This is a genomic window from Arenimonas sp. (assembly GCF_041919775.1).
GTDB lineage: Bacteria > Pseudomonadota > Gammaproteobacteria > Xanthomonadales > Xanthomonadaceae > Arenimonas.
Map to the genome: position 1 here is coordinate 1 of NZ_JAYRTE010000017.1, position 53,389 is coordinate 53,389.

Sequence of the window (53,389 nt, forward strand, 5' to 3'; positions counted from 1 at the left end):
GCCTTCAGGCGCGAATCTCTTGCCTTTGCCGGTGGCAAAGGACCGATTCGCGCCTGAAGGCGCTCCTACGGGTCGGGCAGTCATTCCTTGTCGAGGAACTTCTCGGCGTCCAGCGCCGCCATGCAGCCGAAGCCGGCCGAGGTGATGGCCTGGCGGTACACCTGGTCGGCGACGTCGCCGGCGGCGAACACGCCCGGCACCGTGGTGGCGGTGGCGTTGCCCTCGAGGCCGGAGCGGATGGTCAGGTAGCCGTTGCGCATCTGCAGCTGGCCCTCGAACAGCGAGGTGTTCGGGGTGTGGCCGATGGCGACGAAAAAGCCCTGCACGGCGATTTCCCGGGTGGACTCGTCCTTGGTCGAACGGATGCGCATGCCGGTGACGCCGCTGTCGTCGCCCAGGACCTCGTCGACCGTATGGTCCCAGATGATCTCGACCTTGCCGGCCTGGGCCTTGGCGAACAGCTTGTCCTGCATGATCTTTTCCGAGCGCAGCTTGTCGCGGCGGTGCACCAGGTAGACCTTGCGGGCGATGTTGGACAGGTAAAGGGCCTCTTCGACCGCGGTGTTGCCGCCGCCGATCACCGCGACATCCTGGTCCCGGAAGAAAAAGCCGTCGCAGGTGGCGCAGGCCGAGACACCCTTGCCCATGAAGGCCTGTTCGCTGGGCAGGCCCAGGTACTTGGCGCTGGCGCCGGTGGCGATGATCAGTGCGTCGCAGGTGTACTCGCCGCTGTCGCCGACCAGGCGGAAGGGACGGCGCGAGAGGTCGGCGGTGTGGATCTGGTCGAACACGATCTCGGTTTCGAAGCGCTCGGCGTGGGCCTGCATGCGCGCCATCAGGTCCGGACCCATCAGCCCGTGCGCGTCACCCGGCCAGTTGTCGACCTCGGTGGTCGTCATCAGCTGGCCACCCTGCTGCAGGCCGGTGACCAGGACCGGCTTGAGGTTGGCGCGGGCGCCGTAGACGGCGGCGGAGTAGCCGGCCGGGCCGGAACCGAGGATGAGCAGGCGGCAGTGCTTGGGGGCGGTCATGTATGATTCTTCAGGTTCGAGGGGTGTGTCGCGCAGGCCATGTAGCTTGTAGGCCACGCCCCTGCAAATCAAGGCGAACGCCCGGTCCTCAGTGTTCCGGGGTATAAACAGCCAGTTTCATCGACCTTCTGGGGCAATTTTTCTCGGTGGCGCGAACTTCCGATCGAAGCACCAACGTTGGCATGGACCGCCGCCAGAAGCTCTGGCGTGAACTCGCGCTCGTCGCCCTTTCACCGCTGCTGCTGTACCTGCTGGCGAGCCTGCTCAGTTACCACACCGACGACCCGGGCCTGTCGCGCACGGGTTCGGTGGCCGGCCCGCTGCACAACGTCGGCGGCCTGGTGGGCGCCCACGTCGCGGACCTGGCCTTTTCGATCTTCGGCTACGTCGCCTACACGGTGCCGCTGGTGCTGGGCGGCATCGCCTGGATCGCGCTGTTCGGGCTCGATTCCGACGGCGACGGCCGCGTTGATTTCGGGCCGGCGCTGCGCCTGGTCGGCATCGTCGGTTTCCTGGTCTCGGCCTGTGGCCTGGCCCACATCCTCGGCGGTGCCGCGCCCGACCTGCCCGAAGGCTCGGGCGGCATCCTGGGCCAGCTGGTCGGCAGCTCGATGCGCAAGGTGTTCGGGGGCATGGGCGGCAACCTGTTCCTGGTCTCGGTGGTGCTGATGTCGGTCACCCTGGCCACCGGCCTGAGCTGGTTCGCGCTGATGGACTGGATCGGCGGCAAGGTCCTGGCCCTGTTCGCCCGGCTGGGCACGCGCACGCGCCAGGCCGCGGAATGGCAGCGGGCCCGGGTGCTGCGCGAGGAGCGCGAAGAAGTGCGCAAGGTCGATTCGGCCAAGCGAGCCAAACGCGAGCCGGTGCGCATCGAACCGCCGGCCAAGCCGGTCATCGAGAAGTCCGAACGTGCCCAGCGCGAGCAGCAGATCCCGCTGTTCAACGTTGGCGGCGGCGAAGGCCTGCCGCCGCTGTCGCTGCTCGACGATCCCAAGGAACAGCCCAAGGGCTATTCCGAGGAAACCCTGGAAACCCTGTCGCGGCAGATCGAGTTCAAGCTCAAGGACTTCCGCGTCGAGGTGCAGGTCGTGGGTGCCTATCCGGGCCCGGTGATCACCCGCTTCGAGATGGAGCCGGCGCCGGGCGTGAAGGGCAGCCAGATCAGCTCGCTGGACAAGGACATCGCGCGCGGCCTGAGCGTGAAATCGGTGCGCGTGGTGGACGTGATCCCGGGCAAGTCGGTGGTCGGCCTGGAGATCCCGAATTCGCACCGCGAGACCATCTACCTCAGCGAGATCCTGCGTTCGAAGGAATACGACAAAGTCGCCTCGCCGCTGGCCATGGCCCTTGGCAAGGACATCGGCGGCCGGCCGGTGGTGGTCGACCTGGCGCGCATGCCGCACCTGCTGGTCGCCGGCACCACCGGTTCCGGCAAATCGGTGGGCGTGAACGCGATGGTGCTGAGCCTGCTGTACAAGTCCAGCGCCAAGGACGTACGCATGCTGATGATCGACCCGAAGATGCTGGAACTGTCGGTCTACCAGAACATCCCGCATCTGCTGGCGCCGGTGGTCACCGACATGAAGGAGGCCGCGAATGGCCTTCGCTGGTGCGTGGCCGAGATGGAGCGCCGCTACAAGCTGATGAGTGCCGTCGGCGTGCGCAACCTGGCCGGCTTCAACCGCAAGGTCAAGGACGCCCAGGACGCCGGCCAGCCGCTGATGGACCCGCTGTTCCAGCCCAATCCCGACCTTGGCGAAGTGCCGCGCCCGCTCGAGGCGCTGCCCTACATCGTCGTGTTCATCGACGAATTCGCCGACATGATGATGATCGTCGGCAAGAAGGTGGAGGAGCTGATCGCCCGCCTGGCGCAGAAGGCCCGCGCCGCCGGCATCCACCTGATCCTGGCCACCCAGCGGCCGTCGGTGGACGTGATCACCGGCCTGATCAAGGCCAACATCCCGACCCGCATCGCCTTCCAGGTGAGCTCGAAGATCGACTCGCGCACGATCCTTGACCAGTCCGGCGCCGAAACGCTGCTGGGCAACGGCGACATGCTCTACCTGCCGCCGGGCACCGCGATGCCCGAGCGCGTGCACGGCGCCTTCGTCAGCGACGACGAGGTGCACCGGGTCGTCGCGCACCTGCGCCAGAACAGCAGCGGCCCGGACTACATCGAGGGCGTGCTCGAGGAAGTGCAAACGATGGGCGACGGTATCGTCGTCGGTCCCGGGGGCCTGCCCGAGGCCAGCAGTTCGGGCGACGAGTCCGACCCCCTGTACGACGAGGCGGTGAAGGTGGTCACCGAGACCCGGCGTGCGTCCATCTCCGGCGTGCAGCGCCGCCTGAAGATCGGCTACAACCGCGCTGCCCGCCTGATCGAGGCCATGGAGGCCGCCGGCATCGTCACCCCGCCCGAACACAACGGCGACCGCCAGGTGATCGCGCCGCCGCCGCCGCGCTGAGCCGGCCGGCGGCCCGGTGGGTTTAAGCCGGCGTTCAAGCGCCCCACGCGCCGTTCAGCCAAGCCGCGACACACTGGCCCGCAACGCAACCAAGGTAATCCCCATGCGCCTGCTCATGATCCTGACGCTTGCCCTTTCCGCGCCGCTGGCCCATGCCGGTGCGCGTGCGCAGCTCGACGCCTTCGGTGCCGGCATGACGGGCATGGCGGCGGACTTCGAGCAGCGCGTGCATGCGCCCGACGGCGAACTCCTGGAGACGTCCAGCGGCAATCTCAAGCTGCGGGCGCCCCGGCAGTTCCGCTGGGAAGTGGTGAAGCCGTTCCCGCAGCTGATCGTCGCCGACGGCACCCACGTCTGGATCCACGACCCGGACCTCGACCAGGTGACCGTGCGCATCCAGAGCCACGAGGAGCAGGGCAGCCCGCTTTCGGTGCTGGTGGACCCGACCGAGCTCGACCGCCAGTTCAAGGTGAGCGAGGGTGGCCGCTCCGACGGCCTGTCGTGGCTGCTGCTCGACCCGCGCAATGCCCAGGAGTCGGCGTTCGAAAGCGCGCGCCTGGGCTTCGATGCCGGCGCGCTGGTGGTGATGGAGATGAGCGACGGCCTCGGCCAGCGCACCGAGGTGCGTTTCAGCGACTGGCAGCGCAACCCGGCCTTCGACGCCGCCACCTTCGCCTTCACCCCGCCGCGGGGCGCCGATGTGGTGGGCGAGATGGCCCAGGCCGCCGAAGTGATGCCGCTGGCCGATTGAGGGAAGGGGACAGGTGCAATTTTGGTGAAGCCAAAATTTGCACCTGTCCCCAAGCCCGGGCAGCACCGTCCCCCGAGCCGGTAGACTTCGCCCGTGACCCGCAAATCCCAGCCCGCGCCGACCCTGTTTGCACCGCCCGAGGGCCTCAAGCCCCTGGCCGAACGCATGCGCCCGGCGAGCCTGGACGACATGGTCGGCCAGCGCCGGTTGCTGGCGCCGGGCTCGGCGCTGCGCCGCGCCGTCGAGTCCGGACGCGTGCATTCAATGATCCTCTGGGGGCCGCCGGGCTGCGGCAAGACCACCCTGGCCCTGCTGCTGGCGCGTTACGCCGAGGCCGAGTTCGTCGCCATCTCCGCGGTGCTGTCCGGGCTGCCGCAGGTGCGCGAGGTGCTGGCGGCGGCCGAGGCGCGCTTCAATGAAGGCCGCCGCACGGTGCTGTTCGTCGACGAGGTGCACCGGTTCAACAAGACCCAGCAGGATGCCTTCCTGCCGCACATCGAACGCGGCAGCATCCTGTTCGTCGGCGCCACCACCGAAAACCCCAGCTTCGAACTCAATTCGGCGCTGCTCTCGCGCTGCCGCGTGCACGTGCTCGAGGCCGTGTCGGTGGACGACATCATCGCCGCGCTGCGCCGCGCGCTGCACGACGGCGAGCGCGGCCTGGGCGGGCAGGGCGTCGAAGTGGACGAGACGCGCCTGCGCGACATCGCCGGCGCCGCCGACGGCGACGTACGCCGGGCGCTGACGCTATTGGAAATCGCCGCCGAACTGGCCGCCGATGAAGGCGGGAAGATCACCGAAGCCACGCTGGCCCAGGTGCTGGCCGACCGCACCCGGCGTTTCGACAAGGGCGGCGAGCTTTTCTACGACCAGATCTCGGCCCTGCACAAGTCCGTGCGCAGTTCGAACCCCGACGCGGCGCTGTACTGGTTCGCGCGCATGCTCGACGGCGGCTGCGATCCCGGTTACCTGGCGCGGCGAATCACCCGCATGGCGGTCGAGGATATCGGCCTGGCCGACCCGCGCGGCCTGCAGATCTGCGTCGAGGCCTGGGACACCTACGACCGCCTCGGCAGCCCCGAGGGCGACCTGGCGCTGGCGCAGGCGGTGATCTACCTGGCCAGCACCGCCAAATCCAATGCCGGTTACGTGGCCTTCAAGGCGGCGCAGGCCGACGTTCGCGACACCGGCACGCTGGACGTGCCGCTGCACCTGCGCAACGCGCCGACCAAGCTGATGAAGTCGCTCGGCTACGGCAGCGGTTACCAATACGACCACGATGCGCCCGAGGGCATCGCCCTGGACCAGACCGCGTTCCCGGAAGCCATGGGCGAGCGCGTGTACTACCAGCCAGTGGAGCGTGGCCTGGAGATCAAGCTCAAGGAAAAGCTCGACCGCCTGCGCGCCGCACGCGAGGCGGCGCGCAAGGGCTGAGCCGCCTCAGCGCGGGTCGCTGTCCACGCGCAGCACCGGATAGCGATCCAGCGACTGGTCGTAGGAAGGGTGCCGCCGGTAGAAGAAGCCCAGCCTGTCCGACGGACTGGCGGCGAACGCCGCGTCTTCGGCGAGGCGCTTTTCGAATGCCTCGCGCAGCGCCGGATCGGCCGCCAGCATCTCGCGGGCCACCGCTTCGGCCACGTAGGCCTCCATGTATTCCTTGGCCTCGAAATGGTTGTTGAACCAGCCCCAGGCCAGCAGGGAATCGGGCGCCTGCGGTTCAAGCAGCGCCATCACCACCCGCGAGCGCGGCTGCCGGATCGGCACGAACAGCGCACCCCCGCCCAGGGCCACGCGGTCCGCGGCCCACTCGCCAACGACGGTGAGCCTCTGGTGACCCTCCACCGGCGTAGCGCCGAACGTCTTGCTGCCGGCCCGGAAGGACTGCACCGCGGTTTCGTCCACGGCGCCGAGTTCATGGAAGACCAGGCCGTGCAGGCGCAGTTTGCCGGCCACGAAGGCGGCATGTTCGGCCGGCACCAGATAGCCGGCGCCCGGCCGCGACACGGTGAGCGACGGCTGGACGTCATCGCGCAGCGGCACCTGCCAGACCTGCGGCGTCTTTTCGTCGTAGCGGGTCATCAGGGCGCCGGAGATTTCCGACGGTTCGCGGGTGTAGGCGTAGCCGCGGAAATCGATCGTGCGCACCTTGTCGCTGGCCGCGAAGCTCAGCGGCGCCGGCGAGGGGTCGGGCTGGCTGGCCGCCAGGTCGGCCGCGCGCGCGGCGCGCTGCCAGGCCTGGCCGTGTTCGGCGATCTGTTCGAGCACCGACACCACGGTGTTGCGGGTGCTGCGCACGCGCTCGGGGTAGGTGCGCCAGGAATGGGTCTCGACCAGCATGGCCAGCCGGTTGCGCATCCAGAAATAGCCGGTGGAAAACCGCGGCGGCGCCACCGAGTCGCTGAAACCCGAGGACGGGTCGTCGTAGACCTCGAAGGAGGGATAGAAGGGCAGCGGCAGCGAGCCCTGTTCGCTGAGGTCCGCGATGACGGCGTCGCGCCACTGCCGGCCGATGGCCCGCAGGGCCGGGTCGCCGGCATGCAGCGGTTCGACCTGGATCGCGATGTCGTGTTCGAACTGGGCGCCGTTGGTGGCATGCAGGTCCACCACGGCCAGCGGGTCCCATTCGTTGACCAGCGCCAGCATCGCCTGCATTTCCGGCGCGTCGGCCTTGAGGTAATCGCGGTTGAGGTTGTAGTTCTGCGCGGTGGTGCGCCAGCCCATTTCCACCGGGCCGCGCTGGTTGGGGCGGTTCCAGGCACCGAAGCGCTCGTGGCCGTCGACGTTGAACACCGGCACGAACAGCAGCACCTGCCTGTCCAGCGCGCCGGCGGCGGCCTTGCCTTCAAGCACCTCGCGCAGGGCCAGGAAACCGGCGTCCTTGCCGTCGATTTCGCCGGCGTGGATGCCGCCCTGCACCAGTACGACCGGCAGGCCCTCGCGGCGCGCCGATTCCGGATCGAGTGCGCCCGAGGTGGAGGCCGCCAGTGCTTTCATCGGCCGGCCCTGGGGCGTGGTGCCGAAATCAAGGCAGCGCACCGCCTTCGGGTAACGCGCGGCGAATGCTTCGCACAGCGCCTCGACCTCGGCGTAGCGCCCGGTGTGGGTGAAGCCGGAGCGTTCGGCCTCGGTGGTGAGCGGCCCGGCGGCGAAAGCGGGCAGGGCGGTGGACAGGAGCAGGAGCAGGGGCAGGCGCATGGAGATCCGTTCGATTCGGCACAGGCGCAAAGCGTACAAGCTTCCGTGCCGCGGTTTCGATTAGTCTTCTGGCCATGAACTGGACCCTGCTCTGGCTGGTGATGGCGGGCGGCGCGCTCGGCGCCGGTGGCCGCCACCTCATCGGTGGCTGGCTACTGCGGCAGTTCGGCGAGGGGATGCCCTGGGGCACGCTGGCGGTGAACCTGCTGGGCAGCCTGGCCGCGGGGTTCCTGCTGATCTGGCTGGAAGGGCGCGGGTCGGGCGCGATGTATGCACGCGCCTTCCTGGTCGTCGGCGTGCTGGGCGGACTGACCACGTACTCGGCGCTGATGCTCGAATGCCTGGTGTACGCGCGCGCGGCCAGGCCCGGCGCGATGCTGGCCTATCTTGCGATCACGCTGGTCGGCGGCCTTGCCCTGGTCTGGGCCGGCGCCCGTCTCGCGACGTGGCTGCGCCCGGCCTGAGGCCGGCTCAGAAGCGTTCGAGCACCGGCAGGTAGCGCCACTGTCCCGCGGGCATTTTCGAAAGCCCGACCCGGCCGATGCGCAGGCGACGGATGGCGGTGGCCTTCAGGCCGACCTCGGCGCACAGATGTTCGAGCAGACCCGGGCGCACGCCCTTGATCGCGAACCGCAGGCGCTGCTCGCTCTGCCAGCTGACGCGGAACGGCGCGACCGGCCAGCCCTGGAACGTCGTGCCGCCGGTCAGGCGGTTCCAGCCATAGGGCGCGAGCTCGCCTTCGACATCGACGTTGAATTCCTGCTCCAGGCGTTCGCCGTCCTGCCTGAGCTTTTGCAGTACGCGGCCGTCCTGGCTGAAGACCATCAGGCCGCTGGCTTCCACCGGCAGCGGCATCGCCGGCTGCAGGCGGGGGAAGTGCCGCTGCAGCAGGCGCCAGCCCGAGGGGTCGTCGGCCCAGCGGTTCGCGGGCACCAGCAGCGCTTCGGCGGGGTTCGCGCCCGCGCCGGGATCGTAGCCGGCCGGCTTGTGCAGCAGCATCGTCGCCGGCTCTGCCGGGTCGGGCCGGGCATCGGGCAGCAGGGCCACCACTTCCGTGGTGACCGCATGCTGCGGCGCCTCGACCACGACGCCGTCGACGGTCACCCAGCCACCCTGCACGTAGCGTTCGGCCTCGCTGCGCGTGCAGCCGGTGATCTCGACCACGCGTCGGGCCAGGCGGACCGGTTCGGTCATGACTTGCGGGCGGCCTTCTTCAGGTCCTTTTCGGCGCGCTTTTCCTTCGGGGTCTTTTCCGGCTTCTTCTTCTCGTTCTTTTTCTGGTTCAGGCCCTTGGCCATGGTGGTGCTCCGTGATGCCGCCGCGCGGATGCGCGGCCCGGCGGGCGACAGCATGCGCCCAAGCCGCGGGAATCGCCATGATTTTCGTTGCACCGGCGTCCGGCGCGGCGCGATAATGCGCCGCCCTGTTTCATTTATGGAATGACCCCATGCTCGATCCGACCCTGCTGCGCGGCCATCTCGCCGACACCGCCGCGCGCCTGAAGCAGACCCGCGGTTTCGACCTCGACGTGGCTGCGTTCGAAAGCCTCGAGGCCGAGCGCAAGGCCATCCAGGGCCGCACCCAAGAGCTGCAGAACCTGCGCAATACCCGGTCCAAGGCCATCGGCCAGGCCAAGGCCAAGGGCGAGGACGTCGCGCCGCTGATGGCCGAGGTCGCCGGCATCGCCGACGAACTCAGGGCCTCCGAAGCCCGCCTGGACGCGCTGCGCGCCGAGCTCGAAGCCATCGCCCTGGCCATTCCGAACCTGCCCGATGCCAGCGTGCCGGCCGGCGCCGACGAAAAGGACAACCAGGAAGTGCTGCGCTGGGGCACGCCGCGCCAGTTCGACTTCGCGGTGAAGGACCACGTCGAGCTCGGTGCCCGCGACGGCTGGCTCGACGGCGACACCGCCGCCAAGCTCAGCGGCGCGCGTTTCACCGTGCTGCGCGGCCCGCTGGCGCGCCTGCACCGCGCCCTGGCCCAGTTCATGCTGGACCTGCACGCCGGCGAACACGGGTACCTGGAAACCAACGTACCGCTGATCGTCAACGCCGACAGCCTGCGCGGCACCGGCCAGCTGCCCAAGTTCGAGGACGACCTGTTCGCCACCGACTTCGGCGACGACCGGCGTTACCTGATTCCCACCAGCGAAGTGCCGCTGACCAACATCGTGCGCGACAGCATCGTCGAGGACGGCGAGCTGCCGATGCGCATGACCGCGCATTCGATGTGCTTCCGCGCCGAAGCCGGCAGCCACGGCCGCGACACCCGCGGCATGATCCGCCAGCACCAGTTCGAGAAGGTCGAGCTGGTGTCGATCGCGCGTCCGGAAGAGTCGGACGCCGAACACGAGCGCATGACCGGCTGCGCCGAAGCCGTGCTGCAGAAGCTGGGCCTGCCTTACCGCAAGGTGCTGCTGTGCACCGGCGACATGGGCTTTTCAGCGGTGAAGACCTACGACCTGGAAGTCTGGCTGCCCAGCCAGGACACCTATCGCGAGATCAGCAGCTGCTCGAACTGCGGCGACTTCCAGGCCCGGCGCATGCAGGCGCGCTGGCGCAACCCCGCCACGGGCAAGCCCGAGCCGGTGCATACCCTCAATGGTTCCGGCGTGGCCGTGGGCCGCGCGCTGATCGCCGTGATGGAAAACTACCAGCAGGCCGACGGCAGCATCGAGGTTCCGGCCGCGCTGCGGCCCTACATGGGCAACCTGGAGCGCATCGGATGAACCACCCCGACCTCAACGACCTGCAGTTCTACGCGATGGTGGTAGAACACGGCGGTTTCGCCGCCGCCGAGCGTGCGCTGGGCGTGCCCAAGTCGCGCCTGAGCCGCCGCATCGCGCAGCTGGAGAACGAACTGGGCGTGCGCCTGCTGCAGCGCTCGACCCGCAAGTTCGCGGTCACCGAGGTCGGCCAGAGTGTCTATCGGCACGCCCAGACCATGCTGGCCGAGGCCCAGGCGGCGCGCGAGGCGGTGGACCGCGTATCGGCCGCGCCGCGCGGCACGATCAAGGTCAGCTGCCCGGTGGCGCTGGCCCAGGAGCTGCTGGCGCCGCTGCTGCCGCAGTTCATGAAGACGCATCCGCAGGTGCGCATCCAGCTGCACGTGAGCAACCGTCGCGTGGACGTGATCCAGGAAGGTTTCGACGTCGCGCTGCGCGTGCGCTCGCAGCTCACCGACGACAGCGAGATGGTGGCGCGCAGCTTCGGCCAGCTGCGTGAGCTGCTGGTTGCCAGCCCGCGCTACCTCGACCGCATCGGCCGTCCGCAGGTACCTGCCGACCTGGCCGGCCACACGACGCTTTCGATGAGCGACGACGACGCGCGCCAGCGCTGGACCCTGCACGGACCCGAAGGCCAGGTACAGCGCGTGGACCTGACGCCGGCGCTGATGGCCCAGGATTTCCCGCTGCTGCTGGCAGCGGCGCGCGACGGCCTGGGCGTGGTGCTGCTGCCCGAGCTCAGCTGCGCCGAGGCGATCCGGAACCGCGAGCTGGAGGTCGTGCTGCCGCAGTGGAGCCTGCCGCAGGGCATCTGCCACGCCATCTATCCCTCGCGCCGCGGCCTGCTGCCGGCGGTGCGGGTTTTCATCGATTTCCTTGCCGAGCACTTGCCGGCGAAGATCCAGGACAGCAAGCTCAAGTGCGGCACGCCCGGCGGCGTGCCCTGCGAGGGCGTCGCGGCTCCTTAGTCGCAAGCCCGAAACAGTTCCGGAAGAGTGGCCGAGCGGTTTAAGGCACCGGTCTTGAAAACCGGCGAAGGGTCAAACCTTCCGTGGGTTCGAATCCCACCTCTTCCGCCAGATTCGACGCCCGCGGCCCGTTGGCTCAGCCCCGGGTCGCGACGTGCAGGGCCAGCGCCAGTACGTTGTAGCCGCCATGAGCCACCAGGCAGGCGGGCAGGGAGCGGGTGAAGGCGTAGACCGCGGCGAAGATGGCGCCCAGCAGCAGCGTGCCCGCCAGCTCCGGTCCGGCGAAGGGCAGGTGGATCGCGGTGAAGGCCAGCGTCGACAGCGCGCAGGCGGGCAGCAGGCCCACGGCGCGTTCGGCGACCGGGATCAGCCAGGCCCGGAATGCCAGCTCTTCCAGGAAGGGCGCGTATACACCGACCAGCAGGATCACCGGCAGCGCCAGCGGGTCGGCGCCCAGGCCTGCGACCGGGTCGCCGCCCGTCATTTCTTCCGGCCAGGCCAGGTGGAACAGCCAGCCCAGCCCCTCGACGGCAACCAGTCCCGCCAGTGCGCCGGCAAGACCCAGTCCCAGCGTTCGCAGTACGGGCGCTGGCACCCGCCAGGGCGCAGGCAGCGCGAAGGCGGTCCCGAAGCCCCAGTAGGCGATCAGCAGGGTGCCCGTGGGCAGGACCAGCGCCAGCAGCAGGGTGACCAGCGAATCGTCCCAGGCGGTCGGGTCCAGCGGGCTGGGCAGGTCATTGAAGATGAAGACGTGGGACTCGCAGGCGTACACCCCGGACGCGCGCACCAGTTCGTCCAGCGTGGCCCTGGCGGGAGCCAGCTCGAACTCGCGCAACCGGGAAAAGCCGATGGCGACGTCCTGTGCCCCGCATTCCGCAGGCCGGTGGTCGGCGAAACCGCCCGGCGCGAAATCGCCGTTGGTAAACACCGGATGCCCGACCACCGCCTCGCGCAGCGACGCGAGCTGCGCCGGCGTCCCCTGCACCCAGGCCAGCGTGCGGTCGTGGTGGCTGAGCGTGGTCAGCGCCAGCACCCAGGCGGCCATCAGGCCCACCAGCAGGGCGGGGAGCAGTAGGGAGAGCGCGAGCAGGCCGATGCGCGGGAGGAGTCGGAGGCGGGGCATGCCTTGGCCGGGCGGTGGGTGGAGGAGCAGTGTCGTTCGCCGGCCCGCAGGTGTCTGTCGGTTGCCGGCGCGGATGGCGGTAGGGATTTTCGACGCTCGCCCGGCCGTGTGGTGCATTGCCCCGGCAACTTGTACGACGGCGATAACGGTGTTCGCGCCTTTGTCGTCGCGTAGGAAATAACCTAGCGATCAGGCGGCAAGTTGCCATAGCCGCGCCAACGCTACTTCACCTAGCGTGGGCACCGAACCCTGGGGAGGGACCAACAATGATCCGAGTTTTCATCGTGGACGACCATGCACTGGTGCGCACGGGCTATCGGCTGATCCTGGAACAGGCCGGTACCGTGGAGTTCGTTGGCGAGGCTGCGACCGGCGAAGAAGCCTTGCCACAGGTCCGGCGACTGCGGCCCGACGTGGTGCTGTGCGACCTCCACCTGCCGGGCATCAGCGGCCTGGACGTGACCGAGCGCATCGTGCGTGCCGACCTCGGCACCCGAGTCATCATTGTTTCGATCCAGGAAGACGGGCCGATGCCGCGCCGCCTGATCGAAGCCGGCGCTTCGGGCTACCTGGGCAAGGGCTGCGATCCGCAGGAGCTCGTGCGTGCGGTCGGCGACGTCTTCCGCGGCCGGCGCTACCTGGCCACCGAAGTCGCCCAGCGCATGGCGCTCGACGGCTTTGGCGGGCAGGCATCGCCGTTTGACCTGCTGTCGCCGCGCGAACTGCAGGTGGCGAGGCTGCTTTGCCAGGGGCTGCGCATGGAGGAAATCGGGCGCCGGCTCAGCCTCAGCGGCAAGACCGTGGCGACGCACAAATACCGTCTGTTCGAGAAGTTGGGCATCCGCGATGCCATCTCGCTGGCCAGGCTGGCCGGGCAGCATGGCATTTCCGATCCGGCCTCGGCGCTGACGGCCTGAGCCTGCCCTGCGAAAACAACAAGGGCGCCCTGAGGCGCCCCTGTCGTCAAGCCGGGGATCTGCCCCGCGCTCAGCCGGCCTTGTCGGTCGGCAGCGGCCTGGTCTCGTCGGGGTCGGCCAGCGACCAGTCCGGAGCCGTCGGCGTCTTGTCCGCATCAGCGGCAGCGGCGGATTCGCTTTCGGCGGCAGGCACCGCCTCTTCGGCCGGCGCCTCTACCTGCACCACCGGCGGCGCCGGATGGTTCGGAGGCGAATCGAACTGCGCCGGCTGGGTGCGCAGGTAGGGATTCACCGGCTCGGCGTCGGGAATCAGGCTCTGCTGCACCGGCGGCGGCGCCACCTTCGGGGACTCGGCGACGACGGGCGCGCTGGCTTCGGTCCGGGCCTCGACCGCGGTCGGCGCCGGCTTGCTTTCGACGGCCACCGTCGGCGCCGCGGGCTGCGCTGCCGGCTGGGCCTGGGCGGCCGGCGGCGAAACGCCAGCGGCTGCCGGTTCGACCTCGGCCGGTTCGGATGCAACCGGCTCGCTGGCCGGCGGCGGAACGGCCTTGGCGGGCGCGGGCACGTCCACCGCCACCACCGCGGCGGCCGAAGCCGCCACCGCGGGCACGACGGCCGGCGCCGGCGGGGTGATGTCGTCGAAATCGGATTCCGCCGCGGTCACGGCCGGAGCCGTGGCCTCGGACTGCTTGCCGGACGGAGCTTCGGCATCGGGACCACCGGCGTCGTCATCGTCGTTACCCGGGTCCTCGTTGCCGCTGGCGTCGGTGCCGGTATCCGCGCGACGGCGGCGACGACCGCCCCTGCGGCCGCGACGGCGACGGCTGCCGCCTTCGGACGTGGCTGCGTCATCGCCATTGCCTTCCTTGCCGTCCTCCTGGTTGGCCAGCGCCAGGTCCTTTTCGTCCTGCTTTTCGCCGTCGTCCAGGGCCGTGGCTGCGCCGCCGGCGGCGATCGCCGCCTGCTGCCGCGCCTCGCGCGCCTCGCGGCGCTCCTCTTCACGCTTGAGGTTCTCGAGACGCTGCTGTTCGCGGCGCTCGGCGTCCTTTTTCTGGTTTTCCTCGCGGCGCTGCTGGGCCTCGGCCCGCCTGGCCTCGTCCTGGCGCTTCTGCTCTTCGCTGCGTTCGGCCTTGGGCGTCTTCTGCTTGGCGGCCTGCTGCGCCGGCTTGGCGCCGCGATCGCGCTCGATGCGCTCACGCCGCCCGCCGCGGTCGCGACGACCGCCCCGTTCAGTCCGCTCGCCGCGGTCAGGTCGTTCGCCACGCGCAGGCCGATCGCCCTGGCGCGGCTTCTTGTTCTCCTCGACGGCCGGCGACTCGTCGCCGGCGAACAGCGCCGCCAGGCGCGCAAAGAAGCCGCGCTTGGCCACCGGGGCGGCCTGGATGGCTGCGGGCAGCGGCGCCGGCTCGGGCGCTTCCTCGCGCACCGGCGCCGGGTTCGGCGGGCGCACGGCGGTCACGGCCGGCATGTCGGGGACGTTGATATGCGACTTGGTCAGCGCGTGCACGGCCAGCTTGCGCGGCGTGGTGCGGTGGTAGCTGGGACGGGCACTGTCTTCACCCAGCTCGTTGTCGCGCAGGCGGCTGATGTTGAAGTGCGGGGTCTCGAGCTGGTCGTCGGCCACCACCACCACCGGGGCGTCGTGCCGGGTCTCGATCTCGACCAGGGCGCGGCGCTTCTCATTGAGCAGGTAGTTGGCGATTTCCGGCGGCGCCTGCACCAGCACCTGGCCGGTGTTTTCCTTCATCGCGTGCTCTTCGGCCAGGCGCAGGATCGACAGCGACAGCGATTCGACGCTGCGCATGCGGCCATGGCCTTCGCAGCGCGGGCAGACCACCTGGCTGGACTCGCCCAGGCTCGGGCGCAGGCGCTGGCGGCTCATCTCGAGCAGGCCGAAGCGCGAGATGCGGCCGATCTGCACGCGCGCGCGGTCCTGCTTCAGGGCAACCTGCAGGCGCTCTTCGACCTGGCGCTGGTGCTTGCCCGAAGCCATGTCGATGAAGTCGATCACCACCAGGCCGCCCAGGTCGCGCAGGCGCATCTGGCGGGCCACTTCGTCGGCGGCCTCGAGGTTGGTGTTGAACGCGGTGTCCTCGATGTCGCTGCCCTTGGTGGCACGCGCCGAGTTGACGTCGATCGCGGTCAGGGCTTCGGTCTGGTCGACGACGATGCTGCCGCCCGAGGGCAGGCGCACCTGGCGCTCGTAGGCACCTTCGATCTGGGATTCGATCTGGTAGCGGTTGAACAGCGGGGTGGGGTCTTCGTAGAACTTGAGCTTGCGCAGGTTCTGCGGCATCACCGACTGCATGAAGTCGCGGGCCTCGTCGTACATCTCCTGGGTGTCGACCAGGATCTCGCCGACATCGGCGCGCAGGTAGTCGCGCAGGGCACGGATGATCAGGCGCGATTCCTGGTAGATCAGGAAGGGCGCCGGCTTGGACAGCGCGGCGTCGGTGATCGACTTCCAGACCTGCAGCAGGTAATCGAGGTCCCACTGCAGCTCGTCGGCGGCGCGACCGACGCCGGCGGTGCGGATGATCACGCCCATTTCCTCGGGAATGGTCAGCGCGTCCATCGCTTCCTTCAGCGCGGCGCGGTCGTCGCCCTCGACCCGGCGCGAGACGCCGCCGGCGGTGGGCGAGTTGGGCATCAGCACCATGTAGCGGCCGGCCAGGGAGATGAACGTGGTCAGGGCGGCGCCCTTGTTGCCGCGTTCTTCCTTTTCGACCTGTACGACGACTTCCTGGCCTTCGCGCAGGAATTCCTTCAGGCCGGCCTTGTTCGGGTCGACGCCGGGGACGAAGTAGTCGCGGGAGATTTCCTTGAGCGGCAGGAAGCCGTGGCGCTCGCCGCCGTATTCGACGAAGGCGGCTTCAAGCGAGGGTTCGAGCCGGACGATGCGGCCCTTGTAGATGTTGGACTTCTTTTGTTCCTTCGAGGGCTGCTCGATGTCGATGTCGTACAGGTTCTGGCCATCGACGATCGCCACGCGCAGTTCTTCGGCCTGCGTGGCATTGATCAGCATACGCTTCATGGTGGATTCCTCACGCGCTCGTACCGCGAGGAACGCCGGGGTCCGCGCCCGATGTTTCGGGCCTGGGGCGCATTGCGCACCCGGGCCTGGCAGGAACTTCCAGCGCTACAGACCTTGGGCGTACCCACGGGAGCGCTTGTTTTGTTTGTTCGGTCTCAGGGCCCGGACCCCGCCTCGCGGCGTCCGGTGTTCGCAGGCTCGCAAGCCCGCGGCAATATCCGTCCGCCTTCGGCACCGGCTAACATGGTCACCCCCGTGGGGTGTGGTAGCGGTTCCTCGGGATTCTCAGGGGTCGGCTTTCGGCCGGGGAGCCCCTGCGAAATCAGGACGTTATCTCGCGCAGTGATTGTATAGGGGCAACCCCCATGGCGGCAAACCAAGATGTCTCGACCGGTGTGAGACTGGTCCGGGTCCCGGAGGACCGGGATGGCCAGCGGCTGGACAACTTCCTGCTTTTGCAGCTCAAGGGCGCTCCCCGCAGCCTGGTCTACAAGCTGGTGCGCAGCGGCCAGGTCCGGATCAACGGCAAGCGGGCCAAGGCCGACAGCCGCCTGGCCGGCGGCGACGAGGTCCGGATCCCGCCGGTCCGGCTCGAGGCCCCGGGCGAGGCCCGGACCCCGCCCAAGGGCATGCTCGAGCGCCTGGCGGCCAGCATCGTGTTCGAGGACAAGGCCCTGCTGGCGATCAACAAGCCCAGCGGTATCGCCACCCACGGCGGCAGCGGCATCAGCTTCGGGGTCATCGAGGCGCTGCGGGCGATGCGCCCGGGTGAACCGCTGGAGCTGGTGCACCGGCTCGACCGCGACACCTCCGGGGTGCTGGTGCTGGCCAAGAAGCGTTCGGCGCTGCTGGAGCTTCAGGCCCTGATGCGCGCCGGAGAGGACGACGAAGGCCCGGCCAAGCGTTACCTGGCGCTGCTGGTCGGGCGCGTTCCGAACGGGACCTTGACCGTCGACGCGCCGCTGCAGAAGTCGGTGCTGCAGGGCGGCGAGCGCATGGTGCGGGTCGATCCGTCCGGCAAGCCCTCGGTCAGCCACGTAAAGGTGCTCGAGCGCCGCGGTGGCCACAGCTTCTGCGAAGTGCGCATCGAAACCGGCCGCACCCACCAGATCCGCGTGCACGCCGCCCACCTGGGTCATCCGGTGGCGGGCGACGAAAAGTACGGCGACCGCGAGGCCAACAAGCGCCTGGCCGAACAGGCCGGCCTGCGCCGCCTGTTCCTGCATGCGGCCTCGATCGAATTCGCGCTGCAGAAGGGTGCGAAACCCTACCTGATCAACGCGCCGCTTTCGGACGATCTGGTCGCCGTGCTCAACCGCCTGGGCTGAGCTGGAGTGTAGGAGCGCCTTCAGGCGCGAATCATTTCTTTGCCGAAGGCAAAGCCAAAAGATTCGCGTCTGAAGGCGCTCCTACAGGGGATCACTGCGCGGCGAGCAATTCGGCCTTCGCGGCGCAGGTGAAGTCGTTCTCGCTCAGTCCGCCGACGTCGTGGGTGGAATAGCGCACCACGGCGCGGTCGTAGTGCACGCCCAGGTCGGGGTGGTGGTCTTCGGCGTGGGCGACGTAGGCCAGCGCGTTCACGAAGGCCATCGTGCGGTAATAGTCCTTGAAGCGGAACGTCCGGGTGATGGCCGTGTCTTGCTCGGCCAGTTCCCAGCCGGGCAGGGCGGCCAGGCGGTCGGCGACGTCCGCGGCACCGAGCTGGTGTTCGGGGCCCTTGAGCGGCTGGCAGCGGCGATCCGCGAGTTCATTGATCGTGGTCATGACAGCTTTCCGATGGCGGGAGCAGCCAAGTATAGGGCTGGGCGTTAGAATGCAGGCCATGATCAACCTGTCCGAAAGTGCCCAGGCCTATTTCCGCCGCCTGCTCGAAACCCAGGGCGGCGACGCCGTCGGGATCCGTCTCTCCGCCGTTGAACCAGGAACGCCACGCGCCGACGCCCGGCTGGAGTTCTGCGATAACGACGATCTGCTGGGCGACGAATGGGCGATCGACTGCGAGGGTTTCACCCTGTTCGTCGATGGCCCCAGCGTTCCATACCTCGACGCGGCGGAGATCGACTACGCCAGCACAGGCACCGGCGGCCAGCTCAACATCCGGGCGCCGCGCATCAAGGGTGAAACGCCGGGCACGAACGCGAGCCTGGTCGAACGCGTGCGCTGGCTGATCGAATCGGAGATCAATCCGCAGCTGGCCTCGCACAAGGGCCGGGTGGCGCTCGAGTCGATCGATGCGGACGGCGTCGTCTACCTGCGCTTCGGCGGTGGCTGCCATGGCTGCGGCATGGCCGACGTGACGCTCAAGCAGGGCATCGAGAAGCAGATGATGGCGAAGTTCCCGGAGGTCACGGCGGTGCGCGATGCGACCGACCACAGCACCGGCAGCGCTCCCTACATAGCCCGCGGCTGAACGCGGCCTGCAGCTGTCCGGAGCCTTAACCGTTTTTTTTCAGGGTAGGCCGTTAGTCTCTGCGAGCCTTCCCCCCGTGCGTGGCCCGTGACCGACACCATCGAGACTCCCGATCCCGCACAGGCCCTGGTCGATGCCGACCACCGCTGGCAGCCGATCCCCGACGCCGATCCGATGCCATGGCGCCTCCGCGTCGGCCTGTGGCTGATCATTACCGGCGGCCATCTGCTGGCATTCTGGATCATGGACTCCGGCCGCTGGGTCGAGCCCCTGCCGCCGCCGCCGCGCGAAACCACGCTGGTATTCCTCGAGCCCGAGCCTGTTCCCGAGCCGGAGCCGGAGCCGGAGCCGGAGCCCGAGCCCGAGCCCGAGCCTGTTCCCGAGCCTGAGCCGGAGCCGGAGCCTGAGCCGGAGCCGGAGCCGGAGCCTGAGCCTGAGTCTGAGCCTGAGCCTGAGCCGGAGCCGGAGCCGGAGCCGGAGCCGGAACCAGAGCCCGAAGTCGAACTCCCCGCCATCGAACGCCCCGTGCTCGAAGCCGTCGAGGTGCCCGAGCCCGTGGTGGACTCCCCGGTACTGCGGCCGTCGCCGGTGACGGTCGACATCGCCATCGAGGATGCACCCGCACCCACGCAGATAACGCGGGTGCAGGCCGAGGCGCCCACCCTCGAAACAACGCCACGCACCGACCTGCCCAGGCCGGATCCCGGCATCGCCCTGGCGCCCGTGCTCGACAGCCCCGAGGTCGAACGCACCCGGCCGACGCTGGCGTTCGAGCCGCTGGACCCGGACAAGAAGAAAAAAACGCGCATCGTGGTTGATCCGATCACGCTCGAGCCGCTGGAAATCGACGAGCCGCTGGCCGGCGATCCGCCGCCGCCGGACGCGCCCGCGCCGGGCCAGCAGGCGGCCGATGTCTGGGCGCCGGAATCCCGCCCGGGCAGCCAGGCCCTGCAGGCCGTCGAGCCGACGCCGCGCGCCGGATCGCTGTCGATCTACAACCCGGACGGTTCGCTGGCCCTGCCCGATGAAGTACGCGAGCAGATCGCCGACGCCGGCGGCGACGATCGCCGCTTCGGATTCCGGCAGCCGGGCCTCGAAGAGTCGGCCGAATTCATGAAGCGCCGCAAGGTGTTCGAATACGAACCCACGCGCTTCGACGCCAGCTGGCGCCCGGACACCGACCTGCTGACCGAGTTGCTGGAAAAGGCCGTGGAGGCCTCGACGATGTACGTCGATATCCCCATTCCCGGCAGCCCCGGCTCCAAGCTGCGCTGCGGCGTCGTGCTGCTTGCCGGCGGCGGCGGCTGCGGCATCGTCGACGCCAACGCCGGCGAAGCCGCGGTCAACGCCGGCGACGACCCCAATACGCTCAGCGCCGAAGAGCGGCGCCAGTGCGACCTGTGGTGGGAACAGATCGTCGACCCCGAAAGCCACGCCGCCTGGCGCCGCACGCGCGCACTTTACGAGATCGAGTGCCGCAAACCGCCTGCCACCGACCCGATGCCCCCGCGCCAGCCCTGAAACGAAAAAGGCCCCGCGATGCGGGGCCTTCCGATGCTGCAGCCAGGCGCCGGGGAATCAGCGCTGGTCGACCTTGCTCAGGTCCTGCAGGTCGCCGTCCTGGGCGGCGTAGAAGGCCGACAGGTCGTCGATGTCCTCGTCGCTGAGCGCGGCGGCCATGCCGGCCATGATGGCGTTCTGGCGTTCGCCCGACTTGTAGTCGCGCAGCGCCTTCGCCAGGTATTCCGGGTACTGGCCGGCAAGCTTGGGATAGGTCGGGTCCAGCGATTCGTTGCCGGTGGGGCCGTGGCAGGACGCGCAGGTCTTGGACTTTTCCTGGCCGGCGGCGACATTGCCGACCGGGCCGGCGGCACATACCGGGGCGGCCAGGGCCAGCAGCGACAGGGCGGCGAGGGTACGGATGGACTTCATATGCGCGGCCCTCACTTCTCGTTCTTCACACTGGACAGGTAGGCAGCGATGTCGGCGATCTCCTGGTCGGAGAAGGACTCGGCCTGGGCCTGCATGGTCGGATGCTTGCGCTCGCCCTTCTTGTAGGCGTTGAGCGCCGAGACCAGGTAGGCCTCGTTCTGGCCGCCGACCTTGGGCACGCGATAGGTCGGGTAGGCGTTTTTGTAGTCTTCGATGCCGTGGCAACCGGTGCAGGTATAGAACAGCGCCTTGCCATTGGCGGCGTCGCCCTGGGCGGCGGCGGGCAGTGCGGCAAGGGCGAGCGCCAGGCTGGCGGCGGGCAAGAGGATTCGCTTCATCAGGAATTGTTCCGGCTCGAAAGGGTCGGATGGACGGCGTAAACCGAAAGTATAGCCGCAGCATCCTTCCCGAGACGAGGGGGCCCGGTTGGCGTCGTGATGATCGCGGTCCCTGGTCGGCATCCTGACTTCCGGCATGTGCGGCTCCGGGGGCCTGACCTGTACTGTTCTATTCAACTACAACACCCTAGCCAGAAGCCGCCCCCATGAAGACTTCCCGCACCTCCCCGCAGTCCCGTTCCCTCGCGGCCCTGGCCCTGGCCATCTCCCTGGTGCTGGCGGGCTGCGGCGGCGGCGAAGCCCCGGCCGACGGCAAGTCCGGCGAGGCTGAAAGTACGGCCAAGGCCGAAGACGGCAAGGCGGACGAGAAGAAGGTGGAGGCGGTGCCGGTCGAAGTGGCGGCCGTCGCCAAGCGCCCGATCGCCGCCAGTTTCTCCGGCACGGCCAACCTCGAGGCGCCGGGCGAAGCCCAGGTGGTGGCCAAGACCTCGGGCGTCCTGCTCGAGCTGCTGGCGGAAGAGGGCGACCAGGTGAAGGCCGGCCAGGTGCTGGCCCGCATCGACCCGGAGCGCCCGCGCCTGGAAATGGAGCGCGCCCGCGCCACCGTGCGCAAGCTCGAGAACAACTACCGGCGCTCGCAGGAACTGCTCGAATCCAAACTCGTCAGCGCCGAGGCCAGCGACCAGATCCGCTACGACCTCGAGGCCGCCCGCGCCCTGTACCAGCTGGCGCAGCTTGAACTGTCTTACACCAACATCGTCGCGCCGATCGACGGCGTCATCGCCGCACGCGCGGTCAAACCCGGCAACCTGATCCAGCTCAATTCCAGCCTGTTCCGCATCGTAGATACCTCGCGCCTGGAGGCCGTGCTGAACGTGCCCGAACGCGACCTGGCGACGATGCAGGAAGGCCTGGCGGTGCGCATGACCGCGGACGCGATGCCCGGCACCGTGTTCGAGGGCGTGATCGACCGGGTCAGCCCGGTGGTCGATGCCGGCAGCGGCACCTTCCGTGTCGTCACCGCCTTCCCGGGCGGCGAAGGGCTGCGCCCGGGCATGTTCGGCCGCATCGAGGTCGTGTACGACCAGCGCAGCGACGCCCTGACCGTTCCGCGCGCGGCGCTGCTGCAGGAAGGCGGCGAGACCTCGGTCTTCGCCGTCCGCGACAGCAAGGCCGTGCGCGTGGCAGTTGAACTGGGCCACGTCAGCGGCGACCTGGCCGAAGTGCGCAAGGGCCTGGACGAAGGCGACCAGGTGGTGACCGCCGGCAAGGTGGCGCTGCGCGACGGCGCCAGGGTGGAGGTGCTGAACCCGCCGGCGGGCGCGGTGGCGATCGACGCCGCCCAGGTCGCCGACGCCGCCAAGGCCGGCCGCTGACATGAACCTGGCAGAATTTTCCGTTCGCCGCCGCGTCACCATCCTGATGGTGACGCTGACCTTCGTGCTGTTCGGCCTGATCGGCCTGGGTGCGCTGCCGGTCAACCTGCTGCCGGACCTGAGCTACCCGACGCTGACCGTTCGCACCGAATACACCGGCGCGGCGCCGGCCGAAATCGAAACCCTGGTCAGCGAGCCGGTCGAAGAGGCCGTGGGCGTGGTCAAGGGGCTGCGCAAGCTCAAGTCGGTCTCGCGCACCGGCCAGAGCGACGTGGTGCTCGAGTTTGCCTGGGGCACCGACATGGACCGCGCCAGCCTGGAGGTGCGCGACAAGCTCGAAACCCTGCGCCTGCCGCTGGAAGCAGAACAGCCGGTACTGCTGCGCTTCAACCCGTCCACCGAGCCGGTACTGCGCCTGGTGCTGTCCGATGCCAGCGAAAACCCCGGCGAAGCCTCGCTCGTGCGCCTGCGCCGCTATGCCGACGAAGAGCTCAAGAAGCAGCTCGAGCCGGTCGAGGGCGTCGCGGCGGTCAAGGCCGGCGGTGGCCTCGAGGACGAGATCCAGGTCGACATCGACCAGCAGCGGCTGGCCCAGCTCAACCTCGGCATCGGCACCGTCATCGAACGCCTGAACGCGGAGAACGTGAACATCTCCGGCGGTCGCATCGAGGACGGCAACCAGCGTTACCTCGTGCGAACCGTCAACCAGTTCGCCGACGTCGAGCAGATGCGCGACATGCTGGTGACCGCGCGCACCAACGGCGGCGGCAACAGCGCCGCGCAGGAAGCCGCCGCGGCGGCCGCGCGCGTGGCGGCGCTGACCGGCTCGGCCGAAGCCCTGGCCGCCTCGGCCTCGGCGCAGAGCGCTGCATCCGGCGGTGGCAACAGCCCAGGCGGTGGCCAGGCTATCCGGCTGCGCGACATCGCGACGATCACCCAGGGCTTCAAGGAACGCGAGGCCATCATCCGCCTGGGCGGCAAGGAAGCGGTGGAACTGGCGATCTACAAGGAAGGCGACGCCAACACCGTCAACGTCGCCGACGCCGTCCACCAGTCGCTCGATCGCCTGCGCCGGGAGCTGCCGGCCGGCGTCGAGCTGACGGTGGTCGACGACCAGGCGGTGTTCATCCGCCAGGCGCTTTCGGAAGTCAAGAAGGACGCGCTGCTCGGCGGCCTGCTGGCGATCCTGATGATCTTCTTCTTCCTGCGCGACGGCTGGAGCACCTTCGTCATCTCGCTGTCGCTGCCGATCTCGCTGATCGCCACCTTCTTCTTCATGGACCAGATGAACCTGAGCCTGAACGTCATGTCGCTCGGCGGCCTGGCGCTCGCGACCGGGCTCGTGGTGGACGACTCGATCGTCGTGCTCGAATCGATTGCCAAGGCGCGCGAACGCGGGCTGGGCATCGTCGAGGCGGCGATCACCGGCACCCGCGAGGTCAGCATGGCGGTGGTGGCGTCCACGCTGACCAATGTCGCGGTGTTCCTGCCGCTGGTGTTCGTCGAGGGCGTCGCCGGCCAGCTGTTCAAGGACCAGGCGCTGACGATCTCGATCGCCATCCTGATGTCGCTGGCGGTGTCGCTCACCCTGATCCCGATGCTGTCCTCGCTCAAGGCCAAGGCGCCGATGGCGTTCCCGCCCGAAGCCCCGCATCCGGATTGGCAGCCGAGAAACGCCGCGCTCAAGCCGGCCGCGATGGCCTGGCGCGGGACGAAAAAGGGGTTCGGCGGCCTGGTCTTCGGGCTGGCGTGGATCGTGGTGTCGGCCTTCCGCGTGCTCGCCGGCACGCTCGGCCGGGCGCTGTCCTTCGTCGGTGGCCATGTGATGAAACCCTATGACTGGGCGGAGCGCCGCTATGCGCGCCTGCTGCCCGGCGCGCTGGACCGGCCGGGCCTGGTGCTGGGTTCGTCGGCGCTGGCTTTCCTGCTGTCGCTGGCGCTGGTGCCGACGCTGGGCCTGGACCTGATCCCGCAGCTGGCCCAGGACCGTTTCGAGATGACGGTGAAACTGCCGGCCGGCACGCCGCTGCGCGAGACCGACGGCGTGGTGCGCAGCGTCCAGGAGGCCCATGCCGACGAACCTGGCGTATTCGCGCTCTACGGCGTCAGCGGCAGCGGCACGCGCCTGGACGCCAGCCCGACCGAATCGGGCGAGAACATCGGCAAGCTGACCGTGGTGCTGGGCGGTGGCTACAGCAGCGAAAGCGAAGCGGCGATCACGGGTCGCCTGCGCGAGACCATGGCGCAGCGTTTTCCGGGCGCCGAGGTTAAGTTCGGCCGCCCGGAGATCTTCAGCTTCTCCACGCCGCTGGAAATCGAACTGCACGGCGCCGAGCTCGAGGGCCTGGAAGCGGCCGGGCGCCAGCTGGTCGGCCTGATGGAGGGCTCCGACCGCTTCGTCGACATCAAGTCGACCGTCGCCGAGGGTTACCCCGAGATCCAGATCCGCTTCGACCAGGAACGCGCCGCCTCGCTGGGCCTGACGACGCGCCAGGTCGCCGACCAGGTAGTGCGAAAGGTGCGCGGCGAAGTCGCCACGCGCTACAGCGTGCGCGACCGCAAGATCGACGTGCTGGTGCGTTCGCGCGAAGCCGACCGCGGCTCGGTGGACGCCATCCGCAAGCTGATCGTCAATCCCGAGGCCGCGGTGCCGGTGACCCTGGAGAGCGTCGCCGACGTCGTGGCCACCACCGGCCCCAGCGAAATCCACCACGCCAACCAGGGCCGCGTCGCGATCATCTCGGCGAACCTGGCCCATGGCGACCTGGGCAGCGCCGTCGCCGAAGTCGAGCGCCTGGTCGCTGAAAATCCGCTGGGTGCGGGCGTCGGCCTGCGCATCGGCGGCCAGGGCGAAGAGCTTTCGGCCTCGATCAGTTCGCTGCTGTTCGCCTTCGGGCTGGCGGTTTTCCTGGTCTACCTGGTCATGGCCTCGCAGTTCGAATCGCTGCTGCATCCGTTCGTGATCCTGTTCACCATCCCGCTGGCCCTGGTCGGTGCGGTGCTGGCGCTGGTGCTGTCACGTTCGAGCCTGTCGGTGGTGGTCTTCATCGGGCTGATCCTGCTGGTCGGCATCGTGGTCAAGAACGCGATCATCCTGATCGACAAGGTCAACCAGCTGCGAATCGCCGGCACGCCCAAGCGCGAGGCCATCCTCGAGGGCGCGCGTTCGCGCCTGCGGCCGATCGCGATGACTTCGCTGACCGCGCTGCTGGGCTTCCTGCCGATGGCGGTGCTGCCGGGCGAGGGCGCCGAGGTTCGGGCGCCGATGGCCATCACCGTGATCGGTGGCCTGGCGGTGTCGACCCTGCTGACGCTGGTGGTGATCCCGGTGGTTTATTACCTGCTCGACCGCCGCAGCGATGAAAGCTACGTGGCCCGCGCCCGGCCGATCGTCATCGATTCCGACGGCGCCGAGCCCGATGGAGCCCGCGCATGAGCATCGCCGAACTCAGCCTGCGGCGCCCGGTCACGGTGATCATGTTCTTCGTGTCGATGGTCGTCATCGGCCTGATCGCTGCGTTCCGGCTGCCGCTGGAACAGTTCCCCGACCTCAATGCCCCCTTCCTCGCGGTTGAACTTCCGTACCCGGGCTCGACCCCGCAGGAAGTCGAACGCAACCTGGTGCGGCCGGTCGAGGAAGCGCTGTCCACCCTGCAGGGCATCAAGCGACTCAACTCAATGAGCCGCGCCGACGGCGGCAGCGTCTGGGTCGAGTTCTCCGACTGGGACCGCGACGTCGAGGTGCTGGCTTCGGAGGCACGCGAGCGAATCGACGCCACCCGCGACGAGCTGCCGGACGACTTCCAGCGTTACCAGGTGATGAAGTTCTCCACCAGCGACGCGCCGGTGCTGCGCGTGCGCCTGGCCAGCGAGCGCGACCTCACCGGCGAATACGACCTGATCGACCTCAAGCTCAAGCGCCAGCTCGAGCGCATGCCCGGCGTTGCCCGGGTCGAGATTTCCGGTGCGATGCCCAGCGAGATCGAGATCGCGATCGATCCCGACCGCCTCTCGGCCCACGGCCTGAGCCTCAACGAACTGGCACGCACGCTGCAGACCGTCAACTTCTCGGTCTCCGCGGGCACCATCGAAGACGGCCAGCGCCGGCTGCGCGTGCAGCCGGTCGGCGAGCTGCGCGACATCGGCGAGCTGCGCGCGCTGGTCGTCGGTCCGAACGGGCTGCGCCTGGAGCAGGTCGCCGACGTACGCCTCAAGCCCACGCGGATGAACTACGGCCGCCGGCTCGAGGGCAGGCCCGCGGTCGGCATCGACGTCTTCAAGGAGCGCGACGCCAACCTCGTGGACGTCGCGCGGACCGCGCTGGAGGAAATCGACCGCATCGGCCAGCAGCCGGAATTCAAGGGCATCCGCGTCACCCTGATCGACAACCAGGGCGAGAACGTCACCAGTTCGCTGCTTGAACTGACCGAAGCCGGCGTGATCGGCCTGGTGCTGTCGGTGGCGGTGCTGTTCTTCTTCCTGCGGCACTGGCCGTCGACGCTGATGGTGAGCCTGGCGATCCCGATCTGCTTCGTGATGACCCTGGGCTTCATGTATTTCCTGGACGTCACCCTGAACGTGCTGACGATGATGGGCCTTCTGCTGGCCGTCGGCATGCTGGTGGACAACGCCGTCGTGGTGGTCGAGAGCATCTACCAGGAGCGCGAGAAACACCCCGGCAACGCCGGCCTGGCTTCGATCGTCGGCACCCGGAACGTGGCCATCGCGCTGTCCGCCGGCACGCTGAGCCACTGCATCGTGTTCGTGCCCAACCTGTTCGGCGAGACCAACCAGATCAGCATTTTCATGGTGCAGATCGCGGTGACCATCTGCGTTTCGCTGCTGGCGTCCTGGCTGGTCGCGATCAGCCTGATCCCCATGCTTTCGGCGCGCATGAAGACGCCGCCCGCGGCGACCTCGCGCAGCGGCGTGATCGCCCGCATGCAGGAGCGGTATGCCCGCATGCTGGAATGGACGCTGCGCCACCGAGGCGCCAGCGTCGCGGGCATCTTGCTGATCGTGCTGGTCAGCGCGGTGCCGATGACCCAGACCAAGTTCGACTTCTTCTACCAGGAGCCTGGCCGCGAGCTGGACATGTTCTATCGCTGGAACGGCGCCTACTCGCTGCCGCAGGTGTCCGAGGAAGTTGCCCGCGTCGAGCGCTACCTCGACGAGAACCGCGACGAGCTGCAGATCGAGCAGATCTATTCCTGGTACAGCGAACAGGGTTGGGCCGGCACCAAGGTCACGCTCCGCAGCGAAGGCCGCGGGTTGCGTGATCCGCTGGAGGTCATGGAGCAGATCCGCGAAGAGATGCCGAAGTCGGCGCGCGCCACCGTGGGCTTCGAACAGGGTGGGCAGCAGGGCGGGCAGGGCAATGCCGACAAGGTGCAGGTGGCGCTGATCGGGGATTCCTCGGAGCTGCTAAAGGAAATCTCGCAGGACATCATCCCGCAGCTGGCGACGCGCAAGGAGCTTCGCGACGTGCGCGTGGACACCGGCGACGAGAACTCGGAACTGGCGATCAGCGTCGACCGCGAGCGCGCCCTGTCCTACGGATTCAGCGCCGAGGAGGTCGCCCGTTACGTCGGCACCGCGCTGCGCGGCACGCCGCTGCGCGAATTCCGCCGCGGCGAGACCGAAGTGCCGGTGTGGGTGCGATTCGACGGCGCCGAGGAGTTCGGTGTCGAGGACCTGGCCGGCCTGACCCTGCGCGCGCCCGACGGCACCTCGATTCCGATGCTGAGCCTGGTCAACGTGCAGACCCAGGCCGCGTCGACCCAGGTGTTCCGCCAGGACCGCCGCACCACCCTGAACATCGAGGCCAACCTCGCCGAGGGCGTCACTGCGCCCGACGCCCGCAAGGCGATGGAGGAGGTGCTGTCGGCGCTGAGCCTGCCGCCGGGTTACCTGTGGAGCTTCGACGGCATGTTCCGGCAGAACGACGAGGCCGGACAGCAGATGCTCTTCAACACCCTGCTGGCGCTGGTGATGATCTACGTGGTGATGGCGGCGGTGTTCGAGTCGCTGCTGTTCCCGGCGGCGATCATGTCCAGCATTGTGTTCTCGATCTTCGGCGTGTTCTGGCTGTTCTGGATCACCGGCACGGTGTTCACGATCATGGCCGCGATCGGGATCCTGGTCCTGATGGGCGTGGTGGTGAACAACGGCATCGTGATGGTCGAGCACATCAACACCCTGCGCCGGCAGGGGCTGGACCGCACGACGGCGCTGGTGCAGGGCAGCCGCGACCGGCTGCGGCCGATCCTGATGACCATGGGCACGGCGATCCTGGGCATGGTGCCGATCGCACTGAGCACCACCCAGATCGGTGGCGGCGGCCCGCCGTATTACCCCATGGCGCGTGCGATCGCCGGCGGCCTGGCGTTCTCGACCCTGGTCAGCCTGCTGTTCCTGCCGACGATCTACGCGATCCTGGACGACCTGCGCGAGGCGGTTTCGCGGCGCATCGCCCGGGCTAAGGCGAAGGCGCCGCTGGGCGGCGCGGAGGCCAGGACGTAAAACCGGGGTCAGAGTCGAATTTCCAAAACCCGGGTCAGGATCGAACGGGCAACAGGCGACTCTGGCCCGGGTTTTGGAAATTCGACTCTGACCCCAACTCAGGCCAGCTTGCCGATCAGGTTGGCACCGCCGATCCAGACGGCGATCGCGGTGCCGGCGCTGGTGAGGAAGAAGTTCACCAGCACCCGGGCGACGCGGTTTTTCCACCAGCCGCTGATGTGGCCGGTGTCGTCGCGCAGGCGCAGGAAATCGGCGTAGGTCGGTTTGCGCACCCAGGCCTCGACCAGGGCGCTGACGGTGCCCGAGGCCAGCGCCGGATGCAGCGGCGTCAGCGGTGAGGAAACCGCCGCGGCCAGGATGCTCAGCGGGTGGCCGCCGGCGGCCAGGCATCCCAGCGCGCCGCCGGCCGCGGTGATCAGCGCCCACTGCAGCACCAGTTCGCCGCCGAGTTCGGCGCCGCCCTGCCAGAAACCCCAGGCGAAACCGCCGAGCAGGAACACCGCCAGGAAGATCGTGAACCAGGGGATGCCCGAGGAGCGCGGCAGCTCGTTGAGCGCGTCGATCGCCCTCGCGGGCTCGTCGTGGTTGCCGCGCAGGTGCTCGGCCAGGCCCTTGAGGTGGCCGGCGCCGACCACCGCCAGCACTTCGCGGCCGCCGTCGGCGCCGACCTGGCGCAGGCGGTTGGCCATGAACTGGTCGCGCTCGGCGATGATCGCCCGGTACAGCGGCGGGCTGCCGGCGGCGAATTCACCGAAGCTGGCTTCGAGGAAGTCGCCCTTCTTGAGGCGCTCGATCTCGTCCTCTTCCACCGACTCATCGGCCATCAGGCTGGCGCCGAGGCCGGCGATGAGCTTGCTGCGGCCCCATAAGCCGAGGCCGCCGAAGGCGCGGCGAAGGGTGATGCCGACATCGCGGTCGACCAGGGCCAGGCGCAGTCCACGCGCCTGTGCGCCTACGGCCGCGGCCTTGAGTTCGGCGCCGGGTTCGACCTTCAGCTGTTCGGCCAGCCGGCGCTGGTAGGCCGCCAGCGCCAGGTTGGCGGCGACCAGGCCGGTCTTGCCTTCGCGCAGGATCTGGAACAGGTCGAGTTTCGACAGTGCATCGGGATCGGTCAGCGCGCGGTGGCGCTGGGCGTCGAGTTCGACCGCGATGGTGTCGTAGCGGCCGCTGGCGAGCGCGGCTTCCACCGCGTCGACGCTGGCCTGGGAGACGTGGGCGGTTCCCAGCAGCGTGTAACGCACGCCGTCGCGTTCGACGATGGCGTGGGGCTGGTCCTGCAGGCCGTCCGGGACGGTGTCGGCGGCGGCGTTCAATCCCGGTACCGCTTGAGCAGGTCGCCGTAGGCGTCGATGCGGCGGTCGCGCAGGAAGGGCCAGATGCGGCGCACGTCCTCGCTGCGGGCCAGGTCGACGTCGGTCACCAGCACTTCGGGATCGTCGGTGCCGGCCTCGGCCAGGAACTCGCCCTGCGGGCCCAGCACGTGGCTCGAGCCCCAGAAGCGGATGCCGGAGGCGCCGATCGGCGAAGGCTCGTGGCCGACGCGGTTGCAGCTGAGCACGGGCAGGCCGTTGGCGACGGCGTGACCACGATGGCTGAGGATCCAGGCACCGCGCTGGCGGTCCTTTTCACCCGGCTCGTCGTCGGGGTCCCAGCCGATGGCAGTGGGGTAGAGCAGCAGGTCGGCACCGGCCAGCGCCATCAGGCGCGCCGCTTCCGGATACCACTGGTCCCAGCAGACCAGCACGCCGAGGCGGCCGACCGAGGTGTCGATGGGCTCAAAGCCCAGGTCGCCCGGGGTGAAGTAGAACTTCTCGTAGAAGCCCGGGTCGTCCGGGATGTGCATCTTGCGGTACTTGCCGGCGATCGAACCGTCGGTTTCAAAGACCACCGCGGTGTTGTGGTACAGGCCGGCGGCGCGGCGCTCGAACAGCGAGGACACGAGCACGACGCCGTGTTTCTTCGCCAGCGCGCCCAGGCGTTCTGTGCTGGGCCCGGGAATCGCCTCGGCGCGATCGAATTCGCTCGTGGCCTCGTGCTGGCAGAAATAGGCGCCGTTGTGCAGCTCCTGCAGCAGCACCAGCTTCGCGCCGGCGGCCGCAGCGTCGGCGACGCGGGCTTCGATGTTGGCCAGGTTGGCCTCGACGCTGCCGTGGTCGCGATCCTGCACCAGGGCAACGCGCAGTGGGTTCTTCTTCATGCCAGCAGCCCTTCGGGTAGTTGCATGGTGACGCAGTGCAGGCTGCCGTTCTGCCAGATCAGCGGCCGGCAGTTCACCGGGACGATTTCGCGGTCCGGGAATGCTTCGCCCAGGACCGAAGCGGCGGCGCCGTCGGCGACATCGCCATAGGCCGGCATCAGCACGGCGCCGTTGATGATCAGGAAATTGGCGTAGGACGCCGCCAGCCGGCGGCCCTCGTCCAGCACCGGGCGCGCCCAGGGCAGCGGGAAGAGGCGGTAAGGCCGGCCATCGGGGGTGCGCAGCGCGGCCAGTTCGGCGGCCATGGCCTGCAGTTCGGCGTAGTGGCTGTCGTCCGGATCGTCGCAGGCCTGGTAGACGATGGCGTCGGCCGCGGCGAAGCGGGCGAGGGTGTCGATGTGGGCGTCGGTGTCGTCGCCCTCGAGGTAACCACGCTCCAGCCAGAGGGTGCGCGACTGCACCAGTTCCCGCTCAAGCAGGGCGGTGATCTCGGCACGCGACTTGCCGGGGTGGCGCTCGTGCAGGCAGCGCCAGGTGCTCAGCAGGCTGCCGCGACCGTCGGTCTCGATGCCGCCGCCTTCGAGCGCGAAGTCCACGCGCCGGTGGCTGGCATCGGCGAAGAGGCCAGCGGCATGCAGCTTGCCGACCAGCAGGTCATCGCGGCCGGCTTCGAACTTGCCGCCCCAGGCGGTGAAGTGGAAATCGAGCAGGCGGAAACCCGCGCCTTCGCGCAGGGTGATCGGCCCGGAGTCGCGCAGCCAGGTGTCGTCGTAATCGACCTCGAAGAAGCGGACCTGCCCCAGGTCAACGCCGGCCGAGGCCAGCTGGGCGGCGGCACGTTCGCGCAGTGCCGGCCCGGCCACGCAGACCAGCGCCGGCTGGAAGCGGGTGATTGCGGCCACCAGGCCCACGTAGGTCTGCTCGACCTGGGCCAGTCGATCGGCCCAGTCGGTGCCTTCGTGCGGCCACGCGAGAAGGACGGCGGACTGGGGTTCCCATTCCGCCGGGAAGCGAAGGTGTTGTGACATTTGGCTTTACTGGACGGGCTTGGGACCGATCTCGTCGGGCTGGCTCTTCGCGGCCACGGCGTCGACGACGTGGTTGTATTCGAAGTAGACCGAGAAAGCGGGGTAATCCCAGCGGGTGATCGGCGGGTTGTACTTGCGCGAATTCGGGCCTGCGACCGGCGCATGCTTGCGCTGCGGCACGCCGTAGGCGGCCTCGATCTGGGCCATGGACTGGCCGCGGGCGGGCAGGGCGGCGGATTCGACCTGGACGCGTTCGACCAGCAGGATGTCGGCCGAAGCCGTGGTCGCCTGCAGCAGCAGGCCGGTCGCCAGGGCAAGGGCCAGGGCCAAGGTGTGGGATTGGGCCTTCATGGAGCACCTCCGCGGGATCGTCGGGATGACGGGTAGGGTCGGGATCATCGCAAAACCTGCCTGAACGCGCCATCCGCCCCCGGAACCGGTGCCGGGCCAACAAAAACGCCGGCTTTCGCCGGCGTCTTCGTTTCCAACCTGGCTGCCGCGCTTAGCGCTGGCGGGCCTTGAAACGCGGGTTGGACTTGCAGATGACAAAGACCTTGCCGCGACGGCGCACGACCTTGCAGTCGCGATGGCGGGTCTTCGCCGACTTCAGGGACGAGAGCACTTTCATGACAGTTCCTCAAAGGGTTTGGGGCGATAAAGAAGCGGGAGTATAGCCGAGTCCAAAACGGCTTGCAATACAAGCGTTTGCCCCGGTTGGAGCGGCCCCTCCCACAAGGGCAAAGCAGAAGATTCGCGCCTGAAGGCGCTCCTACAGGGGGGGATCAGCGCAGGTAGGCCTGGGTCAGGGTGTTCAGGTGGACCCGTTCGGCGTCGCGCAGCAGGGGCGAGAGCAGCATCATCACCTGGACGATGCCCCGGCGGATCGCCTCGTTTTCGTCGCGGTCGCCCCGGACCGAGGCGTAGTTGAGCCAGAACGTCGCCAGCACCAGGATGTTCGTGGCCGTGGCCTCGACCTCCGCCGCCGAGGCCCGCATCACCCCGGCCTGGACCAGCCCGCGCATGCCCGAGGTGGCGTTGTCCGCCGCCCGCTTCAGGATGCGGGCGAAACGCAGGCGCAGCCGCCGGTTGCGGCTGAGGATGTCGACCAGGTCCCGGTACAGGAAGCGATAGTCCCAGATCGCCTCGAACACCAGGTGCAGCTGCAGCCAGATGTCCTCCAGGTCCCGCAGCCGCCCTTCGGGCGCCACCAGGGCCGTGTCCATGCGCTCCTCATAGCGCGCGAACAGCTGCTCGATGATGTCGTCCTTGTTCCGGAAGTGGTAGTACAGGTTGCCCGGGCTGATCTCCAGCTCGTCGGCGATGTGGTTGGTCGTGACGTTCGGTTCGCCCTGTTCGTTGAACATGGCGAGGGAGGCATCGAGGATGCGCTGGCGGGTCTGCCTGGCCATCCGGGGCCGTCAGCTACGAAGCGTCTTCACGAGGGCCACGTATTTCTTCATGGCTTCCTCCTGCTTCATCCCGGCCAGCTTTTCCCAGGCCTCGTACTTTGCCGTGCCGACGAAATCGAAGAAGCCCGGCTTCGGGCCGCTGACGTCGCCTTCCGAACCCTGCTTGTACAGCGCGTACAGGCGCAGCATCGTGTCGTTGTCCGGTCGCTCGGACAGGTCCATCACGTCCTTGGCGGCGTTCTGGAAGTCGGTTTTCAGGTCGGCCATCGTCTCGGATCCCCACAATCGAAGCACCGGTGATAGCACGGCCCCCGGACAAGTTCAACGAAGGGTTTGCCGGCCGCGCCGGGGTCTGGCAACTTAGCCACATCGCCGGCCGTTCCGGCCGGTCCCGGGGTCAAGGGCAGGGGAGAGGTCATGTCGTATTTCGTCACGGGCGCCACCGGTTTCATCGGGCGCTACCTGGTCAGCAACCTGCTCAAGCGCAAGGGCACCATCCACGTGCTGGTTCGCAAGGGCTCGGAGAAGAAGCTCGAGGCGATCGCCAGCTCGATGGGCTGGGACCGCAAGCGCATCGTCATCGTCAACGGCGACCTGTCCAAGCCGAAACTGGGCCTGGCGCCGGCGAAGGTGAAGGCGCTGTCGGGCAAGGTGAAGCATTTCTTCCACCTGGCCGCCATTTACGACCTCTCCGCCGACGCCGCTTCGCAGCAGGTGGCCAATATCGACGGCACCCGCCACGCCATCGAACTGGCGGCGGCGATCAAGGCCGGCTGTTTCCACCACACCAGCTCGATCGCGGCGGCCGGCCTGTACCCCGGCGTGTTCCGCGAGGACATGTTCGACGAGGCCGAAGGCCTGCGCGACCCCTACCTGCGCACCAAGCACGAGTCCGAGGGCATCGTGCGCAAGGAGTGCAAGGTGCCGTTCCGCATCTACCGCCCGTCGATGGTCATCGGCCATTCGAAGACCGGCGAGATGGACAAGATCGACGGCCCGTATTACCTGTTCACGCTGATCAAGAAGATGCGCCAGGCGCTGCCGCAGTGGGTGCCAACCCTGGGCATCGAAGGCGGGCGCATCAACGTGGTGCCGGTGGATTTCGTCGCCGACGCGATGGACCACATCGCCCACAAGCGCGGCCTCGACGGCCAGTGTTTCCACCTGGTCGATCCCGCGCCGATGCGCTTCGGCGAGCTTATGAACACCTTCTGCCGCGCCGCGCATGCTCCCGAGATGACCATGCGCCTGGACGCGCGCATGCTGGCGGTGGTGCCGGGCGCCGTGCGCAACGCGGTCACCAACCTGCCGCCGGTCAAGCGCTTCACGGCGATGCTGTTGCGCGACCTGAAATTGCCGCCGGCCACGCTGTCCTTCATCACCTATCCCACCAAGTTCGACACCCGCGTCGTCGAAAGGGCGCTCAAGGGCAGCAGGATCACGGTGCCGGACCTCGAGTCCTACGCCTGGCGCATCTGGGACTACTGGGAGCGCCACCTCGACCCGGACCTGTTCGTCGACCGCACCCTGCGCGGCCACGTTTCCGGCAAGGTGGTGCTGATCACCGGCGGTTCGTCAGGCATCGGCAAGGCCACGGCGATCAAGGTCGCCGAAGCGGGCGCCAAGGTCATCATCGTCGCCCGCGGCGAGGAGGAGCTCTTCCGCACCCGCGACGAGATCCTCGCCGCCGGCGGCAAGTGCTGGGCCTACACCTGCGACCTGACCGACCTCTCGAGCTGCGACAAGCTGGTGGCCACCGTGCTGGCCGAACACAAGGCCGTGGACATCCTGGTCAACAACGCCGGCCGCTCCATTCGTCGCTCGGTCGAGCTCAGCTACGACCGCTTCCACGACTACGAGCGCACGATGCAGCTGAACTACTTCGGCTGCCTGCGCCTGATCATGGGCTTCCTGCCGGCCATGACCCAGCGCCGCAAGGGCCACGTGGTCAACATCAGCTCGATCGGCGTGCTGGCCAGTTCGCCGCGTTTTTCCGCCTACGTCGCGTCCAAGGCGGCGCTCGATGCCTTCAGCCGCTGTGCCCAGGCCGAGTTCAGCGGCAAGAACATCGCCTTCACCACGGTCAACATGCCGCTGGTGAAAACGCCGATGATCGCGCCGACCAAGATGTACGAATCGGTGCCGACGCTTACGCCCGAGGAAGCCGCCGACCTGGTGGTCAAGGCGATCATCGAACGGCCCAGCCGCGTGGCCACCCGCATGGGCATCTTCGCCGCAACGCTCAACGCCGTGGCGCCCAAGGCCTACGAAGTGATCATGAACACCGCGTTCGAGATGTTCCCGGACTCGGCCGCGGCCAAGGGCGACCGCAAGGCGCTCAAGGACGAGCGGCCGACCAACGAACAGGTGGCCTTCGCCGCGCTGATGCGCGGCGTGCACTGGTAGCCGTTACTGGCACTGCCGCCAGCGCACCTGGCCGGTTCCGCCGGCCGGGGGCTCGAGCTGCAGGCGCGTGTAGCGCAGTTCCTCGTACTGCACGAGGATCGCGCAGGCCTCGTTGACCAGGCCGGTGTCGATGCCGTCGGCGCGGTTCATCCGGATGACCAGGGTCGACTGGGTCGACCAGATCGCACTGTCGGCCGCCTCGAGTTCGCCGACTTCGGCGGCCGCGGCCAGGCGTCGCTCGATGCGTTCCTGTTCGGTCAGGCGGGCGACTTCCTCGAGCTCACGCAGTGCGCCTTCGGCGTCGCGCGAGGCCTGGTCGGTGAAGCGGGACTCCGGGGCTGCGGGTCCGGCCGCGGTCGGGTCGTCGGCCGGGGCGTCCGTCGCAGGGGCGGCGGCGGGCGCGGCCGTCGTCGGGGCGGGGGCGGGAGCCGGGTTGGCCGCAGGGCTGGCCAGGGTTTCAACGTCGCCCGATTGCAGCGAATACCCGAGGCCGAACACCGCCAGTCCGAACAGGGCGCTGGCGACGATGCCCAGGCGCTGGCCCTTGCGGATTTCGCGGGCAGCCTGTTCCCGGATCGCGGCCACCATCTGCGGCGCCGCGAAGGGTTCCACCTGGGGCCAGAGGCTGCGGCCGTCGGTCAGGTCGACGCCGTAGCGTCGCGCGAGGTCGCGTGCGAAACCCTCGGCGGTGCCCAGCGTCACCAGCATGCCGCTGGCGGCGCCCTGCAGCTGCACCGCATTGGCGAAATCACGCACGTTGGCCTCGCCCAGGCGGTAGGCGGTGCCGTGCTTGTAACCCAGCAGGCAGCGCTCGTCGCCCTTGACCAGCAGGAACTCGGCGCCGCCGTCACCCGGCTGGCGGCTCGAAGGCAGTTCCTTGTAGCCCTTCTCCTCCATCGCCTGCAGCACCAGGCCGGCGCACTCGCGCCACTTCATGCCCGCAAGGGCCTGGACGCCGGCCTGGGTTTCGGCCAGCCGGCGGCGATGCACGCCAAACCACCAGGTGCTGACGAGCAGCGCGGCGATGGTGGCGACAAGGGCGGCAACGAGGGGGCTGAGGCCGAACATCCGGTCACTCCGAAATCAGTGGGGGGCGGGGGAAGCTGCCAGAGGATAACGCGGAAAGCCGGGCGTATTGGCCGCGCAAACGCAACGGGCCCGGCTGATGCCGGGCCCGTGGGTCATCAAAGTCCGTCCGCCAGCCGGGAGCCGCAAGGGGAGGGAGCGAGCGGTTTCCGCTGCTGGCTGGCGGACGGAAAGCGGGTCAGGCGGTCGGGGCCTGCGGCGCAACCGGCTTCGGCGCCTTGGGCAGGCCCGGCTTGCCGGCCTTCTTCGCGGCCGGCTTGCGCGCGGCCTTGGCCGGGGCCGCCTTGCGGGCCGGCTTGGCGGCCTTCTTCGCTGCCGGCTTGGCGGCGGCTTTGCGGGTGGCCTTCTTCGCGGCCGGCTTGCGCGCGGCCGGCGCCTTGGCGGCAGCCGACTTCGTCGCCGGACGCGACAGCTTGCGCAGCTCGGCATTGAGTTCGTGCACGCGCTTGTTCAGTTCGACCAGGTCCTCGCGGCCGGGGACACCGAGGCGGTTGAGGGCACGCTGCACGCGGTCCTCGAAAACCTTTTCGAGGCGGTCCCAGGTGTCGACGGCGCGCTCGCGCACCACGCCCACGCGGTCCTCGACAGCATCGCGCACGGCATCGACGCTGCCGGTGGCCAGCTTGCGGGTGTTCTGCTCGATGCTCATGCCTTCATGGACCAGGGCTTCGAAAAGCTTGGAGCCTTCGCCCTGGGCGCGATGGAAGGCACCCATGCCGGCCATCCAGATCTGCTGCGCGGAACCGACGATGGAACGCGACACCTGTTCGGCGCGGGCCTGCAGGTCGGCGGCGGAAGCGGCGGCGGGCTTGCGCTTGGGCGAGGCCTTGGCGCGGGCGTTCTTCTTGAGCTTGGCCATGCTGGATTACTCCATCTGTTCGGTTTGGGCACGGGGGCCGAGTGCCGCCAATCTGGCCCCTGTGTCTAGAGTTTTCACACCATTGGCGGCGCCCGGACCAGGGGCCGTGGCGCGTGGTTCAGCGCCGGCGGGCGCCGGTGCGCCGGCCACGTCCGGGCTGGCGTTCGCGCACCAGCAGGTCGACGTCGTCCAGGGCCCGGCGCAGCCGCGCGGTGGCCTCGGTGGGACGAGCCGGCGTGCCCAGGCCGTCCATGATCGAAACGCCGGGGTCGTCCAGGATTTCCGCGCGCAGCGTCAGGCCGTGGCGGGCAAGCACCGGCGCGAGCTCGGCGCGCCGGCGCCGCAGGTCGTTGAGCGTCGAGCGGAAGGCGTGCTCGCAGACCCGCTGCCGCGAGGAATAGCTGAAGACGTTGGTGAAGAACATCTCGCCATCGTCCTCGTTGGGTTCGAACACCACCTGGTCGACGTCGGGGTAGAGCTCGGCGTATTTTTCCAGGCCCACGCGCATGCGCGACTGCAGCAGCGTGCGGAAAGTCTGCGAAAGCACGACCGGAAGGCCGCCCTCGCTGATCATGTTCATGCCCTCGGGCGGGCGGCCGGCGGTCTTGGCGTTGAAGGGCACGAAGGGATTGACGCCCAGCATCAGGTCGATGCCGTGGTCTAGCACCGTCGAGGCATGCATGGTGCGGCGCAGGGCCCCGTCGACGAAGTGGTGGCCACCGATGTCCACCGGCGGGTACAGGCCGGGCAGGGCGGAACTGGCCTGGACCGCGCGCGAGATGCTGACGTCGTCCCAGCCGGGCGAACCGAAGCGCACCGCCTCGCCGCTGTCGAGGTCGACCGCGACCACGTAAAGCTTGGCCGCCAGCTCCCGGAAATCGTTGCTGCGGCCGCGCATGGTGAAGACCTTGCGCAGGAAGGTTTCGATGCCGCGGTTGTCGAACAGGCCGGTGGGGATGGCGCCGCCGAAGCGGCCGACCAGTTCGCTCAGGTGCGAGCCGGTGGGGTCGGTCAGCAGGTCCTTCCACCAGTCGAAGGCCAGGCGCGGCACCGCCGAGGCGCGGCGCACGTATTCCATGAAGGCCGGGCGCAGGAACATCTGCGGATGGAACTTCACCTCGTCGCTGTCGCCGCTGATGAAGATCCGGCACATCTCGGCCGTATCAAGCCGGTTGGCCAGGCCCGCGGCCAGGAAAGCGCCGGAGCTGACGCCGACATAGACTTCCAGGCGGGTCAGGTCCAGGCCTTCGATCGCCACGTCCAGCGCCCGCAGGGCGCCCAGTTCATACATGCCGCCGATCGGGCCGCCGCCGGCGATGGCCAGGCCGATGCGGCCCTGGCTGGGGGGTTGGCGCTTCCGGGCGGGCTGCAGAACGAGCATGCTATGGAATCATTCCTTGATGGCGCGGCGATTGTAGCCGCATGAATACCCTGCCCAGTGTGAACCGTTTCCATTTCCCGATTCCCGGTTGTGCCGGGAGCGCCAGCCGATGAGCCAGGTCCTGCTGCGCCAGCGCCTGGCCAAGCGGCTGGCCTGGCAGAAGGCCGTCAACGACCCGGTGCGCGATCCGCGCAACCGCTTGCCGCAGCTCCAGGCCCTGCAGGCCTGGCAGGCACGGCGGTTGTCGGAGAGCTTCACCGACTTCAAGAACAACGAACGGATGCGGCCGGCGGCGGAGTTTTTCCTGACCGACCTCTACGGCGAACGGGATTTTTCCGGGCGCGACCGCGACGTGGCCCGGGTCATGCCGATGATGTCGCGCCTGCTGCCCGACGGCCTGCTGGTGGCCGCCGCCGACGCCATCGGGCTGGCGGTGCTCAGCCACGCCTTCGACCTGCGCATGGCCGGACAGCTGGCCCTGCGCCCCCGTCCCGACGCCCCGATCTCGCTGGCCGACTACGGCGAGGCCTACCGGGCCGTCGGCTGCCCGCGGCTGCGGCGCCGGCAGATCGAGCTGATCCTGGGCGTGGGCTGGACCCTGGACGCAGCGGTGAAAAAGCACGGTGTCTACAAGATCCTGCGCGCCTCGCGCCTTCCGGCGAAGGCCGCCGGGCTGTCGGAGCTGCAGGGTTTCCTGGAGCGCGGCTTCGGCGCCTTCGACGCCCTGGGCGGGGCCGGTGATTTCCTCGAGGCCATCGGCCACCGGGAGCGGGAAGCCTCGCGCCGGCTGTTCGCCGGCCACCCCGACCCCTTCGGAAATCCCCGGCCTAGCCGAACTCGCGGTCGAGGTACTGGTGGATCTCGCGCTCGATCGGCCCCTTGATCGCGCCCAGCAGGAAACCCAGTTTGGCGGTCACGTGCACTTCCTTCGGCGAAACGGCGATGTGGCCGTCGACGCCGCCGCGGGTGAAGGCCATGGTGTCGCCCTCCCAGCCGTACTCGACGTCGAACTTTTCGGCCAGGTGTTCGGCCACCCGTTCTATCGCCGCACGGGCTTCCTTCAGCGGGCGCGAGTGTTTTCGAGTGATGTCGATATGGGACATGGCTTCCTCCTGGACGGCCTATTCTGCTTGGCTTCGCCGTATCCACCAAGCGGGCCCGGCATCCTCGCCGTGCTAGATTCGCGGCCGGAGGAGGCCGGATGCAACTGACGTTCCCCAATGGCGAACACCCCAGCGTGCCCCTGAAGGGCGAAGTGGCCGTGGGCACGCGGCCGGGCCTGGCGGTCAGCCTGCCCGGCAGCGGCCTGGCGGCCCACCACGCCAGTTTCCTCAGCGACCGCCGGGGCCTGTGGCTGCGGGTCCCGAACGGGGCGCCGGGCGTGCACCTCAATGCCCGCCCGGTCTTTCGCCTGGCCCAGCTGCGGCCGGGTGACCTGGTCTGCCTGGACAAGCTGCGGGTCGTCATCAAGGGTGACGAGCAGCCGGCCATCGAGCAGCGCATTCCGTCGGCCACGCCGGCCAGCCTCGGCGATGCCCAGCGCGTGGCCGCCTCGCGCGTCGTGCTGCGCGGGCTGAGCGGCACGCACTTCGGCCGCTGCCATACGCTGACCGAACCGCGCGTGCTCGGGCGCTCGTCCGCCGCCGACATCCGGCTCGATGACCCCGCCGTGGCCGAGCGTCACGCCGTGGTCGAACTGCACGGCGACCGGGTCATCCTGCGCGCGCTGGCGCCCGGCAAGGACGCCACCTGGGTCAACGGCGTGCCGGTGGCCGACGCCGTGTTGTCGCCCGGCGACCAGATCATGGTCGAGCAGCACCGCTTCGTGCTGGAGGCCCCGGGCCTGCCGCTGCGCGGGCAGGGCGGGCTGGGCAAGTCCGTGGCCACGCCGCACACGCAGACGATGCGGGCGGTGGATGTGCCGGTGGCCGAGGATCCGCCGCCGTCGGCGCCGGGCAAGGCCAGTGCGCCGCGGGAGCGCGACCCCAACAGCCTGTGGTGGCTGATCGCCGCGGCCACCATCCTGGCCGCGGCCCTGACGATGCTGCTGGTCTACGCGCCCTGAGGCGGACGGGCGCGCCAGCGCCAGTAGCCACGCAGCCCCAGCAGCACGCCCAGGATCGCCGCATACATGAGCGGCTCGCGCAGGTCGGCCTTCACCAGCCACAGGTAGTGCGCGACGGCCAGCAGCCCTGCGGCATAGACGAGCTTGTGCAACTGGCCCCAGCGCCGCCCCAGTCGGCGCATCCAGCCACGGGTCGAGGTGATCGCCAGCGGCAGCAGGCAAAGCCAGGCCGCGAAGCCGAGCATGATGTAGGGGCGCTTGGCGAGGTCGTCGAACACCTGCCGCCAGAAGCCGCCCAGGTCGAGCACCAGCCAGGTCGCCAGGTGCAGGCAGGCATAGAAGAACGCGTACAGCCCGACCAGGCGCCTTAAGCGGATCGGCCAGGTTTGGCCGGTCAGTCGCCGCAGCGGCGTCAGCGCCAGACCCAGCAGCAAAAGTCGCAGCGCCCAGGTGCCGGTGGCGTGGGTGATTTCCGCCACCGGATCGGCGCCCAGGCTGTCCTGCACCACGCCGAGCACCAGCAGGGCGAGCGGCAGCAGCGCCAGCGCATGGGCCATGGCCTTGATGCCGACCCAGCGCCAGTCGATCCCGCGCCTGCCTAGAACCACTTGCGCAGGTCCATGCCTTCGTACAGCGAGGCCACCTGTTCGCCGTAGCCATTGAAAGGCAGGGTGGCGATGCGGTTGGCGAACAGGCGGTTGCCGTCGCCGGCGATGCGACGCTCGCTGGCCTGGCTCCAGCGCGGATGGTCGACGTCGGGATTCACGTTGGAATAAAAACCGTACTCATTGGGCTGCGACTGGTTCCAGCTGGTCACCGGCATCTGTTCGCTGAAATGGATGCGCACGATCGACTTGATGCTCTTGAACCCGTATTTCCAGGGTACGACCAGGCGCAGCGGCGCCCCGTTCTGGTTGGGCAGGTCCTTGCCGTACAAGCCGGTCGCGAGCAGGGTCAGCGGATGCATCGCTTCGTCGATGCGCAGGCCCTCCCGATAGGGCCAGTCCAGCGCCGGGTAGCGCAGGCCGGGCATCTGCGCGGGTTCGGCCAGGGTGGTGAAGCCCACGTAGCGGGCCTTCGAGGTCGGCTTCAGGCGCCCGAGCACATCGGCCAGCGGCACGCCCTGCCAGGGCAGCACCATCGACCAGCCCTCGACGCAGCGCAGGCGATAGATGCGCTCCTGCACCGCGTGCGGCCGCAGCAGGTCCTCGAGCGGGAACACGCCGGTGCTTTCGGCCTCGCCGCTGACCACCACCGACCACGGCGCCGGCTGCAGCGTGTGCGCATTGCGTGCCGGGTCGGCCTTGCCGGTGCCGAATTCGTAGAAGTTGTTGTAGCTGGTGGCATCCTGCCAGGTGGTCAGGGTCTCGTCGGTCCGGAAGCCGTCGGGGGAATCGCTGCGCGCTGGCGCGACGGCCGGTGCGTCCTCGGCGCCGGCACAGCCGGCCAGCGCCAGCAACGGGCTGGCCAGGCCCAGGCCCATCAGCTGGCGCCGGGCGCGATAGACCGGCTCGGGCGTGATCTCGGAAGCGGGCGGCTGGGGATAGCGCTGGCGGCTCATCGGGCGTCTCCGTTGTCCACGTCGGTGCGGCCCGGGTGGCTATACTCCTCGCAGGGATCGCCACCGGGGAAAGGGATGCGCCTGGTCGAAGCGTTCGATTCGTCCACCAGCGTGATTGCCGTGATGCGCGCCAGCGACGGGGTCTTCCTCGGCGTCAATCCTGCGTTCGAGCGTAGCACCGGCTACCGTCGCGACGAGGTGATCGGGAAGATCCCCAACGAAATCGGACTATGGCCCGATCCGGGTTTCCGGGCGCGGATATGGAGCGTGCTTCGTGCCGAACACCGGGCCATGGGCCTGCCGACGGAGGTTCGCTGCGCGGACGGTCGCATCCTGCCGGCGCAGCTGAGCTGCGAATTCGCCGAGGACCGGGACGAAGGCACGGTTGTCTTCTGCCTGTTGCACCTGGGTGGTGACGTGGTGAAGGCCGGGGGCGCAGCCGACGGCCAGGCCATGCCGGCCGGCTTCTACCGCGCGCTCTACCTGGCCGCGGCCGAAGGCATCTACCGCAGCCTGCCAGGCGGCGGGTTCCTGGACGTGAACCCGGCGATGGCGCGGATCCTGGGCTTCGAGTCGCCGGCGCAGCTGCTCAGGGAATGCGCCCGCGACGCCGCCAGCCTTTACGTGGATCCTGCCCAGGCGGCGCGCAGCCACGAACGCCTGCAGGCCGGCGAGCGCCTCGACCGGGTGCGCGCACGGGTGCGGCGGCGCGACGGCAGCATCATCTGGGTCAGCGAGAACGCCCGGGCCATCCGCGACGACCAGGGCAAGGTGCTGTTCTACGAAGGTTCGCTGGTGGATATCACCGCCCAGGTCGAGGCGGAAGACGCCCTGCAGCAGTCGCGCACGCTCTACCAGGTGCTGGTCGAAAACAGCCGGGACGGCGTCTTCCTGATCCAGCGGGGCAGGGTGGCCTTCGCCAACGGGGCGCTGGCCGACATCCTGGGCTACACGGTCGAAGAGCTGGTCGGCATCGAATACATGTCGCTCGTGGATCCCGCCGACCTCGAGGCCCAGCGGGCGCGCCGGGCCGCGCGCGAGGCGGGTTCGCCCGAGCCCCAGGTCTACGAAATCAGCCTGCGCCGGCGCGACGGCCAGGTGATCCTGTGCGAGGTGCGTGCCGATGCCGTGGACTACGAGGGCGACATCGCCTCCACCGGCACGCTGCGCGACGTCACCGAGGAAAGGGCGCGCCAGCGGGCCGTCGCCGCCGCCGAGCTTCGTTACCGCGAGCTGTTCGAGGATTCCCCGGCCGGCCTGTTCCGCACCCGCCTCGACGGGCGGATCATGGAGATCAACCCGATGCTGGCCCGGATCCTCGGCTACGACAGCGTCGCCGAGCTGCGCGCCAGCGCCAGCGACATGCATGCGGTCTACCTGGATCCGGCCGAGCGCGAAACCCTCGTCGCGCAGGCGCTGAAGGAGGGCTCGTTCGAGCACTATGAAACGCGGGTTCGCTGCCGGGACGGCGACATCAAGTGGGTCAGCGCCAGCGTGCGCGTGGTTTTCGACGAGGCCGGGCAGCCGCAGCACCTGACCGGTTCGATCCTGGACATCAACGAGCGCCAGGAGGCCCGCCTGGCACTGGCCCGGTCGGAAAGCAAATACCGCACCCTGGTCGAGCACAGCCAGGTCGGCGTGTTCGTCATGGACGGCGATCGCTACACCTATGCCAACGGCGCCTTCGCGCAGATGCTCGGCTACCGGGAGGCCGAGCTGGTGGGGCGCACCTACCGCGACATCATGGCGCCCGAGGCCGTGCCGCAGTCCGAGCGTCGCGACGCCGACCGGCTGGCGGGCCGGGCGGTCAGCCCGGATTTCGAAAGCTGCCTGCTGCATCGCGACGGCCACCGGGTCTACGTGCGGGTCAGCATCGGCCCGGTGCAGCTCGATGGCCTGGAGCACCTCACCGGCACCGTGCTCGACATCACGCGCCAGCGCGAAGCCGAGGACCGCCTGCGCTTCCACGCCACCCACGACCCGCTGACTGGCCTTCCCAACCGCATGCTGTTCAACCAGAAGCTGGCGGCGTCGATGCTCGGTGCCAGCCGCGCGGGCGGCACCGCCTACGCGGTGCTGTTCCTGGACCTCGATGGCTTCAAGTGGGTCAACGACAGCCTCGGCCATGGCGCCGGCGACCGCCTGCTGGTGCAGATCGCCCGTCGGCTCGAGGACAGCCTGCTGTCGGACGTGCTGATCGCCCGTTACGGCGGCGACGAGTTCACCCTGCTGCCGGACGGACCCTGCGACGGCGACCGGGCCCGGCAGATCGCCCGCACGGTGATCGGGCTGTTCGAACAGCCTTTCGACATCGGCGGCCAGCAGGTGTTTTCCTCGGCCAGCATCGGCATCGTGCTTGGCCGCCGCGACTACGAGTCGCCCGACCAGGTACTGCGTGATGCCGACACCGCGATGTACCGGGCCAAGTCCGCCGGCAAGTCCGGTTTCGTCGTCTTCGACGAGGGCATGCACCAGGAGGCCCTGAGCCGGTTGCAGCTGGAAACCGACTTCCGGCTGGCCTTCGAGCGCGCCGAGTTCCGGGTGCACTACCAACCCATCGTCGAACTCGAAAGTGGCCGGCTGGTCGGCGCCGAGGCGCTGGTGCGCTGGCAACATCCGCGCCGCGGCCTGCTGGCCCCGGCCGAGTTCCTGCCGCTGGCCGAGGAAACCGGGCTGATCATGGACCTCGACGCCTGGGTGCTCCGGCAGGCCTGTGCGCAGCTGGCGCGCTGGCGCGCCGACCATCCGGAGTTCGCCGGGCTGTCGATGAACGTCAATGTCGACGAGCGCCAGATGGTGTCGCCGGGCATCGTCGACGACGTTCTGGCCCTGCTGCGCCAGCACGCGCTGCCGCCGGCCTCCCTCCGCCTGGAAGTCACGGAAACCGCCTTCCGCGGTGGCCGCGGCCAGGCCGAGCAGCGGCTGCTGGCGCTGAAGGCCCTGGGTGTCGGGCTGGTGGTGGATGACTTCGGTACCGGCTATTCGTCGCTCGAGTCCTTCGCCGCCTCGCCCTTCGACGCGCTGAAGATGGACCAGGTCTTCATCCGCGACATCGAAAGCAATCCGCGGCACCGGGCGATCGCCCGCACGATCAACAGCTTTGCCGCCGAGCTGGGCCTGACGCTGACCGCCGAAGGCATCGAGACCCAGGGCCAGCGCGACGCCCTGCGCCGGATCGGCTGCCAGTTCGGCCAGGGCTTCCTGTTCGCGCGGGCGCTGCCGCCGGAACAGTTCGAGCAAATGCTCTCGGCAAGCAGGGGCATGGTCGGGTGAACGCCTTCCGGGGTTTCGCGACCCCGTGATAACTTGCCGATGCAACTTTCCCGAGGACTTCGATGACACGCGCCTACAATTTCAGCGCCGGCCCCGCCGCGCTGCCGGAACCGGTCCTGCTGCAGGTCCGCGAGGAACTCCTGGAATGGAAGGATGAACGCGCCTCGGTGATGGAGGTCAGCCACCGCGGCAAGGCCTTCGTCGAGTGCGCCGCGCGCGCCGAGGCCAACCTGCGCGAACTGATGGCGATCCCGGACGATTACCACGTGCTGTTCCTGCAGGGCGGCGCCACCACGCTGTCGGCGCTGCTGGCCCTGAACCTGGCACGCGCCGACCAGGCGGCCGACGTCGTGCTGACCGGGCACTGGGGCGAGAAGGCGCTGGACAACATCGCGCCGTCGCTGAAGGCGAACGTCGCGGCCAGCGGCAAGGACCAGGGCTATACCGGCATCCCCGACCGCGCCGGCTGGCAGCTCACGCCCGGCGCCGCCTTCGTGCACTACACGCCCAACGAAACCATCCACGGCGTCGAGTTCCACGACATCCCCGACACCGGCGACGTGCCGCTGGTGGCCGACGTCAGTTCCAACGTGCTGTCGCGCCCGATCGACGTATCGCGCTTCGGCGTGCTCTACGGCGGCGCCCAGAAGAACCTCGGCCCCTCGGGCCTGGCCATCGCGATCATCCGCAAGGACTTGCTCGGCCACCACGGCCGCGGGCTGCCGCCGATCTTCGAACTGCAGAACCAGGCCCGCAACGACTCGATGTTCAACACGCCGCCCACCTTCGCCTGGTACGTGCTGGGCCTGGTGCTGGAATGGCTCAAGGCCGAGGGCGGGGCGGTCGCGATGGGCGAGCGCAACCGGCGCAAGGCGGAAAACCTTTACGCCGCCATCGACGGCTCGGGTGGCTTCTATCGCAACGAGGTCCAGCCTGCCGCGCGCTCATGGATGAACGTGCCGTTTTTCCTGCCCGATGAGCTCCGCGAAAAGGCCTTCCTGGCCGAGGCGCAGGCCGCCGGCCTGGTCGGCCTGAAGGGCCATCGGGCCCTGGGCGGCATGCGCGCCTCGATCTACAACGCGATGCCCGAAGCCGGCGTGCAGGCGCTGGTGGATTTCATGGGCGACTTCGCCCGGCGCCACGCTTGAAATGGCCGTCCGTAAAGCCGGCGCCGGCAAGGCCTCGCCGGCCAGCCCCGAACTGGCGCAGGTGCGCGAACGCATCGACGGCATCGACCGTCAGATCCAGGACCTGATCGCCGAACGGGCGCACTGGGCCCGGCAGGTAGGCAAGGCCAAGGGTCCGCTGACGGCCGCGATCGATTATTACCGGCCCGAGCGCGAAGCCCAGGTGCTTCGCCGCGTGCTCGACCGCAATCAGGGCCCGCTCAACGACGAGGTGCTGCTTCGCCTGTTCCGCGAGATCATGTCGGCCTGCCTGGCCCAGCAGGAGCCGCTGAAGGTCGGCTTCCTCGGCCCTGAGGGCACGTTTTCCCAGCAGGCCCTGCACAAGCACTTCGGCCATTCGGCGAAGGGCCTGCCGCTGGCGAGCATCGAAGAGGTGTTCCAGGAGGTCGAGGCCGGGCACGCCGACTTCGGCATCGTGCCGGTGGAAAACTCCGGGCAGGGCACCATCCAGTCCACCCTGGACATGTTCCTGACCTCGCCGCTGAAGATCTGCGGCGAGGTCGAGCTGGCCGTGCACCAGTTCCTGATGTCGCGCACCGGCCGCATCGAGGACATCGAGCGCGTGTATTCGCATCCGCTGTCGCTGGCCCAGGCCAAGGCCTGGCTGCGCCAGCACCTGCCCAAGGCCGAAAAGATCCCGGCCTCGAGCAATGCCGAAGCGGCGCGCCGGGCCCGCAATGCCGACGACTCGGCGGCCATTGCCGGTGAAAACGCCGGCCACGTCTATGGCCTCAAGACCATTGCCGGTCCCATCGAGGATCACCCCGACAACACCACGCGTTTCCTGGTGCTGGGCCGAGAGCTGCTGCCACCCTGCGGCCACGACCGCACCTCGCTGATGGTGTTCGTGCGCGACCAGCCCGGTGCGCTCTACAACGTGCTCAGCCCCTTCGCGCGCCACGGCGTCAGCATGAACCGCATCGAATCGCGGCCGGCCCATACCGGCCGCTGGCAGTACGCGTTTTTCATCGACGTCGATGGCCACGCCCAGGACGGCCCCGTGGCCGCGGCCCTGGCCGAACTGGGCGGGTTCGCCGCCGACATCCGCATCCTTGGGGCCTATCCCGTGGCGCTGCTTTGAGCATGGACGAGGCCGCCTTCTCCGCGCTTGCCCAGCCGGGCCTGCAGCGCCTGCGGGCCTACGACCCGGGCCTGGACCTGGTCGCGCTGCGCCGGACACAGCCCGGCCTGGTCGAACTCGGTTCGAACGAAAACTGCTACGGACCCAGCCCCGCGGCCCGCGCCGCCGCCGTGGCGGCGATCGACGCGGCGTTCGTCTACCCCGACCCGCGCGGAGGCGCGCTGAGGCAGGCGCTGGCCGCCCATCACGGCGTCGCGCCGAACCAGCTGATGCTGGGCAACGGCTCGCACGAACTGTTGATGATGCTGGGCCAGGCATTCGCCGGGCCGGGCCTGGAAGTGGTGGCCTCGCAGTTCGGCTTCGCGGTGTACGCGCTGGCCGCGCAGGCCGCCGGCGCTACCCTGGTGCAGGCGCCGGCCCTTGCGGCCGGGCAGGCCATGGCGCGCGGGCACGACCTGGCCGCGATGGCGGCCGCGGTCGGGCCGCGCACGCGCCTTGTCTTCCTGGCCAACCCGAACAACCCCACCGGCACCTGGTTCGGCGCCGGCGACTTCGAAGCCTTCCTGGCCGGGCTGCCGCCGACGGTGCTGGTGGTGGTGGACGAGGCCTATCTCGAATACGTCACCGACCCGGCCATCGGCACGGCGCTGGACCTGCTGCCCCGGTTCGCGAACCTCGTCGTGACCCGCACCTTCTCCAAGGCCCACGGCTTGGCCGGGCTGCGCCTGGGGTACCTGGTGGCCGCGCCCGGCCTGGTCGCGGTGCTTGAACGCCTGCGCGAATCCTTCAACGTCAACGGGCCGGCGCTGGCCGCGGGCGAAGCCGCCCTGGCCGATGCCGCCCACGTGCAAAAGGTGCGCCAGGCCAATGCGGCCGAGCGCGAGGCACTGGCCGACGCGCTGCGGGCCCGTGAGCTGGGCGTGTCGCCCTCGCAGACCAATTTCCTGCTGGTGGATTTTTCCCGCGACGCGACGCCGGTGGAGCAGGGCCTGGTGGCCCGCGGCGTGGTGCCGCGGCCCATGGGCGGCTACGGGCTGCCAACCTGCCTGCGCATCACGGTCGGTACCCGCGTCCAGAACCGTCGTTTCCTGCACGCCCTGGACGAGGTGCTGGCATGAGCGCGCCGCGGCTGGACTGGCGGGCGGGGCCGGGCGGCCCGCTGCGCGGCGAGCTGGGCGTGCCCGGCGACAAGTCCGTTTCGCACCGCGCCGTGATGCTGGGCGCCCTGGCCGAGGGTCGCAGCGAGGTGCACGGTTTCCTCGAAGGCGAGGACACCCGGGCGACGGCGGCGATCTTCGGGCGGCTGGGGGTTCGCATCGACGCGCCCGGCGCCAGCCACCGTGTCGTCCATGGTGTCGGGCTGCATGGCCTGCAGGCCGCCAGCGACGCGCTGGACTGCGGCAACGCCGGCACCGGCATGCGGCTGCTGGCTGGCCTGCTGGCGGGGCAGGCCTTCGACAGCGTGCTGGTCGGCGACGTCTCGCTGTCGCGGCGGCCGATGGGCCGGGTCATCACCCCGCTGCGGGCGATGGGCGCGGTGATCGACGCCGGCGAGGGCGGCCTGCCGCCACTCAGGATTCACGCGAACAAAGGTCTGCAAGGCATTGATTTCAAATCGCCTGTGGCCAGTGCGCAGGTGAAATCCGCGGTCCTGCTGGCCGGGCTGTACGCCCGCGGCACCACCCGGGTGATCGAACCGCACCCGACCCGCGACTACACCGAACGCATGCTCGCGGCCTTCGGCTGGCCGGTCCGGTTTTCGCCCGGAGAGGCCAGCCTCGAAGGCGGCCACCGGCTGCACGCCACGCAGGTGGTGGTGCCGGCGGACTTTTCCTCGGCGGCGTTTTTCCTGGTCGCTGCCTCGGTCGTTCCCGGCTCCGACCTGTGCCTGCGCCGGGTCGGCATGAATCCGCGACGCACCGGCCTGCTGGACGCCCTGCGCATGATGGGCGCCGACATCACGCTCGAAACCCGGGGCGAGCAGGGTGGTGAGCCCGTGGCCGACCTGCGGGTGCGGCATGCCCGGCTGCACGGCATCGACGTGCCGCCGGCGCTGGTGCCCGACATGATCGACGAGTTCCCGGCCCTGTTCGTCGCGGCGGCCCTGGCCGAAGGGCAAACCCGCGTCTCGGGCGCCGCCGAACTGCGGGTCAAGGAGTCCGACCGTATCGCTGCCATGGCCACGGCCCTTCAGGCTCTGGGCGCGGACGTCGTCGAAACCCCGGATGGCGCGATCATCCGCGGTGGGCCCTTGCGGGGCGGGGAGGCGGACAGCCACGGCGACCACCGCATCGCAATGTCCCTGGCCGTGGCCGCCCAGCGCGCGGACGGTGAGGTGCGGATCCGCGACTGCGCCAATGTCGCCACCTCCTTCCCGGGCTTCGAGGCGCTGGCGCGGTCCGCCGGCCTGGGCCTGCAGGCCGACGCGCCGGTCGGCTAGAATCCCCGCCCATGCCACGCATCCCCGTACTGACGATCGATGGGCCCTCCGGCTCCGGCAAGGGCACCATCAGCCGGGCCGTGGCCGACCGCCTGGGCTGGCATTACCTTGATTCTGGCGCGATCTATCGCGCCGTCGGGCTGGCCGCCGCCTGGGAGAACGTCGACCTCAGCGACCCCGAGGCCGTGGCCCACTGCGCCGCCCGCACCGAGATCCGCTTCGAAACGGCCGAATCGGGCGAATTGCACGTCATCGTGAACGGCAAGGACGGCACCCGCCAGCTGCGCATGGAAACCGCCGGCGCGGCGGCTTCGGCCATCGCCGCGCACCCCCCGGTCCGGGCGGCCCTGGTGGACCTGCAGCACCGCTTCCGGCGCCTGCCGGGGCTGGTCGCCGACGGCCGGGACATGGGCACCGTGATCTTCCCGGATGCCGCCTACAAGGTCTTCCTGACCGCCAGCGCCGAGGAACGGGCCAAAAGGCGCCATAAGCAGTTGAAGGAAAAAGGGGTTTCGGTTAATCTTGACAGTCTGCTGCACGAAATCGCCGCTCGTGACGAGCGCGATGCCGGGCGTGCGGTGGCGCCCCTGAAACCCGCGGACGACGCGGTTGTCGTGGACTCCACCGGCACGCCCATCACCGAGGTGATCGAGCGCGTGCTGTCGGTGCTGCCGGAAAAACTCCGCCAGCCGCGACAGGCCTGATCTCCCCGGCGCATCCGCTCCCAAGGGCGCGGCTTCCGAAGCAGAAACCAAGGTCCCGCGCCCGATGGCGCGGGGTGAATCCACGCGCATCAAGCGCCAACAGGTGGGTCGCGGCGGAGCCGCCGGCCCGTATGTCCAACCGAGTATCCAACAATGACTGAATCTTTCGCTGAACTGTTCGAGCAGAGCCAGAGCGCCCTCTCCAAGCTCAAGCCCGGCGCCATCGTTTCCGGCACCGTGGTCGAGATCCGCAACGACGTGGTCGTCATCAATGCCGGCCTCAAGTCCGAGGGCATCATTCCGATCGAGCAGTTCCGTAACGAAGAAGGTGAGCTCGAAGTGTCCGTCGGCGAGACCGTCAAGGTCGCCCTCGAGTACCTCGAGAACGGCTTCGGCGAGACCGTGCTGTCGCGCGAGAAGGCCAAGCGCGCCATGGTGTGGGACGAACTCGAGGCTTCGATGGAAGCCGGCGAGATCGTCACCGGCCGCATCTCCGGCAAGGTCAAGGGCGGTTTCACCGTCGACATCCGCGACGTTCGCGCGTTCCTGCCGGGTTCCCTGGTGGACGTGCGTCCCGTGCGCGACCCGGGTTACCTGGAAGGCAAGGAACTCGAGTTCAAGATCATCAAGCTTGACCGCAAGCGCAACAACGTCGTGGTCTCCCGCCGTGCGGTGGTCGAGTCCGAGTCGAGCGTCGAGCGCGAGCAGCTGATGGAGCGCCTGCAGGAAGGTGCCGTCATCAAGGGTGTCGTCAAGAACCTCACCGATTACGGCGCGTTCGTGGACCTGGGCGGCATCGACGGCCTGCTGCACATCACCGACATGGCCTGGAAGCGCGTGCGCCACCCGTCCGAAGTCGTCAACGTCGGCGACGAGCTGGACGTGCGCGTGCTGAAGTTCGACCGCGAGCGCAACCGCGTTTCGCTGGGCCTCAAGCAGCTGGGCGACGATCCCTGGGACAACATCGCCCGTCGTTACCCGACCAGCGCCCGCCTGTTCGGCAAGGTCTCGAATGTCACCGATTACGGCGCGTTCGTCGAGATCGAGCCGGGCGTCGAAGGCCTGGTGCACGTGTCCGAGATGGACTGGACCAACAAGAACGTCAACCCGTCCAAGGTCGTCCAGCTGGGCGACGAACTGGAAGTGATGGTGCTCGACGTCGACGGCGAACGCCGCCGCATCTCGCTGGGCATCAAGCAGTGCACCCCGAATCCGTGGGAAGCCTTCTCGGCCCTGCACAAGAAGGGTGACAAGGTCTCCGGCCAGATCAAGTCGATCACCGACTTCGGCATCTTCATCGGCCTGGACGGCGGTATCGACGGCCTGGTGCACCTGTCCGACATCTCCTGGAACACCACCGGCGAAGACGTCGTGCGCAACTTCAAGAAGGGCGACAACCTCGAAGCCGTCGTGCTGGCCGTGGACCCCGAGCGCGAGCGCATCTCGCTGGGCGTCAAGCAGCTCGAGCAGGATCCGGTGGGCCAGTACATGGCCGGTACCCAGAAGGGCACCATCGTCAACGGCGTGGTCAAGGAAGTCGACGCCCGCGGCGCCACCATCGAGCTCGAGGGCGGCGTGGAAGGCTACCTGCGCGCCAACGACATCGCCAAGGAGCGCGTCGAGGACGCCACCACCTACCTGAAGGTCGGTGACGCCGTCGAAGCCAAGTTCATGGGCATGGACCGCAAGGGCCGCACCATGCAGCTCTCGATCCGCGCCAAGGACGAGGCCGAGCTGGCCGACACCCTGGCCGAGGTCAACAAGGCCTCCGACGCGGCCGCCGGCACCACCAAGCTCGGCGCGCTGCTGCGTGAACAGCTGAACAAGGGCGAATAAGCCCGTCGTTGTACCGGCGCGGGGGCCCGGCGGGCGCCCGGGCCCCCCCCCCCCCCCCCACCCCCCTCCACAGCCCCCCGGGACACACA

Annotated in this window: 44 protein-coding genes and 1 tRNA gene; 24 read left to right on the plus strand and 21 right to left on the minus strand. The window is 69.0% G+C overall.

Features of this window, described 5'->3' with window-relative positions; all coding sequences use genetic code 11:
* Positions 1-80: 80 nt before the first annotated feature.
* Positions 81-1,031 carry a thioredoxin-disulfide reductase gene (gene trxB / locus ACE3TE_RS10040; RefSeq protein WP_374604547.1) on the minus strand — a complete coding sequence of 317 codons (951 nt, stop codon included), beginning with the start codon at positions 1,029-1,031 and terminating at the stop codon, positions 81-83.
* 182 nt (positions 1,032-1,213) lie between these two features.
* Here trxB and ACE3TE_RS10045 point away from each other — a divergent pair, with 182 nt between their 5' ends.
* The 3 genes from ACE3TE_RS10045 to ACE3TE_RS10055 all read left to right on the plus strand — a co-directional run bounded on the left by ACE3TE_RS10045 (position 1,214) and on the right by ACE3TE_RS10055 (position 5,681).
* Complete coding sequence (locus tag ACE3TE_RS10045) at positions 1,214-3,496, plus strand: DNA translocase FtsK (protein ID WP_374604548.1); 2,283 nt, start codon at positions 1,214-1,216, stop codon at positions 3,494-3,496.
* A gap of 103 nt (positions 3,497-3,599) precedes the next feature.
* On the plus strand, positions 3,600-4,247 hold the full coding sequence (gene lolA / locus ACE3TE_RS10050) for an outer membrane lipoprotein chaperone LolA (protein ID WP_374604550.1): 648 nt from the start codon (positions 3,600-3,602) through the stop codon (positions 4,245-4,247).
* A gap of 165 nt (positions 4,248-4,412) precedes the next feature.
* Positions 4,413-5,681, plus strand: a complete 1,269-nt coding sequence (locus ACE3TE_RS10055) for a replication-associated recombination protein A (RefSeq protein ID WP_374604652.1) — start codon at positions 4,413-4,415, stop codon at positions 5,679-5,681.
* A 6-nt stretch (positions 5,682-5,687) separates the two neighbouring features.
* Here the strand turns inward: ACE3TE_RS10055 and ACE3TE_RS10060 are convergent, their stop codons facing one another.
* Entirely contained in the window at positions 5,688-7,442 is a 1,755-nt protein-coding gene (locus ACE3TE_RS10060) for a M14 family metallopeptidase (protein ID WP_374604552.1), read from the minus strand.
* Between the two features lie 74 nt (positions 7,443-7,516).
* Here ACE3TE_RS10060 and crcB point away from each other — a divergent pair, with 74 nt between their 5' ends.
* A complete protein-coding gene (crcB, locus tag ACE3TE_RS10065; protein ID WP_374604554.1) occupies positions 7,517-7,906 on the plus strand; it encodes a fluoride efflux transporter CrcB in 390 nt (129 codons plus the stop codon).
* Positions 7,907-7,913: 7 nt separating this feature from the next.
* Here the strand turns inward: crcB and ACE3TE_RS10070 are convergent, their stop codons facing one another.
* Positions 7,914-8,636, minus strand: coding sequence for an rRNA pseudouridine synthase (locus ACE3TE_RS10070; RefSeq protein WP_374604555.1), 723 nt, complete (start codon positions 8,634-8,636; stop codon positions 7,914-7,916).
* A 253-nt stretch (positions 8,637-8,889) separates the two neighbouring features.
* Here ACE3TE_RS10070 and serS point away from each other — a divergent pair, with 253 nt between their 5' ends.
* The 3 genes from serS (at position 8,890) to ACE3TE_RS10085 (ending at position 11,246) form a co-directional block, all read left to right on the plus strand.
* Positions 8,890-10,170 (plus strand): serine--tRNA ligase, encoded by a 1,281-nt coding sequence (gene serS / locus ACE3TE_RS10075; protein WP_374604557.1) that lies wholly within the window; start codon positions 8,890-8,892, stop codon positions 10,168-10,170.
* Positions 10,167-11,135, plus strand: a complete 969-nt coding sequence (locus ACE3TE_RS10080) for a LysR family transcriptional regulator (protein WP_374604558.1) — start codon at positions 10,167-10,169, stop codon at positions 11,133-11,135. Before serS ends, ACE3TE_RS10080 begins: the two co-directional genes overlap by 4 nt.
* A gap of 21 nt (positions 11,136-11,156) precedes the next feature.
* A tRNA-Ser gene (locus tag ACE3TE_RS10085) sits at positions 11,157-11,246 on the plus strand.
* A gap of 25 nt (positions 11,247-11,271) precedes the next feature.
* On the opposite strand, the gene ACE3TE_RS10090 is transcribed toward ACE3TE_RS10085, so the two are convergent.
* Positions 11,272-12,258 (minus strand): CPBP family intramembrane glutamic endopeptidase, encoded by a 987-nt coding sequence (locus ACE3TE_RS10090; protein WP_374604560.1) that lies wholly within the window; start codon positions 12,256-12,258, stop codon positions 11,272-11,274.
* 266 nt (positions 12,259-12,524) lie between these two features.
* On the opposite strand from ACE3TE_RS10090, the gene ACE3TE_RS10095 reads away from it, so the two are divergent.
* Positions 12,525-13,175, plus strand: coding sequence for a response regulator (locus ACE3TE_RS10095; RefSeq protein ID WP_374604562.1), 651 nt, complete (start codon positions 12,525-12,527; stop codon positions 13,173-13,175).
* Between the two features lie 70 nt (positions 13,176-13,245).
* Here ACE3TE_RS10095 and ACE3TE_RS10100 read toward each other — a convergent pair whose 3' ends face one another.
* On the minus strand, positions 13,246-16,209 hold the full coding sequence (locus tag ACE3TE_RS10100) for an Rne/Rng family ribonuclease (RefSeq protein WP_374604564.1): 2,964 nt from the start codon (positions 16,207-16,209) through the stop codon (positions 13,246-13,248).
* A gap of 365 nt (positions 16,210-16,574) precedes the next feature.
* Here ACE3TE_RS10100 and ACE3TE_RS10105 point away from each other — a divergent pair, with 365 nt between their 5' ends.
* Positions 16,575-17,537, plus strand: coding sequence for an RluA family pseudouridine synthase (locus ACE3TE_RS10105; protein ID WP_374604566.1), 963 nt, complete (start codon positions 16,575-16,577; stop codon positions 17,535-17,537).
* 91 nt (positions 17,538-17,628) lie between these two features.
* Here the strand turns inward: ACE3TE_RS10105 and ACE3TE_RS10110 are convergent, their stop codons facing one another.
* The gene (locus ACE3TE_RS10110; protein ID WP_374604568.1) at positions 17,629-17,973 is read right to left on the minus strand and encodes a 4a-hydroxytetrahydrobiopterin dehydratase; all 345 of its coding nucleotides are present in this window, start codon (positions 17,971-17,973) and stop codon (positions 17,629-17,631) included.
* Positions 17,974-18,031: 58 nt separating this feature from the next.
* Between ACE3TE_RS10110 and ACE3TE_RS10115 the strand changes: the two genes are divergently transcribed.
* Together ACE3TE_RS10115 and ACE3TE_RS10120 are read left to right on the plus strand one after the other, a co-directional pair.
* Entirely contained in the window at positions 18,032-18,619 is a 588-nt protein-coding gene (locus ACE3TE_RS10115) for an NfuA family Fe-S biogenesis protein (protein ID WP_374604570.1), read from the plus strand.
* A gap of 87 nt (positions 18,620-18,706) precedes the next feature.
* Positions 18,707-20,140 (plus strand): hypothetical protein, encoded by a 1,434-nt coding sequence (locus ACE3TE_RS10120; protein ID WP_374604572.1) that lies wholly within the window; start codon positions 18,707-18,709, stop codon positions 20,138-20,140.
* 57 nt (positions 20,141-20,197) lie between these two features.
* On the opposite strand, the gene ACE3TE_RS10125 is transcribed toward ACE3TE_RS10120, so the two are convergent.
* Positions 20,198-20,551, minus strand: coding sequence for a cytochrome c (locus ACE3TE_RS10125; RefSeq protein WP_374604574.1), 354 nt, complete (start codon positions 20,549-20,551; stop codon positions 20,198-20,200).
* A gap of 11 nt (positions 20,552-20,562) precedes the next feature.
* A complete protein-coding gene (locus ACE3TE_RS10130; protein ID WP_374604575.1) occupies positions 20,563-20,889 on the minus strand; it encodes a cytochrome c in 327 nt (108 codons plus the stop codon).
* 206 nt (positions 20,890-21,095) lie between these two features.
* Between ACE3TE_RS10130 and ACE3TE_RS10135 the strand changes: the two genes are divergently transcribed.
* From ACE3TE_RS10135 to ACE3TE_RS10145, 3 genes are read left to right on the plus strand one after another with little or no spacing between them, the layout of a single operon-like run.
* Positions 21,096-22,265 carry an efflux RND transporter periplasmic adaptor subunit gene (locus ACE3TE_RS10135; protein WP_374604576.1) on the plus strand — a complete coding sequence of 390 codons (1,170 nt, stop codon included), beginning with the start codon at positions 21,096-21,098 and terminating at the stop codon, positions 22,263-22,265.
* A 1-nt stretch (position 22,266) separates the two neighbouring features.
* Complete coding sequence (locus ACE3TE_RS10140; protein ID WP_374604577.1) at positions 22,267-25,701, plus strand: efflux RND transporter permease subunit; 3,435 nt, start codon at positions 22,267-22,269, stop codon at positions 25,699-25,701.
* A complete protein-coding gene (locus ACE3TE_RS10145; protein ID WP_374604578.1) occupies positions 25,698-28,787 on the plus strand; it encodes an efflux RND transporter permease subunit in 3,090 nt (1,029 codons plus the stop codon). The genes ACE3TE_RS10140 and ACE3TE_RS10145 overlap by 4 nt, the downstream gene beginning before the upstream one ends.
* A 98-nt stretch (positions 28,788-28,885) precedes the next feature.
* On the opposite strand, the gene ACE3TE_RS10150 is transcribed toward ACE3TE_RS10145, so the two are convergent.
* The 7 genes from ACE3TE_RS10150 to ACE3TE_RS10180 all read right to left on the minus strand — a co-directional run bounded on the left by ACE3TE_RS10150 (position 28,886) and on the right by ACE3TE_RS10180 (position 33,688).
* Positions 28,886-30,100 carry a TraB/GumN family protein gene (locus ACE3TE_RS10150; protein WP_374604580.1) on the minus strand — a complete coding sequence of 405 codons (1,215 nt, stop codon included), beginning with the start codon at positions 30,098-30,100 and terminating at the stop codon, positions 28,886-28,888.
* The gene (locus ACE3TE_RS10155; RefSeq protein ID WP_374604582.1) at positions 30,097-30,984 is read right to left on the minus strand and encodes a carbon-nitrogen hydrolase; all 888 of its coding nucleotides are present in this window, start codon (positions 30,982-30,984) and stop codon (positions 30,097-30,099) included. The genes ACE3TE_RS10150 and ACE3TE_RS10155 overlap by 4 nt, the downstream gene beginning before the upstream one ends.
* The gene (locus ACE3TE_RS10160) at positions 30,981-32,012 is read right to left on the minus strand and encodes an agmatine/peptidylarginine deiminase (protein WP_374604584.1); all 1,032 of its coding nucleotides are present in this window, start codon (positions 32,010-32,012) and stop codon (positions 30,981-30,983) included. The genes ACE3TE_RS10155 and ACE3TE_RS10160 overlap by 4 nt, the downstream gene beginning before the upstream one ends.
* Positions 32,013-32,018: 6 nt before the next feature.
* Positions 32,019-32,363, minus strand: coding sequence for a hypothetical protein (locus ACE3TE_RS10165; protein ID WP_374604586.1), 345 nt, complete (start codon positions 32,361-32,363; stop codon positions 32,019-32,021).
* Between the two features lie 151 nt (positions 32,364-32,514).
* Positions 32,515-32,640, minus strand: a complete 126-nt coding sequence (ykgO, locus tag ACE3TE_RS10170; protein ID WP_005913193.1) for a type B 50S ribosomal protein L36 — start codon at positions 32,638-32,640, stop codon at positions 32,515-32,517.
* 154 nt (positions 32,641-32,794) lie between these two features.
* Positions 32,795-33,421: a TetR/AcrR family transcriptional regulator gene (locus ACE3TE_RS10175; protein ID WP_374604624.1), complete on the minus strand. Its 627-nt coding sequence runs from the start codon at positions 33,419-33,421 to the stop codon at positions 32,795-32,797.
* A 9-nt stretch (positions 33,422-33,430) separates the two neighbouring features.
* Entirely contained in the window at positions 33,431-33,688 is a 258-nt protein-coding gene (locus tag ACE3TE_RS10180) for an acyl-CoA-binding protein (RefSeq protein WP_374604626.1), read from the minus strand.
* A 150-nt stretch (positions 33,689-33,838) separates the two neighbouring features.
* Here ACE3TE_RS10180 and ACE3TE_RS10185 point away from each other — a divergent pair, with 150 nt between their 5' ends.
* Positions 33,839-35,827 (plus strand): SDR family oxidoreductase, encoded by a 1,989-nt coding sequence (locus ACE3TE_RS10185; protein ID WP_374604628.1) that lies wholly within the window; start codon positions 33,839-33,841, stop codon positions 35,825-35,827.
* Positions 35,828-35,830: 3 nt separating this feature from the next.
* Here ACE3TE_RS10185 and ACE3TE_RS10190 read toward each other — a convergent pair whose 3' ends face one another.
* The 3 genes from ACE3TE_RS10190 to ACE3TE_RS10200 form a co-directional block, all read right to left on the minus strand.
* The gene (locus ACE3TE_RS10190; protein ID WP_374604629.1) at positions 35,831-36,895 is read right to left on the minus strand and encodes a restriction endonuclease; all 1,065 of its coding nucleotides are present in this window, start codon (positions 36,893-36,895) and stop codon (positions 35,831-35,833) included.
* A gap of 196 nt (positions 36,896-37,091) precedes the next feature.
* Positions 37,092-37,772, minus strand: coding sequence for a phasin family protein (locus ACE3TE_RS10195; protein WP_374604630.1), 681 nt, complete (start codon positions 37,770-37,772; stop codon positions 37,092-37,094).
* A gap of 118 nt (positions 37,773-37,890) precedes the next feature.
* Positions 37,891-39,153, minus strand: coding sequence for a patatin-like phospholipase family protein (locus ACE3TE_RS10200; RefSeq protein WP_374604631.1), 1,263 nt, complete (start codon positions 39,151-39,153; stop codon positions 37,891-37,893).
* Between the two features lie 109 nt (positions 39,154-39,262).
* Between ACE3TE_RS10200 and ACE3TE_RS10205 the strand changes: the two genes are divergently transcribed.
* Positions 39,263-40,036 carry a hypothetical protein gene (locus tag ACE3TE_RS10205; protein ID WP_374604633.1) on the plus strand — a complete coding sequence of 258 codons (774 nt, stop codon included), beginning with the start codon at positions 39,263-39,265 and terminating at the stop codon, positions 40,034-40,036.
* On the opposite strand, the gene ACE3TE_RS10210 is transcribed toward ACE3TE_RS10205, so the two are convergent.
* A complete protein-coding gene (locus ACE3TE_RS10210) occupies positions 39,981-40,256 on the minus strand; it encodes a polyhydroxyalkanoic acid system family protein (protein WP_374604634.1) in 276 nt (91 codons plus the stop codon). The genes ACE3TE_RS10205 and ACE3TE_RS10210 overlap by 56 nt on opposite strands.
* Positions 40,257-40,354: 98 nt before the next feature.
* On the opposite strand from ACE3TE_RS10210, the gene ACE3TE_RS10215 reads away from it, so the two are divergent.
* Complete coding sequence (locus ACE3TE_RS10215; protein WP_374604636.1) at positions 40,355-41,218, plus strand: FHA domain-containing protein; 864 nt, start codon at positions 40,355-40,357, stop codon at positions 41,216-41,218.
* On the opposite strand, the gene ACE3TE_RS10220 is transcribed toward ACE3TE_RS10215, so the two are convergent.
* Positions 41,206-41,775 (minus strand): sulfite oxidase heme-binding subunit YedZ, encoded by a 570-nt coding sequence (locus ACE3TE_RS10220; protein WP_374604654.1) that lies wholly within the window; start codon positions 41,773-41,775, stop codon positions 41,206-41,208. The two genes, ACE3TE_RS10215 and ACE3TE_RS10220, sit on opposite strands and share 13 nt — an antisense overlap.
* Before the next feature lie 41 nt (positions 41,776-41,816).
* Entirely contained in the window at positions 41,817-42,779 is a 963-nt protein-coding gene (msrP, locus tag ACE3TE_RS10225) for a protein-methionine-sulfoxide reductase catalytic subunit MsrP (protein ID WP_374604638.1), read from the minus strand.
* Between the two features lie 75 nt (positions 42,780-42,854).
* Between msrP and ACE3TE_RS10230 the strand changes: the two genes are divergently transcribed.
* The 7 genes from ACE3TE_RS10230 to rpsA all read left to right on the plus strand — a co-directional run bounded on the left by ACE3TE_RS10230 (position 42,855) and on the right by rpsA (position 53,300).
* Positions 42,855-46,052, plus strand: coding sequence for a PAS domain S-box protein (locus ACE3TE_RS10230; protein ID WP_374604640.1), 3,198 nt, complete (start codon positions 42,855-42,857; stop codon positions 46,050-46,052).
* Positions 46,053-46,114: 62 nt separating this feature from the next.
* Positions 46,115-47,200, plus strand: a complete 1,086-nt coding sequence (gene serC / locus ACE3TE_RS10235; protein ID WP_374604642.1) for a 3-phosphoserine/phosphohydroxythreonine transaminase — start codon at positions 46,115-46,117, stop codon at positions 47,198-47,200.
* A gap of 1 nt (position 47,201) precedes the next feature.
* Positions 47,202-48,320, plus strand: a complete 1,119-nt coding sequence (gene pheA, locus ACE3TE_RS10240) for a prephenate dehydratase (RefSeq protein ID WP_374604644.1) — start codon at positions 47,202-47,204, stop codon at positions 48,318-48,320.
* A 2-nt stretch (positions 48,321-48,322) separates the two neighbouring features.
* Positions 48,323-49,438, plus strand: coding sequence for a histidinol-phosphate transaminase (gene hisC, locus ACE3TE_RS10245; protein WP_374604646.1), 1,116 nt, complete (start codon positions 48,323-48,325; stop codon positions 49,436-49,438).
* Positions 49,435-50,760, plus strand: coding sequence for a 3-phosphoshikimate 1-carboxyvinyltransferase (gene aroA, locus ACE3TE_RS10250; protein ID WP_374604648.1), 1,326 nt, complete (start codon positions 49,435-49,437; stop codon positions 50,758-50,760). Before hisC ends, aroA begins: the two co-directional genes overlap by 4 nt.
* Positions 50,761-50,771: 11 nt before the next feature.
* Complete coding sequence (gene cmk, locus ACE3TE_RS10255; RefSeq protein ID WP_374604649.1) at positions 50,772-51,464, plus strand: (d)CMP kinase; 693 nt, start codon at positions 50,772-50,774, stop codon at positions 51,462-51,464.
* A 153-nt stretch (positions 51,465-51,617) separates the two neighbouring features.
* Entirely contained in the window at positions 51,618-53,300 is a 1,683-nt protein-coding gene (gene rpsA / locus ACE3TE_RS10260) for a 30S ribosomal protein S1 (RefSeq protein WP_374604650.1), read from the plus strand.
* Positions 53,301-53,389: the final 89 nt, after the last annotated feature.

Bases quoted from the DNA above. Each gene is read 5' to 3' on its own strand.
- ACE3TE_RS10130 (WP_374604575.1), bottom strand. From the start codon at position 20,889: ATGAAGCGAATCCTCTTGCCCGCCGCCAGCCTGGCGCTCGCCCTTGCC.
- hisC (WP_374604646.1), top strand. From the start codon at position 48,323: ATGGACGAGGCCGCCTTCTCCGCGCTTGCCCAGCCGGGCCTGCAGCGC.
- cmk (WP_374604649.1), top strand. From the start codon at position 50,772: ATGCCACGCATCCCCGTACTGACGATCGATGGGCCCTCCGGCTCCGGC.
- serS (WP_374604557.1), top strand. From the start codon at position 8,890: ATGCTCGATCCGACCCTGCTGCGCGGCCATCTCGCCGACACCGCCGCG.
- ACE3TE_RS10100 (WP_374604564.1), bottom strand. From the start codon at position 16,209: ATGAAGCGTATGCTGATCAATGCCACGCAGGCCGAAGAACTGCGCGTG.
- ACE3TE_RS10205 (WP_374604633.1), top strand. From the start codon at position 39,263: ATGAGCCAGGTCCTGCTGCGCCAGCGCCTGGCCAAGCGGCTGGCCTGG.
- msrP (WP_374604638.1), bottom strand. From the start codon at position 42,779: ATGAGCCGCCAGCGCTATCCCCAGCCGCCCGCTTCCGAGATCACGCCC.
- ACE3TE_RS10215 (WP_374604636.1), top strand. From the start codon at position 40,355: ATGCAACTGACGTTCCCCAATGGCGAACACCCCAGCGTGCCCCTGAAG.
- ACE3TE_RS10110 (WP_374604568.1), bottom strand. From the start codon at position 17,973: ATGACCACGATCAATGAACTCGCGGATCGCCGCTGCCAGCCGCTCAAG.
- ACE3TE_RS10060 (WP_374604552.1), bottom strand. From the start codon at position 7,442: ATGCGCCTGCCCCTGCTCCTGCTCCTGTCCACCGCCCTGCCCGCTTTC.
- ACE3TE_RS10185 (WP_374604628.1), top strand. From the start codon at position 33,839: ATGTCGTATTTCGTCACGGGCGCCACCGGTTTCATCGGGCGCTACCTG.
- ACE3TE_RS10115 (WP_374604570.1), top strand. From the start codon at position 18,032: ATGATCAACCTGTCCGAAAGTGCCCAGGCCTATTTCCGCCGCCTGCTC.
- pheA (WP_374604644.1), top strand. From the start codon at position 47,202: ATGGCCGTCCGTAAAGCCGGCGCCGGCAAGGCCTCGCCGGCCAGCCCC.
- ACE3TE_RS10140 (WP_374604577.1), top strand. From the start codon at position 22,267: ATGAACCTGGCAGAATTTTCCGTTCGCCGCCGCGTCACCATCCTGATG.
- ACE3TE_RS10210 (WP_374604634.1), bottom strand. From the start codon at position 40,256: ATGTCCCATATCGACATCACTCGAAAACACTCGCGCCCGCTGAAGGAA.
- ACE3TE_RS10180 (WP_374604626.1), bottom strand. From the start codon at position 33,688: ATGGCCGACCTGAAAACCGACTTCCAGAACGCCGCCAAGGACGTGATG.
- lolA (WP_374604550.1), top strand. From the start codon at position 3,600: ATGCGCCTGCTCATGATCCTGACGCTTGCCCTTTCCGCGCCGCTGGCC.
- ACE3TE_RS10045 (WP_374604548.1), top strand. From the start codon at position 1,214: ATGGACCGCCGCCAGAAGCTCTGGCGTGAACTCGCGCTCGTCGCCCTT.
- ACE3TE_RS10195 (WP_374604630.1), bottom strand. From the start codon at position 37,772: ATGGCCAAGCTCAAGAAGAACGCCCGCGCCAAGGCCTCGCCCAAGCGC.
- ACE3TE_RS10160 (WP_374604584.1), bottom strand. From the start codon at position 32,012: ATGTCACAACACCTTCGCTTCCCGGCGGAATGGGAACCCCAGTCCGCC.
- ACE3TE_RS10070 (WP_374604555.1), bottom strand. From the start codon at position 8,636: ATGACCGAACCGGTCCGCCTGGCCCGACGCGTGGTCGAGATCACCGGC.
- crcB (WP_374604554.1), top strand. From the start codon at position 7,517: ATGAACTGGACCCTGCTCTGGCTGGTGATGGCGGGCGGCGCGCTCGGC.
- ACE3TE_RS10175 (WP_374604624.1), bottom strand. From the start codon at position 33,421: ATGGCCAGGCAGACCCGCCAGCGCATCCTCGATGCCTCCCTCGCCATG.
- ACE3TE_RS10220 (WP_374604654.1), bottom strand. From the start codon at position 41,775: ATGGCCCATGCGCTGGCGCTGCTGCCGCTCGCCCTGCTGGTGCTCGGC.
- ACE3TE_RS10135 (WP_374604576.1), top strand. From the start codon at position 21,096: ATGAAGACTTCCCGCACCTCCCCGCAGTCCCGTTCCCTCGCGGCCCTG.
- ACE3TE_RS10105 (WP_374604566.1), top strand. From the start codon at position 16,575: ATGGCGGCAAACCAAGATGTCTCGACCGGTGTGAGACTGGTCCGGGTC.
- ACE3TE_RS10080 (WP_374604558.1), top strand. From the start codon at position 10,167: ATGAACCACCCCGACCTCAACGACCTGCAGTTCTACGCGATGGTGGTA.
- ykgO (WP_005913193.1), bottom strand. From the start codon at position 32,640: ATGAAAGTGCTCTCGTCCCTGAAGTCGGCGAAGACCCGCCATCGCGAC.
- ACE3TE_RS10190 (WP_374604629.1), bottom strand. From the start codon at position 36,895: ATGTTCGGCCTCAGCCCCCTCGTTGCCGCCCTTGTCGCCACCATCGCC.
- ACE3TE_RS10145 (WP_374604578.1), top strand. From the start codon at position 25,698: ATGAGCATCGCCGAACTCAGCCTGCGGCGCCCGGTCACGGTGATCATG.
- ACE3TE_RS10155 (WP_374604582.1), bottom strand. From the start codon at position 30,984: ATGAAGAAGAACCCACTGCGCGTTGCCCTGGTGCAGGATCGCGACCAC.
- ACE3TE_RS10090 (WP_374604560.1), bottom strand. From the start codon at position 12,258: ATGCCCCGCCTCCGACTCCTCCCGCGCATCGGCCTGCTCGCGCTCTCC.
- trxB (WP_374604547.1), bottom strand. From the start codon at position 1,031: ATGACCGCCCCCAAGCACTGCCGCCTGCTCATCCTCGGTTCCGGCCCG.
- ACE3TE_RS10095 (WP_374604562.1), top strand. From the start codon at position 12,525: ATGATCCGAGTTTTCATCGTGGACGACCATGCACTGGTGCGCACGGGC.
- ACE3TE_RS10230 (WP_374604640.1), top strand. From the start codon at position 42,855: ATGCGCCTGGTCGAAGCGTTCGATTCGTCCACCAGCGTGATTGCCGTG.
- rpsA (WP_374604650.1), top strand. From the start codon at position 51,618: ATGACTGAATCTTTCGCTGAACTGTTCGAGCAGAGCCAGAGCGCCCTC.
- ACE3TE_RS10200 (WP_374604631.1), bottom strand. From the start codon at position 39,153: ATGCTCGTTCTGCAGCCCGCCCGGAAGCGCCAACCCCCCAGCCAGGGC.
- ACE3TE_RS10055 (WP_374604652.1), top strand. From the start codon at position 4,413: ATGCGCCCGGCGAGCCTGGACGACATGGTCGGCCAGCGCCGGTTGCTG.
- ACE3TE_RS10125 (WP_374604574.1), bottom strand. From the start codon at position 20,551: ATGAAGTCCATCCGTACCCTCGCCGCCCTGTCGCTGCTGGCCCTGGCC.
- serC (WP_374604642.1), top strand. From the start codon at position 46,115: ATGACACGCGCCTACAATTTCAGCGCCGGCCCCGCCGCGCTGCCGGAA.
- ACE3TE_RS10165 (WP_374604586.1), bottom strand. From the start codon at position 32,363: ATGAAGGCCCAATCCCACACCTTGGCCCTGGCCCTTGCCCTGGCGACC.
- aroA (WP_374604648.1), top strand. From the start codon at position 49,435: ATGAGCGCGCCGCGGCTGGACTGGCGGGCGGGGCCGGGCGGCCCGCTG.